The sequence below is a fragment of the Ruegeria sp. AA6 genome, from assembly GCF_056542865.1.
Genome location: NZ_JBQGAN010000006.1, coordinates 164617 through 215253, shown reverse-complemented (window position 1 = coordinate 215253; position 50637 = coordinate 164617). Strand labels below are relative to the sequence as shown.

Here is a 50637-nt window from a genome sequence, read left to right as displayed (position 1 = left end):
GAAAAGAAGGGCAAAGATGGACGACTTTTACGCCGCCCGCAGCAGGGTTATCCCGCCGCTACCGTGGTCGACTTTCTCACCGCCGTTCTCAGTCCGGCCGTATTGTCGAGGCACCGGGGGTCGATAACGTCTGCTGTAAGAACGCAGACGGTACGCGGATCGCGACCGAGGTTTTACTGCAAAAGGGGCGTTCCCGTTTCGGTTTCATCGCTGGCGCGCCGAGCTTCGCATCGTCAAAGGAGCGCCGGGCTGGGGTGATGAGCGCCTTGAGTCAGGCCGGATTGTCCCTGATCGCAGAGGAAACGGGCGAATTTACGGTCGAGGCTGGGTACAGCGCGTCAAAAAAGCTGCTGCGAGACCACGCTCTGGATGCCCTTGTCTGCGCCAATGACGCAACTGCAATTGGCGCGTTGTCGGCGGCACGAGAATTGGGGCTGGACGTGCCGGGGGCTTTGTCAATTGTGGGGTTCGACGACATTGAAATGGCCGGGTGGCCTCTTTTCAACCTCAGCACAGTAAACAACCCAATTGACCAATCGGTCGAGCATGTCATCGACTTGCTTGAACGCCGACTTTCTGAACCGGACAAAGCCAGCGAAACTCTTTTGATAGACCCGTTTTTTGTGCCGCGCGGGACGCATTGATCCGCGTTAGGACTTGAGTTCTTTTGCGCTAAGTGTCTCTACGGATTCGGGAAACCGGGCGCGGGTGCGGTTGGCAAATGCCACCAGCGACAGCATCACCGGTACTTCGACCAGAACGCCGACGACGGTCGCCAGCGCCGCGCCTGAGTTCAGGCCAAACAGGCTGATGGCGACGGCAACGGCCAGTTCGAAGAAATTCGAGGTGCCGATCATCGCACAGGGGGCCGCGATGCGATGCGGGACCTTCAACGCATAAGCCGCTCCGTAAGCCAGTGCGAATATCCCATAGCTTTGGATCAGGATCGGAACCGCGATCAGCGCGATCACCATTGGTTTGGCCAAAATGGTCTGACCTTGAAGGCCGAACAGGATGACGACAGTGGCGATCAGGCCCATGATCGACCACGGTTTTACGCGGGCCGAAAAGGCGTCAATGGCCTCTTGCGAGCCCAGTTTCCGGCGCGTGATCAGGCCTGCGATCAGGGGAAGTACGACATAGAGGACTGTGGCCAGTACCAAAGTCTGCCATGGGACCGAGATATCGGTGACCCCCAGCAGGAACGCCACAATTGGGGCAAAGGCCACGACCATGATCAGGTCGTTCACCGAGACCTGCACCAACGTGTAAGTCGCGTCCCCTTTGGTCAGTTGGGACCAGACAAATACCATTGCGGTACAGGGCGCTGCACCCAAAAGGATGAGGCCAGCGGTGTATTGCGCGGCGTCTTCCGGTTGAATCCACGGCGCAAAGACATAGTCGAAGAACAGCACTGCCAGCAGCGCCATGGTGAAGGGTTTGATCAGCCAATTGACCACCAGCGTCACGATCAATCCTTTTGGCTGGCGCGCTACTCCGGCCACCGCTCCGAAATCGACGCCAACCATCATCGGATAGACCATGGCCCAGATCAGCAAAGCCACCACCAGATTGACACTGGCCACCTCAGCCGAAGCTACCAAGGCGACGAGCCCGGGGGCTGCCAGACCGATCAGAACGCCTCCGACCATTGCAAGGGCAACCCAGACAGTCAGGTAGCGTTCAAAGATGCTCATGTGTAAGCCTCAGATGTTTGATCGGTAAGTTTGCCCGACGTCAGCGCCGCCAAGGCGACCATGATTGCGGCGGTCCCCAGCACCAGCGGCAGACCACCCGTCTGATATGTCAGACCGGACAGAACGGTGCCCAAAAGGCGCCCTGTTGCGTTGGCCATGTAGTAGAAGCCGACATCCATCGTGACCCGTTCGGATTTGGTGAAGGCGAGGATCAGGTAGGAATGCAGCGAGGAGTTGACGGCAAAGATCGCCCCGAACACTAACAGGCCGACGACAAGTGTGATTGTCAGCCAGGTTTCAGGGCCGGATGACAGCAAAACGGCCAATGTTAGAGCCGCAGCAACGCAAAAAAGAAGGACTGCCCAACTGCGTGCCGCGCGGATCAAGTCCGCTTCGCTGCGTTCGGTTGCGCGCAGTATCTTGGGGGCGTTGGCCTGAACCAAGCCGTAAAGGATGATCCAAACCGCCATGAATGTGCCGATCATGAAGAACGCCGCGCGGTTGCCCTCTTCGGTGCCGTCGGACAGGACCGCGTAGAAATAGATCGGGATGCCGACCACGAACCACACATCCCGCGCACCGAAGAGAAAGACACGCGCCGCCGACAGCCAGTTCACATTGGCGGATTTTGAAAAGACCTCGGAGAATTTCGCGCCCTTGCGGCCTTTGGGCAGGCCGGGCGGCATAAAGACGATCACCGCAATCAGGATAATTGCCAATACGGCCGCCATGATGAGAATAGCCATCATGAAGCCCAGCGTCGCCAGCATCGCCGCGCCCAGTAAAAAGCCCAACCCCTTTACGGCGTTCTTGGACCCAGTCAGAACCGCAACCCAGCGAAACAGCCCGCCGCCCTCGGTCGGGGCGAGCAGTTTCACGGAGGATTTCGAAGACATCTTGGCCAGATCCTTAGCCACGCCGCTGGCCCCTTGCACCATCATCACAAAAGCCACCGAAGTTCCGATGGTCCAGTTCGGGTCCAGTTGTGTCATCGCCAACAGCGCCAACACTTGCAGCCCAAGCCCGGCATAGAGGGTTGAGGTCAAGCCGAACCGCGCGGCGATCCAACCTGCGGTCAGGTTGGTCACAATGCCTGCGATCTCATAAAGCACAAACAGATAGGCCAGCTGCACCGGCGAGAAACCCAACGTATGAAAGTGTAGCAGCACCAGCATCCGCAAGGCTCCATCGGTCAGCATAAAGGCCCAATAGGCCGCCGTAACCGCAATGTAGGCTGACAAACCTTCGGGCCTTTGGGTCACAGCGCGGCCCCAACCATCAACGCCACGTCGACCAAGCGGTGGGCATAGCCCATTTCGTTGTCGTACCAGGCATAGATCTTTACCTGCGTGCCGTTCACCACCATGGTCGAGGGCGCATCGACGATCGAGGACCGTTCGTCATTGGTGTAATCGGTTGAAACCAGCGGACGGGTTTCATAACCCAGAATGCCCTTCAACTCACCCTCGGCGGCGGCTTTGAAAAAGGCGTTGACCTCTTCGGCGGTGGTTTCGCGTTCCACTTCGAACACGCAATCGGTCAGCGAGGCGTTCAGCAACGGCACGCGGACTGCGTGACCATTCAGACGGCCTTTCAATTCGGGATAGATCAGCGTAATCGCCGTTGCCGAGCCGGTCGTGGTCGGGATCAGCGAATTCAGTGCTGAGCGTGCGCGCCGCAGGTCTTTCGCGGGGCGGTCCACGATGGTTTGCGTGTTGGTCACGTCATGGATCGTGGTCATAGAGCCATGGCGGATGCCCAGGTTCTCGTGGACCACCTTGACCACAGGGGCCAGGCAGTTGGTGGTACAGGATGCGGCTGTCACGATGTGATGCGCGGCAGGATCGTAAATCTCGTCATTGACTCCGATGACGATATTGGCGGTCGGGCCGTCCTTGACAGGGGCTGACACGACGACCTTTTTCACGCCCGCTTCGAAATAGGGGGCCAGCTTGGCCTCGGTCTTGAAGACGCCGGTGCAGTCGATCACCACATCAACACCGTCCAACGGCAGTTCGTTCAAATCCTTGGTGCCGACAAAGGGCAGGCGGATGCTGTTGATGGTGACGCTGTCTGCATCATGCGAAAACTCCGCGTCCCAACGGCCGTGGACCGTGTCAAACTCCAGCAGATGCGCGTGCATCTCGGGGTCGCCCACCGCGTCATTGATCCAGGCGATCTTGGCGCCCTTTTCCAGCAACGGCTTCAGGGCCAGTTTCCCCATCCGGCCCAGGCCGTTCAGTGCGTAAGTCGTCATTTCGTGTCCTCAAGTGACGTTCTGCCGATGTCATCGACAGCGGATTGCAATGTGATCCGGTCAAGGCTTTCGACCGGCAGAGAGGTGAAGGCCTCGATCCGGCGCTTTAGCGCGCCATAGGCGTTTTGAAAGGCCAGGCTCTTCTCGGCGTCAGTGCCAGTGGCCTTGACCGGATCGACCATGCCCCAATGGCCGCTGATTGGCTGGCCTTCCCAAGCTGGGCATTCCTCGTTTGCTGCCTGGTTGCAGACCGTGAAAACAAAATCCATTTCCGGGGCGTCCTCGGCGGCAAACTCGGACATGTGTTTGGATCGCAATACCGAGGTATCGTGCCCCTTGTCCTTCAAGACCTGCACAGCAAAGGGGTTGAGTTCAGAGGTTGGTTGCGTTCCGGCGGAATATACATTGAACCGCTCGCTGCCCAATTCGCGTAGAAGCGATTCGGCAAAGATCGAACGGGCGGAATTTCCCACACACAGAAACAGTACATTGAACTTGCGGTCCGTCATGGCGTCATTTCCTTGGTTAAAGGGCATGCAAATATCAGGGCGACCACGGCAGCAATCGAGGACCAGAAAATCCAGCATCTGCTGCACGTTCTTCATTTCAACGGAATAGAGCAGTGACGTTCCCGACCGTTCCTGTGTCACCAATCCCGAGCGTTGCAACGCGTTCAGGTAGTTCGACAGGGTGCTGGCTTTGATATTCAACTCTGCTGCCAGCTCACCCGCAGGCACAGCGTCAGGAAAGCGTCGCATCAACATGCGAAACACCGTAATGCGCTGCGGGTGGCCGAGGATGGCCAATTGGTTTGTAATTTCTTCTATCATATTTCATGAAATATTGAAATATAGGTAACTCGTCAATCGGCCGCGCGGGCTGTCGCAAAAAATTCACACTCGAAGCACGCAATTGGATGGAGGAGGGTTCTGGGATTGGAAGTATCAGGGGCTTGAACCCCTGTCGAAATTGAAGCGTAATATCCCTCTGAACGAGGCTTGCGTGTGCCTCTGCGACCGTTTAAACGAAGCGTCGCCTGCCCTGCCGTATAGAGAGATAAGGGCATAGGAGAAGAAGCTTCGAGGCCCTTGTTTGGCCCCGAATGCCGCTGTAGCTCAGCTGGTAGAGCACGTCATTCGTAATGATGGGGTCGGGGGTTCGAGTCCCTTCAGCGGCACCACTTCTCTCTGCAAGCTGTTGCCCGAAAACCGGAACTTAATTGGCGATCAGAGACTGCTAAATGGAAAAAGCGATCTGTCGCTTGCTCCGTGTTCAGACAGCATGCTTGTTTGGATCGCTCTGACCGCAACGAAACTGATCATACAGTTTTGTGGAGTTTTGGATTGAGAGTTCGCGGCAAGCGCCGTCACACTGTAAGGTAGTCACGCGAGCGTAGTTCAGAGGACGAGTATCATGCAGACTTATTGGATGCGGCGCAGCTTCGCCTTCGCTGCCGTTTTAGGAATAGTTTTTCTGTTTATTCCGGCACATCTGTTTGCCGATCAAAGTGACGCGAACAAAGCGGTGGACACTTTCAATGACGCGATGCTCAAGATTTTTCATCGCGGTCAAACAGAGCTGTCGCAAGACACCCGACCGATTATGGTGATCGCGCGCGATGTCATTGTGATTTCGGAAAACGGCGAGGCAACATATACAAGGAACGCCCCGCGCTATCAGCAGCTCAAGTCTACCACGCATGTTCTATTGGGGATCATCGGTGCGGTGACGCCGTGGCCGGATGACGATGCCGGAAAAGAGCGCTGGAAGCGTGAGTTCGCAGCGATTTCTGGCGAGATTGATAGCCTATTGGCAGCGGTAGACGGGCTAGGGCTGCCAAAGGATTCTTTGGCCAAACAGAAGGAAATGCTTCAGAAGGCCCAAGCCTTTACTAAACAGGCGCTGAACCAAGGAGAACTCACGCGCGAAGCGGTGTCTAAGATTATCAACGACACGCGGCCAATATGGGTCGAAAACATGCGTGAAACCGCGCGTGCAGAGCTTACCGCGCTCCATTCAGCCGTTACCCAGGCTCGTGCTGAAATGGATAAGGACGATTGGGAGAAGATGTACATAGTCCATCACGGTGGATCCAGCGTGGAGGACGTCAATGTTGTTCTTTTGTATCTACAGCGGGTGATGCCTGAAAAAGTCGCCGCTGGCCAAGTGATGTTTGCCGAAAACGCTCATGGGACAGATGCACTGGCAAGCCACGTGGGTTACGTGATCATGCAGCGAAATGTCGGCGCATGGGCATTCGGAGACCCGGCACGGATGGAAGTGGATCTTTTGGGCTATGAGGCCGGATCAATACTGGATGAAATGATCGAAGCCCCACCGCCTTCTGGTGCCGAGTAGACACGCAATGCAGGTGTTCTGACAGCTTGCATGCACTTGAAGCCCACTAATGGTGGTCTTTTCCAATAACAAACAGTGCGGCGACCGTGAACAACAAGGATGGAATGAGCGCGAGTTCTAACCAATCCAAACGTTTGGCAAGCCATCCGCCTGCAAGTGGCAACACAAAGGCAATGCCATAGCCAACCAGTGTCATGCCCGCACTAAGCCGGGTGACGGCATGCCCTTTGGCGATAACCGCTGGCAGTGAAACCAAAAGGATCAATTCAACCGAAGCCGCAAAGCCGGTTAGCAATGCCGCAACCCAGGATGTCCATCCCGAAAGAAAGGTAAACCCGGCAAGCCCCACCGCGGACAACAAGGCCGTTGCTGCAATTGGCGCACGCTTGCCGATCCACCGCGGAGCAGCAAGGACGACAAACGAGGCCAGAAGCGGGGTCGCGTTATAAGCGAAGAGAAGACCTGCAAGTGCCTCGATCTCCCCTCGATCCTGCAGGATTGCACCGACATAAGAATTGATGACGTAGAAGGCCACGACCGAACCGGCAAGAAGCAACCCATATCGCCAGACGAGACGGTCATTCCAGCGCGGCAGCGAAGTTGCCGGGACATTATCGTCCGTCGCACTCTCTGACGGAATTTCCTTGCCTTTAGACGATCTGACAAATGCCACTACCGAGGCAATGAGCACAATCGGCACAGACCAAAGCACCAAAGCTATGCGCCAATCGTCCCCGGCCATCGGCAACACAACAGGGAGCGTCAAGCCAGCACCAGACATCTCTCCAACCATCATGCCATTCAGGTAGACGGCGCTTCCAAGTGCTATGTGGCTCGGCGTCCAGGCCCGCGTGGCAGCAGGTAAAGCCGTTTGGAACACAGCGACGCCCAGCCCCATAAGGACAGAAACCAAAAACAGCGCTGCGCCGGAGGGAGCATAACCACGCGCGCTGGACGCCGCTGCTGTCACCAGAAGCCCACCGATGATGGCTGTCTTCAGTCCGAACCTCGCAATGATCATCGCCGCAGGGATTGCACCAAAAGCGATGGCGATAACCGGCAACATGGTCAGGGACCCGATGCCTGCCGTATCCAAGCCATATGCATCGGCTATGCGCGTTGCCAATGGTGGGGCTGCCAGCACTGGAACACGCAATGCCCACCCCACAAGCCACAAAATGGCGAACATGGTGATTGGAACCGGATGAGAGCGGTGTGTTATGCAGTGATCCACGAACGGCCCTTTTTGCTGACGTGTTGAATGTCGCGAACATAGGCTTTCAAAAAATTTGTGGTAGATTTATAATTTAGACAGACGCTTTCTAAAAATTGGAAATTAGATGAATCGATTTGCTGAGATTCAAGCATTTGTCGCGGTGATAGAAACCGGATCGTTTTCTGCGGCCGCAGAAAGACAAGGTGTGGCGATCTCGGCGATAAGTCGAAGGGTCGACGAGATGGAGGCGCGATTTAATGTAAAGCTGACGCGGCGTTCCTCTCGGGGTGTTAAAGCCACTGAAGAAGGGCGGATGTACTATGATCGCTGCATTCGTTTGTTGTCGGATTTGAGGGAAGCGGACAATGAGATTTCTGGTCTCGAAGGTTCGGTCTCGGGGCCGATACGTATTGCCTGCCCGCCCGCGTTCGGATTGCGTTACCTGGCGCCGATTGCGAACACCTATGCAGCTTCACATCCAGGAATACAGTTTGATATCGACATGGGGGATCGGGCTGTCAACCTCGTCGAGGAAGGCTTCGATTTTGCGATCCGCATCGGACACACGGATGATCCCGCGCTTATTTCTGAGCCTCTGTTTCCCAGTCAGCATCTCATTACCGCAAGCCCCTGTTTTTGGGATGAATTCGGTCGACCCGACAAACCAGAAGACCTTAAGGGTTTGCCGGCCATCGTTTACAAGACCGGGGGCGATCCAACGCGTTGGCGCATTACCTGCCCCGACGATCGCACCGTCGAAGTACGTCTTTCCCCACGCTTTATTGCCAATAACGGAGAGATGCTGATCGAGGCGGCCAAAGCCGGGTTAGGTGTTTGCCTGGAACCCAAATACGCCTGCAGCGACGCGATCCGCGATGGTTCGCTTGAGGCGGTCCTGGGTGGCTATCGCATTGATGAGCGAATGGTTGAACTGGTGTGGCCCAGCGTCCGGCCGCTTTCTCGAAGAGCAAGTGATCTGACTAACATACTTCGAGAAAAATTCGCCACGAGTCCTCCTTGGAACGGTGACTAAAGTGCAGGCGTTCCCCCGAAAACAAAGTTGACAACATTGAGGGCAGGAAGGACCTCAGCCAGTAAAGGCCAGTTCTAATTCCTGGATCGAACGGGTTTGATTTTGTCCAACAGCACTGGCGACGCGCGGGATGGTTAAGGAATAAATCCTTTGGGCACTCCAAATTGCGGTGAGTGCACGCCGGAACCTGTCAAAGAATGTAGAAAAGCTATCAGGTTCTGGATTTCCAACTCCGTGAGTTCGAGCGGTTCAATGTCGATCTGGTTGCGTTGACGCTCCATTTCAAAACGGTCTTTCCAAACTAAAAAATCCGTTTTCTGTAACCATGGCACTTCTGGCAATGCAGCCATTTGAGGTTTCCATTTCTCTAGGCTTGCTTGCGGGTTCAGGTGATGGCGAATGATGCTTTCCAAATCGGGAAAGGCGCCATTGTGACCGTAGGGCGCGGTCAGGGCCACGTTGCGTAGCATAGGGGTGCGGAACCTGTAAGCATCCTCCAGGCGGTTGCTTTCACCCATACGCCCGACGTCTCGGGCATAAGGGTCCCATTGCCGGGTTCGGCCGGGACCAAAGGGTGGCAATCCCAGCGCATAAAACTTCTGATCCGTCATCAACGGGCCCGAGTGGCAAGAGGAACACTTCGCTTTTCCGTAAAACAGAGCCATGCCCCTCTTTTGGTCGGCAGACAGCGCCCCGGAGTTGCCGCCCAGGTATTGATCAAATGGACTGTCGGTGCTGCGCCACTCAATGGCCATAAATGCCGCAAGCGCGTTCGCGATCTGGGTAATCGTGATTTCGTCGGCGGTCTCAACCTCATCAAAGGCAGCAACCATTGCAGGGCCATAGCGTGGGTCAGTGCGAACACGTTTCGCCAAAATCGGCCAACCCTTGTCGATACGGTCATGTACCGCGCCTGTGACTTGGTTTTCGGCAACGTTCCCCGCCATTTCGAACTGCGAGGTCAGGGGAAACAGGGCCTGCGCGGCAAGCAAAGAGTTCAACCCATCCGGCAGCCATTCTTGCGCCGGGGAGTTGAAGCCGTTGCCGTAAACATCCGAGATGCTAAGGCGGCCGTCATGGAATACCGTGTGAATATCCTTTGCCCCAAGGTTCCACAAACCCGGCGAGTTTCGGGGGATGCGTTTGCGTATTTTGTCGGCCCCAATGCCCGGTACGCGATCCGGTCCAAGCCCTTGACCGCCCTCGCCAATCCCCAATGACAGCCCGTCGGAGGTGCCAAAATCTGGATGGTGGCAATGGGCGCAAGAGATGTTCTGGTTGCCGGACAGGATCGGGTCGTAAAACAGTTGATGACCGATGGCGGCCTGTTCAATATCAAAGGGGATAAAATCATCATCGGTCAGCGGGCGTGGCAAATCCTGCGCCGCAGCGGCCCCGACCCAGAAGAGAGCAACCACCCCATGCGCCAGCTTGTACTTGCCCTTTGCCTGTTTACCTCTCCGGCTTGGGCAGAACTGGAACAGGCGCGTGATCTGATGGAGGACGGACAGTTTGAAGCCGCGCGCGAAGAACTCCTCCCAGCCGCGCGGTCGGGAAATGCCGATGCTGAGGAACTGATCGGTGTGATGTACGGGTTGGGTCTTGGGGTCGAACAAGACTATGAACGCGCGTTCGAGTGGTATCTGCGCGCCTCGATGAAAGGGCACCCGGGGGCGCAGTCGGGTGTTGGCTGGTACTATGAGCTGGGTCTGGGCATGCCTGCGCCCGATCTGGTGAGGGCTTATATGTGGTACACGCTCAGCGCCATTGGTGGCGATCCCGACGCGGCGATCAGCCTTGAAGAAGTGGTCAAGAAAATGTCGCCGGAGCAAATCGAAAAGGCGCATGTTCTGGTCAATGATTACAAAGGGTGGATGTACCCTTTTAGGTGATGGATCAAACTCGCAAGGGTTTCGCAAACCGCTTTGGGGCCTTGGTGTCAGGGTCGATGATCGGACCCGAGGAATATTGGCACACAAAGGCCCGTCGCGGGTTGGCCGTGGTATTCGCACCCGAGCTGTGAAGCGTGAGGCTTGAAAAGGCCACGATCGTGCCCGCCTTGCAGGTCATCGGTGTTCCGGTTTCCGTGCCGAAATACCCATTAAGTTCGTTGCTGTCGTCCTGCCATTCATGCCGATCCAGACCCGGTTCAGCGTCAAGGTCTCGCGGCAGGATATAGACGCATCCATTTTCTTCGGTTGCATCGTCCACTGCGATCCAAACGGTCAGATAGGGTGTGTGATTGAAGCCGACATAGGCGCCGTCCTGATGCCAGGCAAAGCTCGCGCCCTTGCCCGCGCCCTTGACCACGAACTGTTCATTGAACAGCATCGGATCTTCGATCCCGCAAGCATTGGTGATCTCGGCAATTTTGCTGCCCAGCAGAAAATCCTCAAGCGAAGGGAATTCAGGGTGCCGGTGGCGCAGAAAGCGGCGCGCGTCCCCCAATCCTATTTTGTGCACGTTGCCGCCGCCGTCGTGGGCAGGCTCTTCCAGAAGCGTGTCGCAGGTGCCGCGCAGCATCTGCAAGTCTTCCGGGTTTAGCGCGTTCTCGAAGACGAGGTAACCTTGGCGGCGAAATGCATCGGTTTGGTCGAGCATAAGGGTATCTCCGGCGAGGGGTGCAAATCCGCGCGCGGCCGGGCCGCACGCAGTATTTTTTTGTCAGACCGCCTTATTGAGTCTCAGCTGCGCGGGTCGCTTCAATCTCGGCTTCGGCCTCGGCAACCGCCGCGGCCAAGGCGTCAAAGGCAGCTTCTCCGCCGTCAACATTGGCCTTGAACCAATCATAGACAGGTGCCGCTGCTTCCTTGAACGCGGCCTTTTCTTCCGGTGTCGGCACATAAAGATCGCCACCTTCGGCAACGAATTCCTCATAAGCCTGGATCGACTTGCGCTTGGGCGAGGCGAATGTCGCCTGCTGAAGCTGATAGAACCCGTCGACGATGACATTGCGCAGCTCAGGCGGCATCGACATGAACTTTTCGTTGTTCATGAACCACAGCGCACCCATGTAGGCGTGCCCATCCAGTGTGACGTATTTCAGACCGGCATCGGGGAACTTCATGCTCATGATGTCGGTGATGCCGTTTTTTGATCCTTCAACAACACCGGTTTGGAACGAGGTGAACAGCTCCGGCCATGGGATCGGTGTCGGGGCCGCGCCCAGTGCTTTGACCAGTTCCTGCGGCAGATCAGCGACCACGGTGCGGATCTTCAAACCTTCCATGTCGCCGGGGCTTTGGATGCGGCGCTGTGTGTTGGCAAAGTTGCGCCAGCCGCCTGTGTTGCCAATCGTCATCAGACGCAGAGCACCGCCCGAGTTTTCGGCGACCATTTCTTGCATCTTGGTTACGAATGGCGAGCCGTTGGCCAGCGCTGCTTCGGCGACGCGGTCATCCGACATCAGGTAGGGCAAGTCCAGAACCTGAACGAAGGGGAAGATGCCCGACGTGCCACCCGAGGTCTGAATCACAATATCAATCTGACCTTCGGCCACGCCTTGCAGGCATTCTGCACCGTTCGAACACAGCTGCGTGCCGATAAACAACTCAACCTCGATTGCGCCGTTCGAGGCTGCCTCGACGTAGTTCTTAAAGACGATCAGGCCGTCATAGTCTTCGTCGTTTTCGTTCGAATTGGCCGTGGCACGCAGGGTGAAATCAGCCGCTGTAGCTGTGATTGCGGACGCGGCCAGCAGCGATGTGGCCACCGCTGCGGTTTTGAAAAAGTCTCTGAGCATGCGTTTCCTCCCTGTGATACTCAGTTCAGTTTGCAAATCCCGTTATCCTCGGGATCGTCATGGAGATTGCGGGAACATAGGTGATCAGGAAGATCACTATGATTTCGACAGCCAGGAATGGCAGGATTGCCTTGGCAATGGTTTCAACCTTTTCACGCGACACGGCGGCGGCCACGAACAGCACAAGCCCCATGGGTGGCGTGGCGAGGCCGACTGTCAGGTTGACGCTCATGATAATGGCGAAATGGATCGGATCGACCCCGAGGCTGGTGAAGATGGGCCCCAGAATCGGGCCAAGGATAATGATCGCGGGGCCTGCATCAAGGAACATGCCGACGATGAACAAAAGCAGGTTGATCAGGAACAGCAGGATCAGCGGGTTCTCCGACAGGCTGAGGATCAACGAGGCCAGTTGTTCCGGCGCATGGCTGAGGCTGACCACAGTTTTGAACGCCATGGCCGCCCCGACCAGCAGCAGAACAACGGCCGAGGTCAGACCGGCATTGCTGAGGATCTCGGGGACTTCTTTCAGGGTTAGGGTACGCAGCACGAAGAAGCCGATGATAAAGGCATACCCCACGGCGACTGCGGCGGCCTCGGTAGGTGTGAAGATACCGCCCAGAATGCCGCCAAGAATGATCACCGGCGTCAGCAGTGGGAAAAACGCCTTGAGGCTGGCCTGACGACGTTCGGGCCACGTGTATTTGCGGCTGGCAACCGGAAAGTCGTATTTGTCGGCCATGAACTTAATCATCAGCATCAGGCCGACGCCAACCATCACGCCGGGTACGATACCGGCAAGGAACAAGGCCGCGACGCTTTCGCCCATGACATAGGCGTAGATGATCATGATGCCCGAAGGCGGGATGATCGGGCCGATCACCGAACTGGCTGCCGTGATCGCAGCGGCGAATTTGCGGGTATAACCCTGTTTCTCCATCGCTGGGATCAGCATTGACCCGAGCGCCGAAGTGTCGGCCACAGCAGAGCCCGAAAGCCCCGCGAATAAGATCGAGCTCAGCACGTTCACATGGGCCAGACCGCCCCGGAGATGTCCCATCAGGGCCTGTGAAAACTCGACCAGACGGATGGTGATACCGCCACGGTTCATTAACTCTCCGGCCAGCATGAAGAAGGGGATCGCCATCAGCGGGAAGCTGTCCATGCCGTTATAGACATTGCGATACAGCAGCGTGATGTCGTTGGTCTGGCCGTTCAGCCACAGCAGGATGCCCGGCGCGGCCAGCAGCGCGAAAAAGACCGGCAGGCCGATCATCAGGAAAATCAAGAAAGTGGGGAGGAACCAAATCAGCATTTATTCAGCCCCCACTGGTGCGTCAGCGATTTCTGGCAGCAGGTCGCCGCCACCCAGCAGAGTGATGACCGAGCGCAGGATCAGCTCGATATTCACAGCAATCAGAAGGACAACCCCGACCAACAGTGAGGCCATCATCCAACTGCGCGGGATGCGGTACCATTCGTCGAACCCGAAGGAGGTCGGCAGGTATAGCGCGGCGGTGGCGAATTTACCGCCAAAGCCTGTGACCTCGGACCAGCCGATATTGACAGCCACCAGCAGAACCGCCAGCGACACGACCAGCAGGAACAGCATTAGCACCTGACCCAAAGCGCGTGGCAACATCATCGGCACCATATCAATGGCCACAAAGCCGCCGCGTCGGAAGGCCGTGGGCGCCATCAGGCCGGTCATCCACAACATGCAGAACCGCGCGGCCTCATCCGGCCAGGGCAGAGCGTTGCCCAGAACGTACCGAAAGAATACCTGGATCAGGATCGCGATAACCATCAGTGCAATCGCAACGATACCAACCGCACGGCCCAGACGCAGCGCGGTTTCATTCACGAACGCAATCGGCGCAAGCACCGATGTCAATCCGCCCATGCGGATCCTCCCTTGTTCAGCTGCGGGTTGGCCCCGCAGTCATCAGATCGCACTTATTTCTGCGCGAATTGGCCGAGTTTTCCGGCGTAAAAGGTCAGCGCGTCTCCGTCCGCCATGCTGGCCTTGAGAACCTTGCCCACCACAATCACGTGATCGCCCGCATCGTGATACGCGTGCTGCTCGCATTCAAACCTTGCCAGACAATCCGACAGCAGCGGTGTGCCGTTTTCACAGCGGTCATGGTCAATATCCCGCAAGGCGAAGGCGTCTTTCGAGCAGCCAAAGCACAGCTCGGCCTGTCGGGACGACAGTACGTGGACGCTGAAATGACGGGCCTTGTGGAAATAGGGGAAGCGGCGAGAATTGCGGTCGCCCGCCCACATGATCAGCGGCGGGTCCAGCGACAGGGACGAGAAACTGTTGGCCGTGATGCAGACCGGGCCGTCCGCACTGTCGCAGGTTACGATGGTGACGCCGGTGGCAAATCGGCCAAAAGCGTCGCGCAAGGTGCGGGTGTCGTCCTTGTGCGGGACGAAAGTGTGGGTCATGTCCTTAGAGATTGCGTTCATCATGGTACCTCATGCCCCAGCGCCGCCTCATAAAGGCGGAACCAGCTTTCGCGATCCAATGTAACGTTCAAAGCGTCGGAAATGCTTTTGATGCGGTCCAGATTATTGGTGCCAAGGACCGGAAGAATACCTGCCGGATGCGCCAGCAGGAAGGCAATCGCCACAGCCGCGCGATCCACGCCGAACTCTGCAGCTATCTCATCCGCGACCACGCCGACCGGAGGGTTGCCTGCCATCAATACGCCCCCACCCAGCGGCGACCACGCCATGACCGGCTGACCGTGCTGTTGGTGAAATGCCAGATCACCATTGGTGAAGGGGCTGATCTCACCCAGCGAAATCTCGATCTGATTGGTGACCAGTTGCGTCTTCATTGCTGACTGCAGCAAGTTCCAATCCCAAGGGCGGAAGTTTGACACGCCAACCGCGCCGACCTTACCGCTGGCGACAACTTCATCCAGTGCAGCCCCGGTTTCATTGTGGTCCATGAACGGATCGGGTCGGTGGATCAGCAGCAGATCGATATGGTCGATTGCCATTTCGGTCAGCGAGGTGTCGACCGATTTCAGGATATGTGCCCGCGAGGTGTCATAGTATTTGACCTTTGCGTGGGAATATCGACCACAGGGAGCGACGATGTCGCATTTGGTGACGATCTCCATCTTCTGGCGTAGCGCAGGGTTTGCGCGCAGGGCGGCGCCAAGAACGGCCTCGGCATTATAATCGCCATAGATGTCGGCCTGATCGAATGTGGTGATACCCTGATCAAGGCAGGCTTGGATCTTGGCCTCGACATGGTCCGCAGACGTATCCGTGTCATCGCCCAGCCGCCACATGCCATAGACCAGGCGGCTCATGTCCAGCGACTCAGATAGTTTCACACGTTGCATCAGCGGCGTACTCCGTTGCCCAGCGGAGTCGCCGGGGTCGTCTTGGGGACCCTTCCGTAAGCTTCGGGAAGGGAGCAGGTTTTCAGGTTCGGCAACACGCGGGCGCCGAAATGACGGGCTTCGTCCATATGCGGATAGCCCGAGAAGATGAAGGCGCGGATGCCCATCTTTTGATACTCTTCGATCTTGGACATGACCTGATCCGTCGACCCGACCAGAGCCGCCCCGCAGCCCGATCGCGCACGTCCAACGCCGGTCCACAAGCCCGGTTCGACATAGCCATACTCATCCGCCAGATCGCGGTTCTTGGCCTGATGCGCCACACCCAACGAGGTCGCATCCAGCGCCCGTTCCCGGATGGCACGGCCATAGTCATCGTCCAGCTTCGAGACGATGTAGTCGGCATATTCCTGCGCCTCGGCTTCGGTATCACGGACGATCATGTGGACACGCAGGCCATAGTCCAGCGTCCGGTCGTAGGTCTCGGCGACCGCATGAACGGCCTTCATCCGCCCCTCCAATTGGTCTTTGGTTTCGGGCCACATCAGATAGACATCGCAATGCTCGCCGCACAGGTCCAAGGCGGACGGAGAATAGCCACCAAAGTAGAGCAGCGGTCCGCCGCTCTGATAGGGCTTGGCCGGGTCAGTGGTCAGTCCCGAGAAGCTATATACTTCACCTGCGTGGTTGATCTCATCCTGCGTCCACGCCTGTTTCAGGATTTCCACCACTTCGCGCGAGCGTTGGTAGCGGAACGCGCTGTCGGCTTTTTCTCCGGGGAAGTCTGAGGAAATGATGTTGACCGTCAACCGCCCCTTCAGCATGTGATCCAGCGTCGCGATGGTGCGGGCCAGCATGATTGGCTGCATCTCACCGCATCGCACGGCGGCCAGCAAGTTGATCTTTTCGGTAATCGGTGCGCAACCGGCAACAAAACTCAGCGTGTCCTGACCAACCTGATAAGACGACGGGCACAGGATATTGCGGAACCCCTGCGCCTCGGCCTCTTTCACGATGCCGGAACAATGCTCCCAGCTGGACCGCAGATCGCCATCGGGCACGCCAAGGAACTGGTAATCGTCGGAACACAGCGCAGCAAACCACGACACCTCAGCCGCATCCAGATCGGGGGATGTGATGGGGACGATGCTCATTTGATTCACGCTCCGTACATCTTTGACTTTCCTCTTGCGTAGCAAGCGCATTGATGTAGATCAATAGTGTATCAATTTTTCCTGCGACCGAGTGAAGCGTCCACCGTGCCAGCCTCGAACCGAAACCCGAATGCCCTGCCGGTTTACATTCAGATCGCGGAACTGCTGATCCGTGATATAGCCGCTGGCCGCCTGATCGACGGAGAGCGCCTGCCGCCAGAACGCGACATGGCGGTACAGTTGAATGTTTCGGTGGGGACGTTGCGAAAATCGCTCGCAGAGCTAGAGAAAAAGGGGATGCTGGAGCGTATTCAGGGGTCGGGCAACTACATCCGCGAGACTGGCACCCAAAACAGCGTTTACGCGATGTTCAGGTTGGAACTTCCCCAAGGTGGTGGCCTGCCACGCGCGGATATCTTGTCGGTTGATCATTTGCGGAAGCCGTCCGATCTTCCAGATTTCGGGAATTCCGGCACCGGTTCGCGTGTGCGCAGGATGCGCTACTTGAATGATACAATCATAGCGGTCGAAGAAATTTGGCTCGACGAATCAGTAGGTCTGATCGACCGAAGCCTGCTGTCTGACTCTCTTTACCGCTATTATCAGCGCCAACTGGGTTTCTGGATTATGCGCGCCGAAGACAGGGTTTCGGTTCGCCCGCTACCGGAATGGACCCCGCCGGATTTCACCAAGACCGCAGGCGAAGCGGCAGGGTATATTGAGCGGTTCAGTTGGTCGGAAAACGCAGAACCCGTTGAATTCTCGAAAACATGGTTCGATCCTGATCGGGCTAACTACGTCCAACGTTTGAAGTAAAAGGAAACGCGCATGACCCGGACCATCAATTACGGGCTGATTGGATGCGGCATGATGGGGCAAGAGCACCTGCACAATATTGCCCTGTTGGAAGGCACGCGTGTGTCGACGATATATGAGCCCGATCCAGAGATGGCCGCAGCAGCACAGGCAATTGCGCCGTCCGCTGCGTTTGTAGGTTCAGTGCAAGAGCTTCTGGCGATCGAGGATCTGGATTGTATCGTCATCGCCAGCCCAAACCATCTGCATGTGGACCAAATTTGCGAGATCGCGGAAACCCGCCCTTTGCCATTGCTGGTCGAGAAACCTTTGTTCACCAATCCGCAAGACGCAGCGCGGCTTGAGCAGGTGCAGCGGGACTATCCGCACCCGATCTGGGTTGCGATGGAGTACCGTTACATGCCGCCCATTGCTGCTTTGATCGACCAGGCTGATGTGACGGGCGGCGTCCAGATGCTCTCAATCCGCGAACATCGCTTTCCGTTTCTGGGCAAGGTCGGCAACTGGAACCGGTTCAACCGCAATACGGGCGGAACTTTTGTCGAGAAATGCTGCCACTTCTTCGACCTGATGCGGCTGATCATCGGCTCTGATCCGGTTCGTATCACTGCAAGTGGCGGGCAGGCCGTGAATCATCTGGAAGAAGACTATGATGGCGAGACGCCTGACATTCTGGATCACGGCTATGTTTTGGTCGATTTCGCCAATGGTTCCCGCGCGATGCTGGAGCTTTGCATGTTCGCCGAAGGCTCGCGTTATCAGGAAGAGGTTTCGGCAGTCGGGTCAAAGGCCAAGATCGAAGCGCTCGTCCCTGGACCGGGTCGGTTCTGGCCCGATCATCTGGGTGAACCACCGGTTCCGCAAGTCATCGTCAGCCCGCGTGATCCGAAGGGTCCGACTTCGAAAGATATCCCGGTTGACCCAAAGCTGCTGGCGGCCGGGGACCACAACGGGTCAACCTTTTATCAGCATGAAAAGTTTCTGGCTGTGCTTCGTGGCGAAAAGGCAAACCCGGAGGTGAGTTTAAAGGACGGTCTCTGGGCTGTTAGGATGGGGCAAGCGGCGCAGCAAGCAATAGACACCGGCGAAGCGGTATACTTGATCGACTGAATGGAATTGAAAACGGAATGAGTTTTCAATCCCAGTAGATTCCAACAATTTTGCCTGTCCAACGGCAAACGTTTTATCGCCAGCGGTGGGTCTATTGCTTGAGCGGTATTCCGTCCTGAAAATGCATGAAGGGGACCAACTGCAAGAAAGGTCGTTGCACGATGGCAGCAAAAAAGCGGAGCGCCAAAAACTCTCTACAGCAGGTAGTTTATGTCGATGTCTTCGCTAAAGCTGTCGGCAACATCTTTTACCAGAATGGATTGACCTTCACCTAATGTGACCTCAATCCGGACGTCTGACCCCACCTTTTTGGTTGTCACCATGCTGCTATCAATTCCCACAGCAAAGAAGATGCCGTCAAAACCAATTTCGAAATCGGTTATTGTGTCGTGCCCAAATTCATCTTCGAAAATGAAGGTATCCGAAGTGAAGTCGCCGCCAGGAGTGTTGGCTGAAAGAGTGTCTTTGCCAAAGCCCCCAATTATAAAATCAGGAGCTGCCCCACCCACAATGCTATCGTCACCAGCTCCACCAAAAAGCTCATCGGAACCGGTTCCGCCTATAACTGTGTCGTTACCCTCGTCGCCATATAGAATATTTGTGCCATCGCCGCCGTGAACACTGTCATTTCCTTCGCCAGCTTCAACTGTATCCGACCCATCGCCGCCCCAAATGGTATCGTTGCCATCACCACCCAGTAAGCTGTCCGATCCGTTGCCTCCGCCAAGCGAGTCGTTGCCGTCTCCGCCTTCAACCGTATCCGATCCGTCTCCGCCCCAAACGGAATCTTGGCCTTTACCCCCTTTCAGGTCGTCTGATGCGAGGTCTCCGGTGATTTCATCGTCACCTGTCCCACCGTAAACAATATCCTGACCAGCGCCCCCAGCGACAATGTCATTCCCATCAGAGGCATAAATACTATCGTTACCGCCGCCGCCGTCGACTATATCATTTCCGGCACCGCCTCCTACCGTGTCGTTGCCGCCGCCGCCGTTTAAACTGTCAGCCCCTGATCCACCCGAAAGTACGTCATTGTCGTCACCACCCCAAAGCGTGTCTGCATCGTCGCCACCGTACAGCCGATCCGCTCCTTCGTTGCCAAAAAGAACGTCGTTTCCTTCGTCGCCTATCAAAGTGTCATCACCCGTAAGGCCAAAAAAGCGGTCGTTTCCTTCAAAGCCTTGTGCTCGGTCATTAAACGAACCTGTTATGTATACGTCCTCGCCCGCAGCGCCGATGAAATCGTACTGCAAAGGGACAACGAGCAAATCGCCGAATGTGACCTCTGTGGATTGCGCGTTTGAGTTTAGCGTGTCTAGCGCCGCGTTCAGCCCCGTGAAACTCCAGGCATTTTGCGGATTTTCCTCTTCATAGGCATAATAATAGCTAACCTGACCCGTAAACCGGCCAGTGTCCGGGTCAATTCCGAAACCCGTGCCAAATACCAACTGTACGTATGTGATATCCGAATTGAAGCCACCTTCGAATGTCAGCATCGCCAAAGTATCCGACACAACGGAGTAGGAATCAGTCTGTTGAGCAAGTCCGTTTACAAAATTTGGGCCAAACCAGTCACCGTAGATTGTAACAGTGGCAGTGCTCAGGTTCAGACCTGTGGCCATATCGATATCTCCCAATTTTTTAGCATAAACATCAATGCCTTTTGCAAGGCTGACACCATAGAATTGTGACAACTTCTCTGCGATTGGCTGAAAAATCAATACCCCAATGGGTTGAGCTTCCGCTCCCCTTGGTTTGTTTGAGACCCGCGGGGATTTTTAAAAAAGCCAAGATTGAGGATGATTGAATATTGCCCGAAACAAACCTGCTTTCACCGTTCGATAGAAGAGCAAACAAAAGGCACGTTACGGATTACTGCAAATAGCAGGTCTCACCTGACGACACCGGTATTCTCTGGCTGCTGCGCAACGAACCCCTACAATTGACCCGGGGGAAGAAATGATGACAAAGAGATTTGCCGCGCAGCAATCATGACGAAATCAGAATGTGGCGACCCTCTTCTACCCCCGAGTGGGGGTGAATTGAGGCTAAGCATTGGAACTTATGCCCCTTTGAGAGAACCGCGCCCCCAAGCGTTATTTTGCTGAACACATCGCTAGGATGCAGGTTGTTGCCACTTTGCTCCTATGGAGAGATGCGGCCCTTTAGGAGGGGTTCTGGCGGCGACTATGTTCAGAGCAACGCACTTGCGACTTAGTTGAGCCATGCTCATGATCAAACCTCGCGCCAGGCGAAGACGAATTCGGAAGAAAGTGCGCACGGGTAAGTTGTTATCAGACCAAATCATAGTCGGCCCCGAACTTGAAAGGTGCTTCCGCGCCACCGACCCGAGGCCAAAGTCTATTCAGTGGTTAATATCTGCTGCAAATTGGCAAACTTAGTTACCATCAAGCGAAGAACCTCGTCGCTGCCGGGCGGTGTCCAATGGCCGTAATCGTAAATGATGGGGTAGCCGTCTGAACGAAGAAAAACGCAATCTCCGTCACATATTGCGTCGTGGCTGGAAATGTACTGTACAGGAGAAAGGGAAAACTCGTGCTTAAGGCGCTCGTCAACCCGTTTGAAAGGCGCCATGTCAAGCTCCGAGTAAACCCGATCAATTTGTTCTATTGACCGGCTTGTTCCTGCCACTACGTCCAATGGTGGGTGAAATTCCGGGCGCGGCCCCCACAGAACGATCTCCAACCCCTCTTGAGTTAAAGCCTCAAGTTTTTTTCGAAGCCTTTCAACGTTCCCCTCCCGCAGTCTCAGCGCATCATATCCCTCCTCAGGTTTGCCCTTTAAGAGCGCCGCCCCGCGCTGGGAGTATATGGCGAAGTCGACTTTAGCTTTGTTTTTGTTCAACCAGTCCTCAACAATTTGGTAGAAGGCATAGCAACGATGGGTCTTTTCGCGTTCTTTGCTGTAGGCACAACCAGCATCCCAAAACAACAAAATATCACGATTTGGAAAATTCCGTTCGAGCCCCATCCAAACGTCTGACGCGTGACTGTCCCCAAAAACCACTACCACGTCTTCCAAATTGTCAGGATTACAATGCTCCGATTGAACTTCGTAATTCTGCAAGGTCATGGATCTAGAAAAACAATTGCTACTGTGCGTAACGTCGCCCCGATCATCCTTGCCAGCTGCTACTCTCTCAGCCAGCACTAGAATTTCCGGCGACAATCGCGTGACAAAACCTTCAGAGAGTTCAGTTGCTCCAATTAGGAAAACTAACGAACAGCCAGCAAAGGTCGATGAGGTTAACAGCTTCCGGCTACTGACTTTATTCTGGGGTTCTCCAAACTTGACCCTTTGACGGCGAAAAGGTTGTTCAACACAAATGTACATCAGCTGTGCCAACGCCAAAGTAACGAGAGTTAGAAGGACTATCTCGGCCAAGCTGTCGGGAAAGCCAGCCAGAGAGAAGTAGAAAACAACAACCGGCCAGTGAACGAGGTAAAGGGAATAGCTAATCCGACCGATCCAAACGCAAATTCCGCTTGTCAAAAGTCGATTTATCCATGCATGAGGTCCTGCCCAAATCAGAATTCCGGCGCCAAGGCATGGTACGAGCGCAGAAGCTCCCGGAAACCGAGTTTCAGCATCGTAAGAAACAACGGCAAAGATGATCAGGGCTGCGCCTACCACAGAGGCAAGTGAGCGAAACAGTACCCGCCTATCATATCGGATCTCAAAAAGCCCTAATCCTGCACCAACTCCAAACTCAAACACTCGAAATGGTGGCAAATAAAAGACCGCGTCCGGTGAGTCTTGCAGGAAAAACTCTGCCGCTGCCAAACTCAGAACGGATAGCAAAAGCAATACCATTGTGAGGCCAATGCGTCCCAGTTTCCAAGCGAACAATAGGATAAGAGGCCATACAAAATAAAATTGCTCTTCCACGCCAAGTGACCACGTATGCAGAAGAGGTTTGTAAATCGCGTCGGTATCGAAATACCCTGCGTTCCACCAAAAAAACACATTGGAAACAGAAAACAACGCGGCCAACGCGGAGCGCCCCTGTTCCTGCGCGTGAGCCGGAGAAAGCACAAAAGCACCCACGCACAGTGACAAAAATAGTGTGACAAACAGTGCGGGCCCGAGGCGGCGCAATCGTCTCATGTAGAATTCTGAGAACGCGAAACGGCCTTTTTGAATGTCGCGAAGCAGTATTGATGTAATCAAAAAGCCACTGATAACAAAGAAGATGTCTACGCCAACAAAACCGCCAGATAGCACGCTGACGCCCATATGAAAAAGGACTATGGGAATCGCGGCGACTGCTCTCAAACCGTCAATATCTGCGCGGTAATTTTATCTTATTGTCATCCGGGGAGCCTAGGAGAATTTTTGATGGCTGAGTCACGCTTATCGGGTAGAGATTGCTGAATGACAACTCCTGTCACCTCTAAATTGCTGTGTTTACACCAGCCCTCAGCGTTACTTAGTAAAGTCTCCAAAACCGCCATCGTCATACTCACAGTGTCACTTTGATTAACCCCGGCCCAAAATCAATTGAGGCCACCGACGATCATCGGAAGCGCGCCGGTAACTGAGACAAAATCTGACCTCTCGCCTAAAGTTGGGATAACGGTATGGCGTTCGCAGTTGTGAATGTATCCCTCCTGCAACTATTTTCTCCGAGTTGCAGCGTTTCCGTATTGCTTCCGGCGAATAGATAGTTGACTAGGGCGGTTTGCGCGAGGTCGCGTAGACAGTTGATATTATAGAAAAAAGTGGTGAGCCGTGCAGGATTCGAACCTGCGACCCACTGATTAAAAGTCTTATTATCTCATTTTCGATAGCATTATAGCCAATTCGATTGAACAGTATATTCTCTTAAATAACAGAAGTTTTAGCGTGCAGAGGTTTCTTAAAGACCCTTCCCAACCCTCCGCACTTTGCTTACCTTGTGCTTACCCAATCCGTCCGAGACCAATATGCCCAACGTCAGATTAACAAAATCAAGTGTCGATCGCCTTTCAGCAACAAACCGGGACACGATCTATTGGGATGACGGTCTGCCGGGTTTTGGACTCCGCGTGAAAACAACCGGTGTCAAAAGCTTCGTAGTTCAATATCGCAACAAACAAACCGGACGGTCGAAACGCAAGACACTTGGGCGATATGGGCCGACCTTGTCATTGGGCGCCGCCCGCGAAATGGCACGCGCGATTCTTGCTGACGTGGTGCGTGGCGGAGACCCTGTCGCGGACGCTCAAACGCTCAGGCATTCACCAACGGTGAACTTACTTGCCGAGCAATACATGACCGCACATGCGGAGCCAAAGAAACGTCCCGGTAGTGTTCGGAATGATCGGTCAATGCTGGACCGATACATTCTCCCCAAGCTTGGTAACCTTAAAGTCATTGAAGTGACGCATCAGCATGTTCAGAAGCTTCATAATCAAATGCGTGATACTCCATATCAAGCCAATCGCACTCTGGCCCTCATGTCGAAAATGTTTGAACTGTCTGTGCGCTGGGGTCAGCGTTCTGACAATCCGGCGCGCGGCATAGAAAAGTTTCCCGAGGAAAAGCGGGACCGCTGGTTATCTGACGATGAGCTGCAAAGGCTGTTGGTGGCTCTGTCAGAGCATCCAAATCAGGTTGCAGCCAACGCTATCCGACTGCAACTCCTGACAGGTGCACGGATCGGCGAGGTCCTGACGGCAAAATGGGAAGACTTCGATTTGGATCGAGCGGTCTGGACAAAGCCGTCGCACCACACAAAGCAAAAGCGACGAGAGCACCTGCCAATATCGTCAGCAACCTGTGATTTGCTTGCGGCAATGAGCGCAGGGGATTCTCCTGAGAGTCGCTGGTTGTTTCCGGGACGCTCTCCGGACCAACCGTACAAAGATCTGAAGAAATTTTGGAGCTCGGTCACCACATCAGCAGGCCTTCAAGACTACCGTATCCACGACAATCGGCATACGCATGCGTCGCATCTCGTTTCCAGCGGTCTGAGTCTGCCTATAGTTGGTCGATTGCTTGGACACACGAACCCGTCTACCACGCAACGCTACGCGCATCTCGCAGATGACCCGTTGCGGCAGGCAGCGGATGTGATGGGTAAGAAGATCAGCGGTGGCAGTTCCTGAAACCTGAGAATTTCCTGTGCTGAAGACACGCGAGCGGCAATCAGACTACAGCTGTCGGCACAGTGTCGATGTTTGGGACGGAAGGGAATGGACGGAGATATAAGATGTCCAAATCTCTACTTCCCGTTGTCACAACGCGTCGTCCGCCTTGGAACAAAGGCAGACTAGTCGGACAGAAGCGGCCATTGCAGTCAAAGCAAGTCTGGGCCATTCGCGCTCGGCTCGAACTTGCAAACAAGCTGAGAGACCTAGCATTGTTCAATCTTGCCATCGATAGCAAGTTGCGCGGGTGCGATCTCGTCCGCCTGAGGGTTAACGATCTCGCCGTCGGCAATTCTGTTCGCGATCGGGTATCCGTTGTTCAACGTAAAACTGCGAAGCCGGTGCAATTTGAAGTGACGGAGAATACACGTGAAGTCGTGTCGCAATGGGTTTCTTCTCAATATATGCATGGACAACGGTATCTGTTTCCAAGTCGTATGCATGCTTTGCCGCATCTTTCGACCCGGCAATACGCTAGGCTTGTCCGGGAATGGGTGTCAGCGATTGGTCTCGATCCGTCCAGCTACGGCACGCATTCGCTTAGGCGCACCAAAGCGGCTTTGATATACAGAAAGACCGGAAACCTACGTGCCGTTCAACTTCTGCTCGGTCACAGCAAAGTGGACAGTACGGTGCGTTACCTTGGCGTCGAGCTTGAAGACGCGCTTAGTATTGCCGAACGCATCGATCTTTAACCTTTTAGGCGGGCGGGATCGTCCGCTCGCCGCTCCCAAGCAGACTTTCGGAATCTCCCGTTAATCTTCCGCTTCGAGCCCTAAGAGGACATCAGCCGCCTGGTAACTCTGCATCAATTACCGGAGCGGTGGGCTGTCAAACCAAGGGTTCGAATGAGAAGACTTCCACGCCGTCGTCGAAACCGCGCAAGGTGTGTGATCCCAACGTGCTGGGCGTTTCGGTGACAAGTTCGGCAAACTCGCTCGTTGCAAGAAGGGGTGCATCAAGGGACCGGGTCAGCCCCTCCAACCTGCTGACCATTGCGACGGAAGTCCCGGTCACCGTGAAGTCCAGCCTGCTTTCAGTTCCCACGTTGCCGTAGATCGCCGCGCCCATGTGCAGGCCGATTCCAAAATCCGTTCGATTCTGTGGCTCGATTTCCTCGCGCCTTTGAAACGCTTCCCGTGCCGCCGACAGGGCTGCCTCGCACATGCCCTCCGGCAGCCGCCGATGACCATCAAACGGGAAAATCGCGAGCAATCCATCACCGACGAACTTCAGCACTTCGCCACCATGGTCGTGTACCGCACCCGCGACACAGTCAAAGTACCGGTTGACCGCGGCCACGTAGTCACCCGGTGACAGGCGTTGGCTCAGGGCCGTAGAGCCGTGCATGTCGCTGGACAGAAGTGCACAATCGATCTCGCGGACATCGCCACGCGATATTTGGCCGTTCAAGACGGATCGGCCTGAAATCCTGCCCAGGTAGGCCTCCATCAGTTCAGCCGCCAGGAACTGCTCCGTGAAGACGTGGACGGTGCCAAACAGTGGTATCGACAGTCGCGTGAGGCCGTCGATTTCCCGCTGTGTAAAGCCGGAGCGCCTTTTTGTCGCGAAGGACACTGAAGCGCCCAGTACCCACTGCGTGCCGCTTTCGAAGGTAATGCTCCGTTTGCCAAACGGAACGGAAAAGACCAGGTAATCGGTGATGCCCGATGCAGCCAGCTTCTGGTAAATCGGATATTTGTCGCGGGTTGACGGATCGGTCAGATTGGCACGCAGCACCGGCATCATTTCCATCTCGCCGACCAGCCCGTCGGCCAGATCCCAGATATCACTTTGAAAGAACTTGGAGGCTATTTTGGCGGTCAGCTTGGTGTTTTCGCCAAACGGCGCCTTGTCAAAAAGGTCATCGGTCACTGAACTCCGTGGCATGACGGTCCAGTCTATGCGGTCCGTTGATGCATCCCAAGTTGCATCGACCAGTCCGATGACGGGATGCATCATGAGACGGCCCAGCGAAACCCGCGCGACTGGCACACCGCCGTCGATCAGCCTGTGACTGAGATGCTCAACCAGGCCACCAACATCGCCGTCGAAAAAGGCCAGCTTTTGCAACCAGTCTGCAATACGGTCGAAAACATCGGACATGACGCACTCCTCAACCCGCACTTTGTAATAGACGACCGCGCATGTCATTTGAATTGTTGAGCGGCCCATGTGGCCGCTTTGTCCGCAAAGTAGAAGTTCAAGCAAGTTGCAGCGAAAGACCGCTCTGCGGACAAACCAGCCGTTTCTGGTAAATTCTGCAACGTCTGCTTTCCCGAATGACCCTCAGCCTCATCCAGAGTTTGCGCACAGGTTGCCAATTTGCAGCTTGGGCTCCTTCAGCTATCCTTGCCGAATGGGATGGATTTCGACGGTCTTCGTACACAAAGCTCTGGATGCTGCAGTCGCTCTTGAAAGCGTCGATCTGGATGTGCGCACGGCACTTTCCTAAAGCGTCGACCTAGACCCTTCGGCTCCGGTTGATCCCGGTGCAATGATCTCAGACGGCGACTTCTTTGGGCTGCTAGAACGCATCGCTGAACTCGATGATCGCGGTCGATCTGTTCCGATATACATGGGTGCATCAATGCGTTGTGATGACTACGGCGCTTTTGGGTTTGCGTTCAAATCTGCCCCTAATCTTCTCGGCTCCTACGCCCGTGTTGAACGCTATGGGAAGGTCGTGACCTCGATTGCCAATTTCCGCGTAGAACGGTCGGTGACCTCGGTCTTTATGGAAGTCATTCAAGGACGGGACCGGCGTCCTGGCCTCAGGATGACCAATGAACTGGCTCTAGCCGCCGCGCTGTCTCTCAGCCGGGAAGTCGGCAGCGATGAGTTCTCTCCAGTCGCCGTTCATCTTTTGGCGGACCGTCCCGAGGATGACGGCGTGTATCAAGAGCACTTTCGTTGTCCAATTCATTTCAATGCTGAGCGCGACGCACTTGAAGTCACTACGGCAGCAGCAAGCCAGGCAAACCGATTGTCTGACGATGGCATGTCCAAGTTTTTTGAGACACATCTCGACACCCAGCTTAGCCAGATCAATGACACGTCCGAGCTTGAGCGGCGCATTTTGGATCAGATCCGTGAGGCGCTCAGTGAAGGTGTGCCAACGCTTGCGGAGGTGGCGGAGCGTTTGGGTATGAGCACCCGGACTTTGCAGCGCCGTCTGTCCGCAGATGGTCTGGCCTACCAAGACTTGGTGCTAGACGCGCGAAAATCACTATCCGAGCAACTGCTGCGGCGCACGGACTATGCTTTAGCAGAAATCGCCTTTTTGACCGGATTCTCTGATCAGAGCACGTTCACTCGGGCCTTCAAACGCTGGCGCGGAGAAACGCCAGCAAACTATCGGCGCGGCGCTTAAGCCTAAACTCAAACCGTCGAATTGGCGTTGGCGTCTTGAGCCCAAACACTGGCGTCCGATGCAAATACGGTGGCGCCCAGCGACGGCTATCCCTTGGACATCACGTCAACCAAGGGAGACCACACATGACATCCAAACCAATCCTCATCACAGGCGCGACCGGAAAGACCGGGTCTCGCGTCCTGGCTCGGCTCAAAGCCGCGGGGCATGATGCCCGCTCAGGCTCGCGAAAGGCTCCTGTGCCCTTTGACTGGGACGATCCAGCCACATGGGAGAAGGCCCTGCGCGGCATGGGAGCAGTCTACGTCAACTATCATCCAGACTACGCATTCCCGGGCGCCATAGAGAACCTAACGCGTTTTAACGGTGTCGCTGCGTCTTGCGGTATTGAACGACTGGTCATTCTGACCGGTCGTGGCGAGCATCATGCGCAACTTGGCGAAGAGGTGATCGCCAAATCAGACCTGGACTACACCATCGTCCGCTCTGCCTGGTTTGCGCAGAACTTCTCCGAAGGGTCTCTCTGGGAACCTGTGATGGACGGTGTCCTCCCAATGCCGGGCGGTGATCTTGAGGAGCCTGTCATCGATATCGATGACCTTTCTGATGTCATAGTCGAGGCTCTGACGGAAGCTGGCCATTCTGGCCAGACTTATGAATGCACCGGTCCAAGGTTGCTGAGCTTCGCTGAGGTCGCCGACATACTGTCCGGTGCGTTTGGGCGGCGTGTCGATTATCTGCCGATCTCTTTCGAGGATTTCCATGCCGAGCTTGAGGCGACGAGCGGAACCGTTTTCGCCGATATCGTCACAAGCATCTCGCGCGAAACCTTCGACGGTCGGAATGCCAAGATCGGCGACGGCGTGATGCGCGCCATCGGTCGCGCGCCCCGCGACTTCACCGAATTCGCACAAGCCGCGGCAGCAGCGGGCAAATGGGCCAAAGCGGCCTAACGAACTCAAGCCAAAAAGAACAAGAAACATGCAACTTACACGTTTTCAGAAGATCGCTCTTGGGATCAGTGGCCTCACGGCACTGGCTATCGGCACCTTGATCACTCTGGCGCCTCATGCCTTCTATGCCGGCTACGGCATTACGCTTGGACAGGACCCCAACCTACTGAACGAGCTTCGCGCACCCGGCGCAGGACTGGCGGTATTTGGGTCGCTTATGCTGGCAGGCGTCTTCCGCGAGGCCATGGCACCAATTGCGCTTGCTGTCGCGCTTACGGTCTTCCTCGCCTTCCCCGTCGGGCGCATCGTGGGCATCGTCATGGATGGCATGCCGTCAGGCAGCGTGATCGGCGCTCTGGCATTTGAGATCATCATCGCGGCCCTTCTGCTCGCGGCGTTTAGGCCGACGCGCACAGCGGGCTCCAGCCGGGAGCGGCTTGTCGACCTGCCTCGCTAAACGGTCTGTCAACTCGTGTGCGGTTCCGGGATGCCGGGACCGCCAAATCCGTGTTTTGCCAACGAGGCAGACGAAGAAGCCGACGTTGGTGCCCTGCGCGGCTAAGGCTGCTTCGGGCTCGGTGCGGACATCTGAGCATTTTTGTCGGATGTCCGCTTAGGATTGGATAGCAGACCCAACCCTACAAGGCGCCAACGTCTGCCTTGCGGACTTTGCGGCCATCCGCGTTTTTTCTCCGAAGGGCCGCAGGCAGCCCATAGCAGACCTTCATTAATGTGCTTTGCAAAGGCTGAATTGTGAAAAAAGCGGCTATCTTGTTCGTCGTGAACAGTCCTCCGCTTCTCAAACATAGCGGTGATCCAATCTAAAGGGGAAATCTAGTGCAACCGCGCACTAACGTTAGCGTCCATGCTTGGAGGTTGCCGAAAGCTATGGACTAATGAGGGTCTCAAAATCAGGGCGTAAACACTTCAACTAAATTCGCGTTTAGTTTGTAAGTGGATTCCACGTTCGACTGGCCGTCGTAGAATACAACGTCGCTAACCCTGCTTTCAGCTAACAGTTCCCCTTCGATCCAAAATGCCTCGAAAATCGACTTGAATTCAACGCCACCGGGGTAATCAACATGAATGATCTGGTTGGGCGGCTGCGCAGGTGTGTGAACGCAAGATCCAGCAACCGGGACAAACAGGAACTCAGTGACAACTCGTCCACTGAGTGTAAGCGGTACTATGTATCCAGGCAGCTTGATTGCCGTACCCAGCTTTTCTAAGTTTGGACCGCGCCCGATTGAGCTGTTTTGCGCAATGATCTTTCGACGCTCATGCATCAGCTTTTCAACGTCGACTTCATTCGCCGCCAGAACACCAGTGGCTGCGTAATATTCTCTGATAAAATCAGGATCAGAGCGCGTAGCGGTTCCGGACGTTCGCCAACGAACTTGCGTTCTCATTGCGTTCAACAACGGATCCGGCAAGGATTCAAACGGAGCTTCCAGAGACTTCAGGTTTGGCTTCAAGTCAAGCCAGCTATCCGCTACTTGTTTCTGAATAAATCCATCCAGCGCAGTGGAGTTTGAAGCATAAGTAAAATCATGCGCGCGCCGAGACATGTCAAAACGCTTCGCCCCTGAAGGAGACGTTTGGGCGGCAAGTTCTGGCGAACCTTGGGCAACCTCCGCCTGAGCAGCATTCACATCCGCGAACGCGAAAACAAAAACTACCAGAGCGATCAAGTTGCTTGTCATTTCAGAGCTCTAAAGTTTCCTATTTTAGTAGCGTTGCAGCCTAGTTCATCGCACTGGCCCACTTTATAAAGGCACGTTCATTCCCGCGTTTCAAAGACCATCTTTGTGTGTGAATACTCCGCCTTTCATGGTGGCGATGATCTTCACATCCGCAATGTCAGAAGGAAGCACCGAGAAAAGGTCATCTTCCAGAATAACCAGGTCAGCGTACTTACCAAACTCCAAGCTTCCGATCTTGTCCTCCATCCTCGCTTCATATGCACCACCAAGCGTCGCGGCGTATATACATTGGTCTAGCGTGAGAGCCTGATATACCGGCGGGAAGATACGATCATCGTCCGGGTTAGTCGGATCGCGCCGCGTAACGGCTGCTTCGCATAGCGTTAATACGCCCATGAGGTTAGGATCGGTACTGGGAACGTCTGCACCGATACTGACCGGCGCGCCCGCGTCCATCAAAGTACGGATGCGTTGAAATTCGGAAACAGTCCTTTCAAGGCCCATGATTTCCAAGGCACCGTCAAGCCCACCGCTCCAAGTCGTGCCCCAAATCGGGGTGATATTAGACAGGATATTGTGCTGAATGATGCGATCAATATCATCAGGATGCGCAAAAGCTAAGTGTTGAAGCGAATTGCGGGCTTCGGTGTATCCGGCGTTCTTAGCGTTGACAAAAGTGTCAACGGTTTCGCGAACGGTTTTTGAGCCATCTACATGCACCGAGACGTCAAGTCCGGCAGCATTTGCTTTGAGGACGACTTCATCTGTAAGGGCAGCCGATACACCTCGCACTGCCGTTTTTTCAGGCAGGTCCAGCCAAGGCTCGAGCATGACCGATGCATGGCTTGTGTGAACCCCTTCCGGGTGTATCTTAATTCCAAGCACGCGAACTTCATCGTTGTCGAATGAAGACTTCAGTTCCAAAGTATTGGCCACCGCATCGTCGGCATTGAAATCGTCACCTTTGACAAGGGTCATCATCAACGTACGAAGCTTGAGTGTACCGTCGTCAGCTTGTGCTTGCAGGATTTCCAATGCCTTTTTAGTGTCATCTTTGTGTTTAGCCTGAGACTTGATGTTCGGTGTCACTAGGCCTTGGTTAATGTAGGTGGTGTAGCCAAATTTCGCGGCTAAATCATAAAGCTGTGTTTGGCTCTCTGGGATCATCGTATCCGGCTGCCATGCACCAGATTCCACATAGGCTCCCATCCACGCAAATTCTTTCGCGTAGCCCGTTGGATTACCCTCGTCATCTCTTACAAAATAGATCAAGCCGGGAACGGGGTCGGGGGTGTCTTTGTTCACGCCTCCCATTTCCATTGCCTTGGTGTTCATCCACGCATCATGAATGGTGTAGTCTTGCAGGAACACGGGTCTGTCAGGAACAATTGCATCCAAATCGGCAGCCGTGAACTCACCGCCCATCAGAGTCGCATTCCATCCAATGCCACGGATAAACTCTTCGTCGGGATTGGCGTCCGCATACTCTTTAATTAACTTGAGATAATCCTGTTTGGATTGACCAGAGCCCAATTGGACACCCAATTGCGTCCACCCGGATGCGACAAGGTGTTCGTGGCCGCTGACAAAGCCCGGCAGCACCGTTTGTCCTTGAAGATCGATGACCGTTGTTTCTTCTCCGATCAGGGATTGGACCCCATCATCGGAACCAACGTAGAAGATTTGCTTTCCCGAAATAGCAATTGCTTCAGCCTCGGGTCGTGACGCATCCATAGTGTAGATGTTGCCATTCAATAAGACGGTATCAGCGGTTTGGGCTACAGAGTTTGTGGCGAAAGAGGTCAACAAACCGACTGTTATCATCATCCACTTCATCATTCGCACTCCCAACCCGCAGAAAAGACTAAGGAAAGCATGAAACATAATGTCTGCATGTCAAATAAATTTTAGGCGCCTCACTTCATGGCAGAAGGCTCAGTCGCAAAACAATCAAAAGGTCACTGACACAGAGCGAAACGGCCGATATTCTCAACTAACTCAGCGAACTGTTAAAGCTCAGATCGTGTGGGTGTAAGGTAATTTCTTTTGGGCAGTTGTCATAAATTTGCAAAGTCCGCGTTCTGCGCATAGCCGCCGTCGGTTGATCGCGCAGCATCGGTCACTATGGGCTCGAAGCCGTCTTCCAAGCATTTTTGATTAACGTCAGCTTTCGGGTCGTTTGCAGCCGCTGACTCCCTGCGATTTGGGTGGCAAGGTTACGCATTTTGCGGATGGGTCACACCTTTCTGATTAAAGTCACATAATATCAATGATTTAGCCCTGGCATGTGTCACGCCTTTATTGGCGGCGGCCACAGATTTTAGAGATCCGATCCCTCACTTTGTTCAACAGAAGCGGACCGAACTTCCTCGTGCCGCAGTGAGCAATTGAGGTTGATATGCCCAAGTTGACACAAGATCAGCTGGCGGAGCGGTGGCACATGTCGCCGCGGACGCTGGAGCAGTGGCGCTGGCTCGGAAAGGGGCCCAGGTTTTTGAAGATCGGCGCGCGCGTTTTATACGATGAAGGCGTGATCGAAGCCTTTGAGGAGGCGCAGGTCTGCCAGAATACATGCGGACCGATTTCCGGGGAGGGTGTGTAGTGGCAAAGTCCTTCCCCTCACACAAAGTCAAATCGCACCTTGTCTACACAGTCTGGGAGGTGGCGGACGTTTTGGGCTGTCATCGCCAGACCGTCATTCGCTGGATTGGGAACAACGGACTTGCGGCTGATACCAGCAGCAAGCCTTGGTTGATCGAAGGACATGTGCTCAAGGACTTCCTCGGACAAAGACAACGCAAGGCGCGGTGCAAGTTGGCATTGCATCACTGCTACTGCCTCAGCTGCAGAGGTCCGCGCGAACCCGACGGCAAGATCGCTGACTATGTTCAGGAAACAGCTTCCAGCGGCCGCCTAACAGCCCTCTGTCCCACGTGTGGTGCGGTCATGAACAAGATCATTCGCCGTTCAGATCTGGAAGCCATTCAGGCCAAACTGGAGGTCACACTTCAACAAGCCTCCCCAAGATTAGTGTCCTGTACCGAAACTCATTCAAAAGTGACCTTGAAAGAGGAGCCCGAGACCCATGCCAAAACACACCTCGGATAACCTGCGCATCAAGCGCAAACACCTTGTCTGGCTGAAGGACGCAAAGGGGCTGTCGCAATCTTCGATCGACAAAGCTGCAGCGTCGATTGCCATCTATGACAGATGGCTCAAAGGCAAGGACTATAGGGCGTTTCATTCAGAAAGGGCGCGCGCGTTCAAACGCCATCTGCAAAGTTTGCGCAACGAACGCACGGGCGCCCCATTGTCGGCTGCCACGATAAACGGTGTGTTGCGCGATGTAATGAAGCTCTTTGACTGGATGGCGGACCAACCGGGGTACAAGTCAAAGATCTCACGCTCAGACATCGCCTATCTCACGCCGGACCGCAAATCGGAACAGGCCCGTCGTAGCACTCTTTGGAAGCCGCATCCGTCTCCCGAACAGGTGGACCACCTTTTGTCTTCAATGCCGGTGGAAACCGTAATCCAGCGCCGTGATCGCGCCCTGATTGCCTTCTTGTTCCTGACCGGATCGCGCGAAGGTGCGGCCATCACAGTGCAACTGCGACACGTCGACCTTGCGAACAGATGCGTGCAGTTTGACGGACGTTCCGTGGATACGAAGTTTGGAAAGTCCTTCACGGCCAGCTTTTTTCCCTTCGGTGATAACGTCGAACAAATTATGCGAGAATGGATCGGAGAGCTTCGTAAGGACCATCTCTTCTCAGACACAGATGCTTTATTTCCAAAAACGCGCGTTGCTGTTGGCCCGTCTCGGCGCTTTGAGACCATGGGGATCGCGCGTGAGCCGTGGGCAGGCCCGTCATCAGCGGCCGGAATCTTCAAGAAAGCCTTCATCAACGCTGGGCTGCCACCGTTTTCGCCGCACCGCGTGCGAGATACGATCGCAGAGCTGGCAAAACTTCACTGCAGGACACCAGAGGACTATAAAGCCTGGTCGCAGAACATGGGACACGACGACGTGATGACGACGTTCAGCTCCTATGGTTCTGTTTCACCTGGCCGTCAGGTCGAACTGATGGGGCGGTTTCGCCGCCGTGGACCGTTGCCAGACGAGGACGCGGTTATTGATGAATGATCAGCTCCGGTGACGCACCCGAACGACCACGCGCTCGGGAGCAAGCCGGTATCCATGCCAAGGGAGATTTTCAATCAGCTCTTGGGGCTTATCAACTGACAGGCCAGCGGACTCCAATCTCCCTGCAAGCGTTCTGCGAGCAGTCTGAATTCTCCGTCTAACGGCTTCGTCGGATTCAACGCCTAATTTTTCAACGAGTTCGCCAGATTTCACGCAGTGATGGTCCATGGGTTCGAGACCTTCACCAGCAGAACGGAGCCACTCTTCAGCCAAGACCACTAACAGGTCAGCTGTGGCATTTTTCTTAAGCTCAACATGTTCGCCGATCACAACCAAACGGGAGGCTTTGTCGATTTCTATGGACAGCGGAAGTTGCTGTTTCTCGTTTTTATCAACTGAGGCCGCAGGTACGAACGGCAAGGTCAAGGCGCTCTGCATCGCACCATATAGTCTTGGCAAACTCTGTTCAGGGAACTCACCGGGTGACTTGCTTTCAAGAGTTTGACGCATCACCGATGTGACCGCCTTTCCATGGCGGTTCAGCAAATCTGCGATCATCACCATGGCTGTGTCTGGCGGATTGTCGAGGTAATTGACCGCATCCAACACAACGGGGAAATTTCGGATCAGTGCATCTGGCGTGGCGTTTTCAAACAACACTGCATTGCGCACATAGGACAACGCCATCTCCCGGTCGATGCCGTTCGGTCGAGCGTCCGACATCAAGTCCACGCGATACGCATCTTCAGGGTCAAAACGTTCAAGCCCTATTGAGAGCATCGCAAAACGCCGATCGATACACTGCGAACAGCGACCGCAATGGAAGTATTGATTGGTTTGATTATGCACATCCGCGCAACTGCGCGTCTCGACAATTTGATCTGCCATCCCAAGTTGGGAGATGCGCTCCACGACTTCAGCTTTAGTGCGCGCGAAGTAGGGATTGTCGACGCGCATATCGTTCTCGAAAACAAGCTGCAGAAAACCGGTCAACAGGTTGAGTGCCTTAGGATGGGTCGTTCTCGTCGCTCGCGTTCCAATGACACTGCCAACCGGCGGCAGGTTGAGGCTCACAACGCCGTTTTCATGGAACGACAAGCGGTCCAGTCCGAAGGCCTTTGCAGTGATCGACCCAAGTACCGCGAACAAGAATGAGCGCGTGCGACGCGTTCTTTCCGCAGTCGATCGACCCTTCAACTGGGCGCTCATGGGAATGTGACGGCACTTTTCCGGTCCGTACCGTTTGCTCAACGCTGAGATCAGCCGTTTCTGGACCGGCGCTATTTTCGTGGACGAGGCATGACTGACCAAAGCAACCCGATGCTTCTGTTCCACGATTTCTTCCACAGCGCCCGCAAAGGAATCGAGCCCGCCGGAAAACATCAAGACACGGTGGGGCTTCCATGAACTATTTCGACCGAATTTGAAGAAGCGCGATCGCTCTGCATCCGGTTCGTCTTTGATCGAAAAAGAAAATTCAAAGCGATCGCCGGATAGAAACATCAACGTTTCTTCCAGAGCCTGTATTACGCTCTCACGTTGCCAGAAATCCAGATCGCGTACCGGCATGGTGGCTACGAACCGTCTGTGCCACTTCTCACCCATCTTCTGATCTGCCAAACCACCACGGCTGACTGCCGCGTCCGCGCAATAGACAAGCGCGGCAATCTCCAGCAAATCGAGCGCACGATCCTGCAATCCCTCGACCAATTGACGGTTCAATTGTCCAATCCGTAGCGTCATTGCGACTTCGCGGCCAGCAATGTCGAGACGCAGGACTTCATCACCGCCGCTTTTTGTCAGGGGCGGCAACCATCTGACTTCAACTTCAGGCAACGGCGCGACGGCGCCCAAATTCCGAGCGCATCTTTTTGAACGCGTAAGCTGTGAACTTGTCTATTGCATCGCGATCAAGCGCCTGCTTCTGCCAGACGGTTTTGCCATACCAGCCGCCCGCATATTCTTCGACGATTCTAGACACTTCAAATGTGTGCTGGGCCAGGGCTTGTTGAAATGCCACTCGCTGTGCATCGGTTGAAAAGCGTCGATCCTCGCCAGTGTGATTGGCGAGTTCCCGGCTCAGATAGTAGTCTAGAGAGCGGTATGTCAGCCGGGCAAAGAAATCCCGCGCGAGTCTCGCAAATGCATCACCCACGGCGAAACTCGCGAGTGCTTGGCGAATTTCTTGCGGTGTCGGTTCAAACAGCGATGGCAACCGGTCGTGCAGCTGAACGGAAAGGCTTTCCAAGAGCGCGGCCTTCGCCAATTCGCCTGCATCTGAGGAACCTCGGAGATCAAAACTGTTGCGATCAACAACGCGTTCCAATCCTGCAAGCAGTCCTGTCACAGAGTTAAGCTCTGATCTGTCGATTCCGAGATCGACCAAAGCGTCTTCGAAGCCAGGGGCCCTCGCAAGCAAAGGCAACCGCACCAGAAGATCACTTACAAATTGAAACCGAGGGTCACGACTCGCCCGTTTAAGATCTTTGTCGGATGCATCCGCTGCGGCCTCGGCGATCTGTTCGACCGGCGCATTGGTTGCGATCAGATCAACGACCTCGCGCCACTTCCTGGACCGAGGCAAAGTGCCAAGCCTGATGTGTCCCATCCGCTCCTCCCTTGCCTGAAGAGTCATTCAACCATCAGGCGAATGTAAAGGGAAAAATGGCGGCCTTCGCTTACCCTGCGCTTACCCGAAGCGAGTGTTAGGCATGAGATCGCCTCGTAAGTCTTTGAAAACAGTGGTGAGCCGTGCAGGATTCGAACCTGCGACCCACTGATTAAAAGTCAGTTGCTCTACCAACTGAGCTAACGGCCCACTCTTTCGTTGGATCTTTTCGATCCGTGGCGCTCTCTAAGGCATTTTCCCAACCGGGTTCAAGTCCCTATTTTGCACCTCGCTTCGCTGTAACTTAACTTGTTTCCAGCGTCCCGATAGGCGGCCTAATTAGGCAGGTGGCGCGGGGGGGTCAACCCCTTTTTTCAGGATTCTTCACCATAGGGTGGATTCCTATCCAGACCATCGTTATATGCCCGCCATGCAACAGATACACGATACCGGATTGCCCTTCATGAAGATGCACGGGCTCGGCAATGACTTTGTCATTGTGGATGCGCGCGCGCGGCCTATTGGGATTTCTCCTGCTCTCGCCAAGGGAATCGGGCATCGGCAGTTCGGTGTTGGTTTTGACCAGTTGGCTGTGATCGGTAATGGCGAAGCGGATGCGCATCTGGTGTTCTACAACGCGGACGGCTCGACTTCGGCCGCTTGTGGGAACGCGACGCGGTGTATTGCTCGGTTTCTGATGGATGAGACCGGTAAGTCCGAGCTGACCCTGACGACAGAACGCGGTACGCTTTATGCTCGCGACGCCGGGGATGGCTTAACAGCAGTGAATATGGGGCCGCCGCAACTGGACTGGCACGAGATTCCGCTGGCCGAAGAAGTCGACACATTGGTACTGCCAATCGAGGGCGGTCCGACCGCCACAGGGATGGGTAACCCCCATTGTACGTTCTTTGTCGACGATGCCGAGGCGATTCCCTTGACCGAATTTGGCGCACGCTACGAATACCACCCGCTCTATCCAGAGCGTACCAATGTGCAGGTGGCGCAGATTATCGGACAGGATCACATTCGTATGCGCGTGTGGGAGCGTGGTGTGGGCATCACGTTGGCCTCGGGGTCGTCTTCGTGTGCGACGGCTGTGGCCGCCGCGCGTCGCGGCCTGACAGGGCGCAAGGTGCAGATTGATCTGGATGGCGGCACCATCTGGATCGACTGGCGTGACGACGGCGTCTGGATGACCGGGCCGACGGCCCATGTGTTCTCGGGCACGCTAACCCCAGAGTTTCTGAGGTCACTGGGATGAGTGCCCCCAAATTCACCACTCTGGGCTGCCGCCTGAACGCCTATGAGACCGAGGCGATGAAGGAACTGTCGCAGCAGGCAGGTCTGTCCAACGCAGTTGTGGTGAATACCTGCGCGGTGACCGCCGAAGCCGTGCGCAAAGCTCGGCAAGAGATTCGCAAACTGCGCCGGGAAAACCCCGATGCGCGGCTGATCGTAACCGGGTGTGCCGCACAGACCGAGCCCGAAACCTTTTCCCAAATGGATGAGGTCGACGCCGTCATCGGCAATACCGAGAAGATGCAGCCTGACACCTGGAAAGGTATGGCCGCTGACTTCATTGGCGAGACCGAGACCGTGCAAGTCGATGACATCATGTCAGTCACCGAAACTGCGGGCCATCTGATCGACGGGTTCGGCACCCGTTCTCGCGCCTATGTGCAGGTTCAGAATGGTTGTGACCATCGCTGCACCTTCTGCATCATCCCCTATGGCCGAGGAAACTCGCGCAGCGTCCCAGCGGGCGTGGTGGTGGATCAGATCAAGCGGCTTGTGGATAAGGGTTATAACGAGGTCGTACTGACCGGAGTGGACTTGACCTCATGGGGTGCGGACTTACCGGCACAGCCCAAGCTGGGCGATCTGGTGATGCGGATTCTCAAATTGGTCCCAGACCTGCCGCGCCTGCGGATCAGTTCGATCGATTCGATCGAAGTGGATGAGAACCTGATGCAGGCCATCGCGACCGAGCCGCGCCTAATGCCGCATTTGCACCTGTCGCTGCAACACGGGGATGATCTGATTCTGAAACGGATGAAACGCCGTCACCTGCGTGACGATGCCATCCGTTTTACCGAAGAGTCCCGCAAGCTGCGCCCCGAGATGACCTTTGGTGCCGATATCATCGCAGGCTTCCCGACCGAGTCCGAGGCGCATTTCGAGAACTCGCTGAAACTGGTCACGGATTGCGATCTGACCTGGCTGCACGTCTTCCCTTATTCCAAGCGCGAAGGCACCCCGGCGGCCCGCATTCCGCAGCAGATCAACGGGAATATCATCAAAGACCGCGCCGCCCGCCTACGTGCTGCGGGTGAGGCTCAGGTGGTCAAACACCTAAGCGCTCAGGTCGGCAGAACCCATCGCATCCTAATGGAAAATCCGCATATGGGTCGTACTGAGCAATTCACAGAAGTCACCTTCACCGCCCCCCAACCCGAAGGCCAGATCGTGAAAGCCACAATAAACGGCGCGACCGGTACACAACTGACGACCTGATCCCTCTTCATCTGGCCAAAAATATCTCGGGGTTGAATTGGCCGCAGGCCAAGAAGGGGCTGGCCCCTTCTACGCGGCCTAAACAAAAAACCCCCGCTGCCGGTGGCGCGGGGGTTTCTTCGTTCCGAGGGGGCCAGCTTAGTGTAGCTTCTTGCCCTTATGCGGTGCCCACAGGCGCTTGTTGACCAGGTACAGCAGCACCGACAACAGCGACAGGAAGATAACACCGACGAAGCCCGAGTATTTACGCTCCATCATCTTCGGCTCGGCGGTCCACATCAGGAAGGCTGAGATGTCCTCGGACATGGCTTCGACCGTAGCCGGATGACCATCGGCGAATTCCACCTGATCTTCGGATAGCGGCGGGGCCATCGAGATCCAACCTCCGGGGAAGGCTTTGTTCTCATACAGGATGGTGCCCGCCTCTTCCTTTTCCTCGCCGGTATAGCCATCCAGCAGCGAGGCAATGTATTCCGGGCCGCCCATACCTTTGAGCAGCTGGTTGATTCCGGTGCCTTTGGGGCCATGGAAGCCAGCACGGGCCTTGGCCATCAGGCTCAGGTCCGGTGCGCCAACACCGTTGTTGGCCGGGAAGTGGTCGGTCGGGATCGCCGGGCGGAAATCGTCCAGCTCGGGGTCAAACACTTCGAAGTTGTCGGCCGCATAGGCGATGACTTCTTCTTCCGAATACCCCAGAGCTTCGAGATCACGCAGAGGCACATATTGCAGGCCGTGGCAGGCCGCGCAGACTTCGGTATAGACCTGAAGGCCGCGCTGCAGCTGGTTTTGATCCCAGGTGCCAAAGGGCCCTTCGAAGGAAAAGTCGAAATCCTCGACATGCCCCGCGCCACCCGCCGCGAAAGACGCGGCAGGAGCAAAGGCCAGAGCAAACGCGGCACCGATTGCAAGTTTCTTGAACATGATTCCGGTCCCTCTTCTTACTCGGCCGGCGTGGCGTCGGCGTCAGCCTTGCCATAATGCGCGTTGAAGTCTTCTTCGATGGTCTCGGGCTGTGCCAGAGGCTTCTCGATCACACCGAGGATCGGCAGGATCACGAAGAAATAGGCGAACCAGTAGGCGGACGCGATCAACGACCAAGTCGCATAAGGCTCTTCTGCGGGCATCGCACCCAGCCACATCAGGGCAAAGAAGTCGATGACCAGCAGGTAGAACCACCATTTGAACATCGGACGGTACTTGCCCGAACGCACGGTCGACGTATCCAGCCAAGGCGCCAGAGCCATCGCCAGGATCGCACCGAACATCGCAATCACACCAAAGAACTTGGCGTCGATGATGCCGCCGGTGATGAAGCTGGCGAACTGAACAACCCAAACTTCACCAGTGAAGGCACGCAGGATCGCGTAGAACGGTAGGAAGTACCATTCGGGCACGATATGCGCAGGTGTGACCAGCGGGTTGGCTTCGATGTAGTTGTCCGGGTGGCCCAGATAGTTCGGCATGAAGCCGACAACCGCCCAGAACACAACCATGATAACTGCCAGAGCAAATAGGTCCTTGATCACGAAGTAAGGCCAGAACGGCAGCGTGTCTTTCTCGGCCTCGGCTTTCGAACCGCGACGCACTTCAACACCCGTGGGGTTGTTGTTGCCGGTGGTGTGGAAGGCCCAGATATGCACGATCACCAGCGCCGCAATCACGAACGGCAGCAGGTAGTGCAATGAGAAGAAGCGGTTCAGCGTGGCATTGTCCACTGCAGGCCCGCCCAGCAGCCAGGTCTGGATCGCTTCGCCCACAAACGGGATCGCGCCAAACAGGCCGGTGATCACGGTCGCACCCCAGAAGGACATCTGACCCCAGGGCAGAACGTAGCCCATGAAGGCCGTGCCCATCATCATCAGGTAGATCAGCATTCCGATGATCCAGGTGATTTCACGGGGGGCTTTGTATGATCCGTAGTACAGGCCACGGAACATATGGATATAGACCGCAACAAAGAACAGTGACGCGCCGTTCATGTGCAGGTAGCGCAGCATATAGCCGCCATTCACGTTGCGCATGATGTGCTCGATGCTGGCAAAGGCCAGATCGACATGCGGCGTATAGTGCATCACCAGAACGATACCGGTGACGATTTGCAGCGCCAGGCAGAACGCCAGGACGATGCCCCAGATCCACCACCAGTTCAGGTTCTTCGGGGTGGGAATCATCAGGGTGTCATACAGCAGGCCGACGATGGGCAGGCGGCTGTTCAGCCACTTCTCGCCGTTTGTCTTCGGCTCGTAATGATCGTGGGGAATTCCGGACATCTGGGTCTCCCTTAGCCGAGTCTGATGGTGGTGTTGTCGGTCCATTCCGCAGGCGGAACGGGCAGATTTTCAGGCGCGGGGCCTTTGCGGATACGGCCAGCCAGGTCGTAGTGCGAACCGTGGCAGGGGCAGAACCAGCCGCCAAAGTCACCGGCATCACCCAGAGGCACACAGCCCAGGTGCGTACATACGCCCATCTGAACCAGCCACGCGCCGGGTGCTTCGCCTTCGGGCGACGGCATCACGCGGTTGGCGTCGGTTGCCGGGGCATCTGCCGCCAGGTTCGAGTTGCGCGCCAGCGGATCGGGCAGCGCGGCCACGCCTTCGGCGTCTTGTTCCTGCGCTTCTGCGATCTCGGCACCGGTGCGATGACGGATAAAGACAGGTTTACCCAGCCATTTCACGGTCAGCTGCGTACCCGGCTCAACGCCGCTCACATCCACGCGGATCGAGGACAGCGCCTGAACGTCTGCCGAGGGGTTCATTTGGTTGATCAGGGGCCATACGGCTGCACCCGTCGCAACGACACCTGCGCCGCCAGCGACGTAGTAGAGGAAATCTCTGCGGGTGCCTTCGTGGTCTTCTGCGTGGGACACGAGGTTTTCTCCGATTCCGGCGCCCGCATTGCGGGCAAACATGCATCAGCACCGCATCAAAGCGGCGTCTCATCGCGGCTATCTAGCCGGGAGAAATCGGTTCGTCCAGCGGTCATAGGCGCGCACTACGCCGCATCTTGGCATTCATGTCACAACCAAAGGGCAATTTTTCAAGATACAGGCGGGTTTAAGCGGTGAAATCCGCCCTGCATGCGGACGATGGATTTATGTGATTCGGAACGCCCAAACGCCCGACCGGATAAGCTGTTGGGACGGCCCGCACCCATTCGAATTTCAAGAGGCGGGCACGGTTTCGACCAGATTTCGCCACGCAATTTCCTACTTTCCCGGAATGTGTGACCCTTTAAATTCTGAGTTAAAAATAGATATTTTATAACAGCTTACACGTGTTCGATTTCGATTGCACTTTTAACGGGAATCCACGAAGGCGCGGGAAATCACCAACCTTCGCAGGACGTCTCTTATGTCAAAGCTATTTGTCCCAACACTGACCCTTGTTCTGGCCCTTGCGTCTCAGGCCGTGGCCGCTGGCGATCCGGTGAAAGGCGAGAAACTCTATAATCGCTGCTCATCCTGCCATGCGATCATCAAAGACGGAGAAGTTTTGGTCAAAGGTGGCATCACCGGGCCGAATCTGTACGGAGTCGTAGGTCGTGTCGCCGGATCCGAGAATGACTACCGTTACGGCAGCGAGCGTTTGCCCATCGGAATGTTCACCGATGACATGATCCGCGCGGGAGAAGAGGGATTGATCTGGACCGAAGAAAACATCGCCGTCTATTCGCAAGACCCGATCGGTTTCATTCAGGAATTTCTGGACGATGAAACAGCCCGCCCGAACATGAGCGTAAAGCTTAAAAAAGGCGCAGAGGATATTGCCGCCTATCTCGCCACGTTCCAAACTGAGTAACCGCGCCGCGCCCTGCGCCAATTGCGGCGTTGGGCGTTTCGACTAGTTTGGTGGGCGGGTGGCAACCATGCTGGGCCGCTCGTCAAACGCGGCAAACCAGGCGGCAAGCGCGTCATTGCCGTTACGCCAGCCTCGCGCATCGTGGCGCAGGTCCAGATAACCCAGCGCACACCCTATGGCGATCTGTCCCATATCCAGAGGGCCTGACAAATGTGCCATCCAGCGCTGGTTCAGCGCCGCGCAGGCGCGTTCGATTTTGACCCATTGCGCCTCGATCCAATCTTCCCATTGCTTGTCCTCTGGGCGCAGGCGGGCCTCATAGGTCATCAACAACGTGGCATCCAGAATGCCGTCGGCCAATGATTCCAGCGTTAGTACATCCCAGCGCGCCGGACCCTCGGGATAAAGCCCGGCCTTGGCACGCGCATCCAAAAAGGCGCAAATTACCCGGCTGTCAACCAACGTTGGGCCATCCGGGCGCTCTAACGCCGGAACTTTGGTGAGGGGTGCCTTGCTCAGCAAGGGCGCAGCTGGCGAAATCGGCGTGCTTGCGACCGTATCCAGCTCAACATCCTGCAACTGGTCGGTTTCGTGCAGCAAGACCATGACTTTGCGCACATAAGGTGACGTCGGGCTGTGGTAGAGTTTCATTCGCGATCTCCCTCATTGCGCCGACCTTACAGTACATATTCTGCAGCGAAACCCTCAATTCATCCGCATTTAACCCCTTGCGGAACAAGCCGCGTCTTGACAATGTCCGCCGCGTTCTCAGGGCGGGGCGAAATTCCCCACCGGCGGTATGCGGGCCATGACCCGTAAGCCCGCGAGCGGCCCAGCAGTGTCCACGATCCGAAAAGTGGGAACCGGTTTTCGGACAAATAGTGGAACCACCAAAAGGGTGTCAGCAGATCTGGTGAGAAACCAGAGCCGACGGTTACAGTCCGGATGAAAGAGAACGTGTGAGCAGTGCCGCCCAGCGGTGTGCTTGCCCGTGATCGCCTTGGGTGACGTGTCTGTTACGAGAGGAGATTGCGATGACACACACCCGCTATGCTTTCATCAAAGCCAACTGGCATTCCGATATCGTTGACCGCGCACTGGATGGTTTTTTGGAACTCATCCCCGCCGAACAGGTCGATGTCTTCGACGTCCCCGGCGCGTTTGAGATGCCTTTGCTCGCCCGCGATCTGGCCCAGACCGGTCAATACGCCGCTGTCGCCTGCGCCGCCTTTGTCGTAGATGGCGGCATCTACCGGCACGATTTCGTGGCGCAAGCAGTGGTCGACGGCCTGATGCGCGCAGGCATGGATACCGGCGTTCCTGTCCTGTCGGTGTCGCTGACCCCGCACCAATATCAGGAAACCGACCATCATAATGCCATCTATCGCGCGCATTTCGTTGAAAAAGGCCGAGAGGCTGCACAAGCTGCCCTCAAGATCACGCAAACCCGCGCTGAAATCGCAAAAGCGGCCTGAACTTCATCTTTCTTCAAATACTCAAACGCGCTGCCCATCGGGCAGCGCAACCCGCTCTCAACCGCAAATCCGCTTGAGGCCGCGGCCCTTGCCCGCTAATCACGACCCGCAAAGGAGCACGCCCCATGTCGATGAACAGCTTTGGACACCTTTTCCGCGTCACCACCTGGGGTGAAAGCCACGGACCCGCATTGGGTGCCACGGTGGACGGTTGCCCTCCGGGTGTGACCATAGACGAAAGCATGATCCAGCACTGGCTGGACAAGCGCAAACCGGGGCAGAACAAGTTCACCACTCAGCGGCGTGAACCCGATCAGGTGAAAATCCTGTCCGGCGTGTTCGAGGGCCAGACCACCGGCACGCCCGTGCAGTTGATGATCGAGAACACCGACCAACGCTCGAAAGACTACGGCGATATCATGGACAAGTTCCGTCCGGGTCACGCCGACATTACCTATTGGCAGAAATACGGTATTCGCGACTATCGCGGGGGCGGGCGCAGCTCGGCCCGTGAAACCGCGTCGCGTGTCGCCGCCGGAGGGCTGGCGCGCGAGGCGATCAAACAGATCGCGCCGAATGTGCAGATCACCGGCTATATGACTCAGATCGGTCCGCATAAGATCGACCGCGCCAATTTTGACTGGTCGCAGATCGAAAAGAACCCGTTCTGGACGCCAGATGCCCAAGCCGCCGAGGACTGGGCCACCTATCTGGACGACCTGCGCAAGTCCGGCAACTCGGTCGGCGCGGTTGTCGAAGTTGTGGCCCGCGGCGTTCCCGCCGGGATCGGCGCGCCGATTTACGCCAAGTTAGACACTGATCTGGCTGCTGCGATGATGTCGATCAACGCTGTGAAGGGCGTTGAGATCGGTGAAGGCATGGCCGCCGCCGAGTTGACTGGTGAGGCCAACGCGGATGAGATCTTCATGGGGCAGAATGGCCCGCAATACAGCTCGAACCACGCGGGTGGGATTCTGGGGGGCATCTCTACTGGTCAGGACGTTGTCGTGCGCTTTGCGGTCAAGCCGACCTCGTCGATCCTGACCACCCGTAAGACCATCACCAAGTCGGGCGAGGAAACCGAGATCATCACCAAAGGTCGCCATGATCCCTGCGTCGGCATCCGCGCCGTGCCGGTGGGAGAGGCGATGATGGCCTGCGTAATCCTCGACCACCTGCTACTGCACCGTGGCCAAATCGGAGAGAACCGTGGACGGATCGGCTGACCTGCGCTCCCGCCTGCGCGCGGTGGTCGCGCAGCGGATGGAAACCGATCCGGCACATGATCTGGCCCATCTGGATCGGGTCTGGGTGAACGCTCAGGCCATTGCAGATGACCAAACCGATATGCCCGTGCTGCTGGCCGCCAGTTACCTTCATGATCTGGTGAACCTGTCCAAGGACGACCCCGAACGGCATCTGGCCTCACGCCGGTCTGCCGAAAAATCAGAGCCTATTCTGTGCAAACTCGGTTATTCCCCGGATCAGATTCGTGCGATTCAGCATGCGATTGAGGCGCACAGTTTCTCGGCCAATATTGCGCCGGAAACACCCGAAGCTTGTATCCTGCGCGACGCGGATCGTCTGGATGCGCTGGGTGCGATTGGGATCGCGAGGAACTTCTCGGTCTCGGGTGCTCTGGGGCGGGCGTTATATGACCCGGCAGACCCGTTTGCCGCGGATCGGCCGCTGGACGATTTGACCTATTCGCTTGACCACTGGAAAGTGAAACTTCTGTCCTTGCCCTCCGACATGCTAACCGAACGCGGCAGCGCCGTCGCTCGGATACGTGTGCAGCGTATGATCCGTTTCCTCGAAGAATTCTCGGATGAGATCGGCAGCACACTGCCCGCCGAATGGACCGCTGACTGACCGTTGATCTTTCCCTACTAAAGGCGCAGGGTCGCGCGCATGGCGAAATCGTTAACATCGCATCGACCAATTCTGGCCGTCGCTCTGAAGCTGAGCGCGGTGTTCCTGTTCACCGCCATGTCTGCCCTGGTCAAAGCCCTGTCGGACACGTTCCCGCCGGGTGAGATGGTTTTCTTCCGCTCGTTCTTTGCCATTCCGGTGATCATCATCTGGTTGATCTCACGCGGAGAATTGGCGCAGGGCTTTGTGGTGCGAAAACCCATGGGCCATTTCTGGCGCGGTGTTCTGGGGACGACTGCAATGGGCCTGACTTTCACCGGGCTTGGCCTGATCCCCTTGCCCGAAGCCACAGCGATTGGCTATGCAACCCCGATCTTTACCCTGATTCTGGCGGCCCTCATGCTGGGCGAGCGCATCCGAACAGTCCGAATCGCCGCCGTGGCCATTGGCCTATTGGGGGTTCTGATCATGATCTGGCCCCGCCTGGGCGGTAACAATATGGAAACCGCCGCAACCATCGGCGCACTTTGCATTCTGGGTGCCACCGTCGCCCGCGCCTTCGTTCAGATCCACATCCGGCAGTTGGTGCAGGTGGATCATCCAGCCGCCATCGTGTTCTATTTCTCGATGACGGCAAGCATCCTGTCCGGGCTGACCATCTTCTGGGGTTGGGTCGTTCCCACATGGGAGCAAGCGGCGCTGTTGATTCTAGCTGGCCTGATCGGAGGGGTGGCGCAGATTCTGGTGACTTCGTCTTATCGTTTTGGGCAGGCTTCGATGCTGGCGCCTTACGACTATACCTCGATGTTGTTTGCCATCGTCATTGGCTATGTTTGGTTCAGTGAATTGCCGACGCTGGTGATGCTGGCCGGAGCGGCGCTGGTAATCGCGGGCAATATCGTTGTGATCTGGCGCGAACATCAACTGGGGCTGGAGCGCGGCAAGGCCCGCTCTGTCACCGATCCCAAAGCCTGACCTTTACCTTTGCCGAACTTCCCCTAGGGTGTGCCCGACACAAGATTGAGGGTTTCCCATGAGCGACGCGCAGGATCACAAGGAAAAGATGCAGAAGGTGCAGGCAAAGCACCGCAAAAAGGTATCCGAGGCGGTCGATCCCGGGCGTGGGCTGGTGCTGATCAACACGGGCAAGGGCAAGGGTAAGTCTTCCGCCGCGTTTGGGGTGGTCATTCGCGCCCTGGGCTGGGGTCAGAAGGTTGCCGTGGTGCAGTTCATCAAGGGCAAATGGAAGACGGGTGAGCGTCGATTCTTTGAAGAACGCGATCTGGTCACCTGGCATACGATGGGCGAGGGCTTTACCTGGGACACGCAGGATCGCGAGCGGGACATCGCTGCCGCCAATGCCGCATTTGACAAGGCCCGCGCGTTGATGGCCAGCGGTGAGTACGATTTGGTGGTTCTGGATGAGATCAACATAGCGTTGCGTTATGAATACCTGTCGGTCGATCAGGTGATCGACGGTCTGAATGAGCGATCCGACAAGACCAGCGTATTCCTGACCGGTCGTGATGCGCCGCAAGCGCTACGCGACTATGCCGATCTGGTGACCGAGATGACCGAGGAAAAACACCCGTTCCAAGCCGGGATCAAAGCCCAGCGCGGCGTGGATTTTTGATAGCAGAGTTTAAACAGCCCCGCTATGGGGCTGTTACCCCTGCTGGCTTTCGTTGAGAAATCGAACAGACCCGCGCCGGATGGCGGCGCTGTTGGGTAATTTAATCTCGGGTTCGCCCTGCGGAGCGGTTTTGGTCTTGTCGACATAGGCGCAAAAATCATCGTCGCAGCAACATCCGCAAGCGGTGGCCGCCTCATGCCGTGCCATGATTTCATCCAGTCGATCGTTCATTCGCAACTCTTACCCAACGTTTCGTTTCCGAGGCGGCGGCGGGTTCTCACCAAGGTACGCGCTAAACCCGCAAACCGCCTCGAAACCATGTGCTTGATGGAATTCCATCTGGCGTTGCGTTTTATCTGATTATTTTAGTCGGGAAATTCAAGTCAAAAAAGCGCCGCGCAATAACCCGCGCGGCGCCAATCAAAAATTTCGATCAAATCCCGCGCTCTTGAGGGTCAAGCGTGACGGACCACAGTTCGGTATCCGCGCGATCCATTAAGCGCACCGTCATCTGCTGCGTCGCGCCATCGATATCCACGAGGCCGAAGAATTGCAGCCCTTCGCTGGGCGGCAGGTTCACACCCTGTCCCTCGGCGGGGGCTTTGACGAACTTCACCTCGGGGCCGAATGTACCATCCAGCGCGTTCGGGCCAAACGTGCCTGCATGCAGCGGGCCGGACACGAATTCCCAGAAAGGTTCAAAATCCTGAAATTGCGCTTTGTTAGGGTCGTAAAAATGCGCGGCGGTATAGTGGACATCTGCCGTGAACCAGACCGTATTGGTGATCCCCGCAGTTTTGATAAAGCGCAACAGGTCCGCGATCTCAAGTTCGCGACCCTTGGCCGGGCCGCTGTCTCCGTTCGAGATCGCCTCGGCACCTGCCTGTTCTTTCCAGTTATCCCATACGATCAGGCCGATCGGCATGTCAGAGGCGATCACTTTCCAAGTGGCCTGCGACCCGGACAGTTCCTGTTTCAACCAAGCCAGTTGCTCAGCCCCCAGAATGCGGGACTGATCGGTGATCTCATCCTCCATCGACGGCCCATTCGGCCCGCGATAGCTGCGCAAGTCTAGGAAGAACACGTCCAGCATCGGACCGTAGGAGATTTTGCGATAGACGCGCCCCGGTTCGGCGGGCGTGATCCGCAGCGGTGTCATCTCATGGAACGCCCGCCCGGCGCGCGATTGCAACACATGCACGGATTTCTCGGTATAGCGGTCGTCCGAGATCAAATCCTTTGCGTCCGACCAATTATTCACAACCTCGTGGTCATCCCACTGGAAAAAGGTCGGGCAGACTGCGTTCATCGCGCGCACATGCGCGTCCATCATGTTGTATTTCCACTGGGCGCGGAATTCGTCCAGCGTTTCGGCCACCTTGCGTTTTTCGTCGATCAGGGTGGTGTTCTTCCAGATCAGTTGGCCGTCATTTTCGACCTCATCCTGCATCGGGCCATCGGCATAGATCGTATCGCCGGAATGGATGAAGAAATCCGGCCGGTGCTGGGCCATGGTCGCGTAGGTGCGCATGCCGTCATCATCAATACCCCAGCCCTGACCAGCCGTGTCGCCGGACCAGGCAAAGCGAATATCCCGGCGCGACGTTGGGGCAGTGCGGAATTGTCCAATAATAGGCTCTGAAACGACATTAATATCGCTCA

48 protein-coding genes, 2 tRNA genes, 1 pseudogene and 1 riboswitch (1 of these 52 only partly in view) are annotated in these 50637 nt (G+C 55.9%); of the genes and pseudogenes, 24 read left to right on the top strand and 27 right to left on the bottom strand.

The annotated features are described in order from the left end of the window. Positions 1 to 644: substrate-binding domain-containing protein (locus ACR0LN_RS10840; protein ID WP_480429681.1), on the top strand; the 644-nt coding region annotated here is incomplete at its 5' end. A gap of 6 nt (positions 645 to 650) precedes the next feature. On the opposite strand, the gene arsB is transcribed toward ACR0LN_RS10840, so the two are convergent. The 4 genes from arsB to ACR0LN_RS10820 are packed head-to-tail and all read right to left on the bottom strand — an operon-like array spanning position 651 to position 4784. After that, positions 651 to 1697, bottom strand: a complete 1047-nt coding sequence (gene arsB, locus ACR0LN_RS10835) for an ACR3 family arsenite efflux transporter (RefSeq protein ID WP_480429680.1) — start codon at positions 1695 to 1697, stop codon at positions 651 to 653. After that, complete coding sequence (gene arsJ, locus ACR0LN_RS10830; RefSeq protein ID WP_480429679.1) at positions 1694 to 2959, bottom strand: organoarsenical effux MFS transporter ArsJ; 1266 nt, start codon at positions 2957 to 2959, stop codon at positions 1694 to 1696. The genes arsB and arsJ overlap by 4 nt, the downstream gene beginning before the upstream one ends. Beyond that, positions 2956 to 3954: an ArsJ-associated glyceraldehyde-3-phosphate dehydrogenase gene (locus tag ACR0LN_RS10825; RefSeq protein WP_480429678.1), complete on the bottom strand. Its 999-nt coding sequence runs from the start codon at positions 3952 to 3954 to the stop codon at positions 2956 to 2958. Before ACR0LN_RS10825 ends, arsJ begins: the two co-directional genes overlap by 4 nt. After that, positions 3951 to 4784 carry an arsenate reductase/protein-tyrosine-phosphatase family protein gene (locus tag ACR0LN_RS10820; RefSeq protein ID WP_480429676.1) on the bottom strand — a complete coding sequence of 278 codons (834 nt, stop codon included), beginning with the start codon at positions 4782 to 4784 and terminating at the stop codon, positions 3951 to 3953. Before ACR0LN_RS10820 ends, ACR0LN_RS10825 begins: the two co-directional genes overlap by 4 nt. Before the next feature lie 274 nt (positions 4785 to 5058). Between ACR0LN_RS10820 and ACR0LN_RS10815 the strand changes: the two genes are divergently transcribed. Together ACR0LN_RS10815 and ACR0LN_RS10810 are read left to right on the top strand one after the other, a co-directional pair. Next, positions 5059 to 5134 (top strand) — tRNA-Thr (locus ACR0LN_RS10815). 233 nt (positions 5135 to 5367) lie between these two features. Beyond that, complete coding sequence (locus ACR0LN_RS10810; protein ID WP_480429675.1) at positions 5368 to 6312, top strand: hypothetical protein; 945 nt, start codon at positions 5368 to 5370, stop codon at positions 6310 to 6312. A 46-nt stretch (positions 6313 to 6358) separates the two neighbouring features. On the opposite strand, the gene ACR0LN_RS10805 is transcribed toward ACR0LN_RS10810, so the two are convergent. Beyond that, positions 6359 to 7501: an MFS transporter gene (locus ACR0LN_RS10805; RefSeq protein WP_480429674.1), complete on the bottom strand. Its 1143-nt coding sequence runs from the start codon at positions 7499 to 7501 to the stop codon at positions 6359 to 6361. Between the two features lie 151 nt (positions 7502 to 7652). Here ACR0LN_RS10805 and ACR0LN_RS10800 point away from each other — a divergent pair, with 151 nt between their 5' ends. Continuing rightward, entirely contained in the window at positions 7653 to 8561 is a 909-nt protein-coding gene (locus ACR0LN_RS10800; protein WP_480429673.1) for a LysR family transcriptional regulator, read from the top strand. Positions 8562 to 8695: 134 nt separating this feature from the next. Here ACR0LN_RS10800 and ACR0LN_RS10795 read toward each other — a convergent pair whose 3' ends face one another. Beyond that, entirely contained in the window at positions 8696 to 9979 is a 1284-nt protein-coding gene (locus tag ACR0LN_RS10795) for a cytochrome-c peroxidase (RefSeq protein ID WP_480429672.1), read from the bottom strand. Positions 9980 to 9982: 3 nt separating this feature from the next. Here ACR0LN_RS10795 and ACR0LN_RS10790 point away from each other — a divergent pair, with 3 nt between their 5' ends. Beyond that, positions 9983 to 10453 (top strand): tetratricopeptide repeat protein, encoded by a 471-nt coding sequence (locus ACR0LN_RS10790; protein ID WP_480429671.1) that lies wholly within the window; start codon positions 9983 to 9985, stop codon positions 10451 to 10453. A gap of 4 nt (positions 10454 to 10457) precedes the next feature. Here the strand turns inward: ACR0LN_RS10790 and ACR0LN_RS10785 are convergent, their stop codons facing one another. The 7 genes from ACR0LN_RS10785 to ACR0LN_RS10755 all read right to left on the bottom strand — a co-directional run bounded on the left by ACR0LN_RS10785 (position 10458) and on the right by ACR0LN_RS10755 (position 16819). After that, a complete protein-coding gene (locus ACR0LN_RS10785; RefSeq protein ID WP_480429670.1) occupies positions 10458 to 11162 on the bottom strand; it encodes a phytanoyl-CoA dioxygenase family protein in 705 nt (234 codons plus the stop codon). A gap of 73 nt (positions 11163 to 11235) precedes the next feature. Beyond that, on the bottom strand, positions 11236 to 12303 hold the full coding sequence (gene dctP, locus ACR0LN_RS10780) for a TRAP transporter substrate-binding protein DctP (RefSeq protein ID WP_480429669.1): 1068 nt from the start codon (positions 12301 to 12303) through the stop codon (positions 11236 to 11238). 25 nt (positions 12304 to 12328) lie between these two features. After that, positions 12329 to 13618 carry a TRAP transporter large permease gene (locus tag ACR0LN_RS10775; protein ID WP_480429668.1) on the bottom strand — a complete coding sequence of 430 codons (1290 nt, stop codon included), beginning with the start codon at positions 13616 to 13618 and terminating at the stop codon, positions 12329 to 12331. Continuing rightward, on the bottom strand, positions 13619 to 14206 hold the full coding sequence (locus tag ACR0LN_RS10770) for a TRAP transporter small permease (protein WP_480429666.1): 588 nt from the start codon (positions 14204 to 14206) through the stop codon (positions 13619 to 13621). Positions 14207 to 14259: 53 nt separating this feature from the next. After that, positions 14260 to 14775 carry a flavin reductase family protein gene (locus ACR0LN_RS10765; RefSeq protein WP_480429694.1) on the bottom strand — a complete coding sequence of 172 codons (516 nt, stop codon included), beginning with the start codon at positions 14773 to 14775 and terminating at the stop codon, positions 14260 to 14262. Beyond that, positions 14775 to 15665 (bottom strand): aldo/keto reductase, encoded by an 891-nt coding sequence (locus tag ACR0LN_RS10760; RefSeq protein ID WP_480429665.1) that lies wholly within the window; start codon positions 15663 to 15665, stop codon positions 14775 to 14777. The genes ACR0LN_RS10765 and ACR0LN_RS10760 overlap by 1 nt, the downstream gene beginning before the upstream one ends. Beyond that, entirely contained in the window at positions 15665 to 16819 is a 1155-nt protein-coding gene (locus tag ACR0LN_RS10755) for an LLM class flavin-dependent oxidoreductase (RefSeq protein ID WP_480429664.1), read from the bottom strand. Before ACR0LN_RS10755 ends, ACR0LN_RS10760 begins: the two co-directional genes overlap by 1 nt. A gap of 105 nt (positions 16820 to 16924) precedes the next feature. Between ACR0LN_RS10755 and ACR0LN_RS10750 the strand changes: the two genes are divergently transcribed. Together ACR0LN_RS10750 and ACR0LN_RS10745 are read left to right on the top strand one after the other, a co-directional pair. After that, positions 16925 to 17635, top strand: a complete 711-nt coding sequence (locus tag ACR0LN_RS10750) for a GntR family transcriptional regulator (protein ID WP_480429693.1) — start codon at positions 16925 to 16927, stop codon at positions 17633 to 17635. A gap of 12 nt (positions 17636 to 17647) precedes the next feature. Further along, positions 17648 to 18745: a Gfo/Idh/MocA family protein gene (locus ACR0LN_RS10745; protein WP_480429661.1), complete on the top strand. Its 1098-nt coding sequence runs from the start codon at positions 17648 to 17650 to the stop codon at positions 18743 to 18745. Between the two features lie 194 nt (positions 18746 to 18939). Here the strand turns inward: ACR0LN_RS10745 and ACR0LN_RS10740 are convergent, their stop codons facing one another. Beyond that, positions 18940 to 20367, bottom strand: coding sequence for a calcium-binding protein (locus ACR0LN_RS10740; protein WP_480429659.1), 1428 nt, complete (start codon positions 20365 to 20367; stop codon positions 18940 to 18942). A gap of 739 nt (positions 20368 to 21106) precedes the next feature. Further along, the gene (locus tag ACR0LN_RS10735) at positions 21107 to 23050 is read right to left on the bottom strand and encodes an acyltransferase family protein (protein WP_480429692.1); all 1944 of its coding nucleotides are present in this window, start codon (positions 23048 to 23050) and stop codon (positions 21107 to 21109) included. Positions 23051 to 23691: 641 nt separating this feature from the next. Between ACR0LN_RS10735 and ACR0LN_RS10730 the strand changes: the two genes are divergently transcribed. After that, complete coding sequence (locus ACR0LN_RS10730; RefSeq protein WP_170528646.1) at positions 23692 to 24855, top strand: tyrosine-type recombinase/integrase; 1164 nt, start codon at positions 23692 to 23694, stop codon at positions 24853 to 24855. 104 nt (positions 24856 to 24959) lie between these two features. Then, positions 24960 to 25592 (top strand): tyrosine-type recombinase/integrase, encoded by a 633-nt coding sequence (locus tag ACR0LN_RS10725; protein WP_170493045.1) that lies wholly within the window; start codon positions 24960 to 24962, stop codon positions 25590 to 25592. Between the two features lie 136 nt (positions 25593 to 25728). Here ACR0LN_RS10725 and ACR0LN_RS10720 read toward each other — a convergent pair whose 3' ends face one another. Next, positions 25729 to 27003 (bottom strand): adenylate/guanylate cyclase domain-containing protein, encoded by a 1275-nt coding sequence (locus tag ACR0LN_RS10720; RefSeq protein ID WP_480429658.1) that lies wholly within the window; start codon positions 27001 to 27003, stop codon positions 25729 to 25731. 364 nt (positions 27004 to 27367) lie between these two features. Between ACR0LN_RS10720 and ACR0LN_RS10715 the strand changes: the two are divergent. The 4 genes and pseudogenes from ACR0LN_RS10715 to ACR0LN_RS10700 all read left to right on the top strand — a co-directional run. Continuing rightward, positions 27368 to 27859 (top strand): annotated as a pseudogene (locus ACR0LN_RS10715) (AraC family transcriptional regulator ligand-binding domain-containing protein); the annotation flags it as partial. A gap of 39 nt (positions 27860 to 27898) precedes the next feature. After that, positions 27899 to 28270, top strand: coding sequence for a helix-turn-helix transcriptional regulator (locus ACR0LN_RS10710; protein ID WP_480429691.1), 372 nt, complete (start codon positions 27899 to 27901; stop codon positions 28268 to 28270). A 125-nt stretch (positions 28271 to 28395) separates the two neighbouring features. After that, complete coding sequence (locus ACR0LN_RS10705) at positions 28396 to 29223, top strand: NAD(P)H-binding protein (RefSeq protein ID WP_480429657.1); 828 nt, start codon at positions 28396 to 28398, stop codon at positions 29221 to 29223. Between the two features lie 28 nt (positions 29224 to 29251). Beyond that, positions 29252 to 29680, top strand: coding sequence for a DUF4345 domain-containing protein (locus ACR0LN_RS10700; RefSeq protein WP_480429656.1), 429 nt, complete (start codon positions 29252 to 29254; stop codon positions 29678 to 29680). 454 nt (positions 29681 to 30134) lie between these two features. Here the strand turns inward: ACR0LN_RS10700 and ACR0LN_RS10695 are convergent, their stop codons facing one another. Both ACR0LN_RS10695 and ACR0LN_RS10690 read right to left on the bottom strand, forming a co-directional pair. Further along, positions 30135 to 30926, bottom strand: coding sequence for a DUF3299 domain-containing protein (locus ACR0LN_RS10695; protein ID WP_480429655.1), 792 nt, complete (start codon positions 30924 to 30926; stop codon positions 30135 to 30137). A 90-nt stretch (positions 30927 to 31016) separates the two neighbouring features. Beyond that, on the bottom strand, positions 31017 to 32765 hold the full coding sequence (locus ACR0LN_RS10690) for an amidohydrolase (protein WP_480429654.1): 1749 nt from the start codon (positions 32763 to 32765) through the stop codon (positions 31017 to 31019). 559 nt (positions 32766 to 33324) lie between these two features. On the opposite strand from ACR0LN_RS10690, the gene ACR0LN_RS10685 reads away from it, so the two are divergent. The 3 genes from ACR0LN_RS10685 to ACR0LN_RS10675 are packed head-to-tail and all read left to right on the top strand — an operon-like array spanning position 33325 to position 35073. Then, complete coding sequence (locus ACR0LN_RS10685) at positions 33325 to 33528, top strand: helix-turn-helix domain-containing protein (protein ID WP_058272705.1); 204 nt, start codon at positions 33325 to 33327, stop codon at positions 33526 to 33528. Further along, positions 33528 to 34034 carry a helix-turn-helix domain-containing protein gene (locus tag ACR0LN_RS10680; protein ID WP_480429652.1) on the top strand — a complete coding sequence of 169 codons (507 nt, stop codon included), beginning with the start codon at positions 33528 to 33530 and terminating at the stop codon, positions 34032 to 34034. The genes ACR0LN_RS10685 and ACR0LN_RS10680 overlap by 1 nt, the downstream gene beginning before the upstream one ends. Continuing rightward, positions 34012 to 35073, top strand: coding sequence for a tyrosine-type recombinase/integrase (locus tag ACR0LN_RS10675; RefSeq protein WP_170528624.1), 1062 nt, complete (start codon positions 34012 to 34014; stop codon positions 35071 to 35073). Before ACR0LN_RS10680 ends, ACR0LN_RS10675 begins: the two co-directional genes overlap by 23 nt. On the opposite strand, the gene ACR0LN_RS10670 is transcribed toward ACR0LN_RS10675, so the two are convergent. The 3 genes from ACR0LN_RS10670 to ACR0LN_RS10660 all read right to left on the bottom strand — a co-directional run bounded on the left by ACR0LN_RS10670 (position 35074) and on the right by ACR0LN_RS10660 (position 37891). Next, the gene (locus ACR0LN_RS10670) at positions 35074 to 36927 is read right to left on the bottom strand and encodes a 7-cyano-7-deazaguanine synthase (RefSeq protein ID WP_480429650.1); all 1854 of its coding nucleotides are present in this window, start codon (positions 36925 to 36927) and stop codon (positions 35074 to 35076) included. Continuing rightward, entirely contained in the window at positions 36902 to 37681 is a 780-nt protein-coding gene (locus tag ACR0LN_RS10665) for a hypothetical protein (protein ID WP_170644466.1), read from the bottom strand. The genes ACR0LN_RS10670 and ACR0LN_RS10665 overlap by 26 nt, the downstream gene beginning before the upstream one ends. Positions 37682 to 37815: 134 nt before the next feature. After that, positions 37816 to 37891: transfer RNA gene (locus ACR0LN_RS10660), tRNA-Lys, on the bottom strand. 211 nt (positions 37892 to 38102) lie between these two features. Here ACR0LN_RS10660 and dapF point away from each other — a divergent pair. Together dapF and mtaB are read left to right on the top strand one after the other, a co-directional pair. Next, on the top strand, positions 38103 to 38945 hold the full coding sequence (dapF, locus tag ACR0LN_RS10655; protein ID WP_480429690.1) for a diaminopimelate epimerase: 843 nt from the start codon (positions 38103 to 38105) through the stop codon (positions 38943 to 38945). Continuing rightward, entirely contained in the window at positions 38942 to 40198 is a 1257-nt protein-coding gene (gene mtaB, locus ACR0LN_RS10650; RefSeq protein ID WP_480429649.1) for a tRNA (N(6)-L-threonylcarbamoyladenosine(37)-C(2))-methylthiotransferase MtaB, read from the top strand. The genes dapF and mtaB overlap by 4 nt, the downstream gene beginning before the upstream one ends. A 138-nt stretch (positions 40199 to 40336) precedes the next feature. On the opposite strand, the gene ACR0LN_RS10645 is transcribed toward mtaB, so the two are convergent. The 3 genes from ACR0LN_RS10645 to petA are packed head-to-tail and all read right to left on the bottom strand — an operon-like array spanning position 40337 to position 43064. Further along, positions 40337 to 41119, bottom strand: a complete 783-nt coding sequence (locus ACR0LN_RS10645; protein WP_480429647.1) for a cytochrome c1 — start codon at positions 41117 to 41119, stop codon at positions 40337 to 40339. Positions 41120 to 41136: 17 nt separating this feature from the next. Next, a complete protein-coding gene (petB, locus tag ACR0LN_RS10640; protein WP_480429645.1) occupies positions 41137 to 42468 on the bottom strand; it encodes a cytochrome b in 1332 nt (443 codons plus the stop codon). A gap of 11 nt (positions 42469 to 42479) precedes the next feature. Then, on the bottom strand, positions 42480 to 43064 hold the full coding sequence (gene petA / locus ACR0LN_RS10635; RefSeq protein ID WP_480429644.1) for a ubiquinol-cytochrome c reductase iron-sulfur subunit: 585 nt from the start codon (positions 43062 to 43064) through the stop codon (positions 42480 to 42482). Between the two features lie 484 nt (positions 43065 to 43548). Here petA and ACR0LN_RS10630 point away from each other — a divergent pair, with 484 nt between their 5' ends. Further along, a complete protein-coding gene (locus tag ACR0LN_RS10630) occupies positions 43549 to 43995 on the top strand; it encodes a c-type cytochrome (RefSeq protein ID WP_480429642.1) in 447 nt (148 codons plus the stop codon). A gap of 42 nt (positions 43996 to 44037) precedes the next feature. On the opposite strand, the gene ACR0LN_RS10625 is transcribed toward ACR0LN_RS10630, so the two are convergent. After that, on the bottom strand, positions 44038 to 44646 hold the full coding sequence (locus ACR0LN_RS10625; RefSeq protein WP_480429641.1) for a glutathione S-transferase: 609 nt from the start codon (positions 44644 to 44646) through the stop codon (positions 44038 to 44040). Positions 44647 to 44755: 109 nt separating this feature from the next. After that, positions 44756 to 44956: riboswitch (FMN riboswitch) on the top strand. 73 nt (positions 44957 to 45029) lie between these two features. Here ACR0LN_RS10625 and ACR0LN_RS10620 point away from each other — a divergent pair. From ACR0LN_RS10620 to cobO, 5 genes are all read left to right on the top strand, one after another. After that, positions 45030 to 45470, top strand: coding sequence for a 6,7-dimethyl-8-ribityllumazine synthase (locus ACR0LN_RS10620; RefSeq protein ID WP_480429640.1), 441 nt, complete (start codon positions 45030 to 45032; stop codon positions 45468 to 45470). A gap of 125 nt (positions 45471 to 45595) precedes the next feature. Continuing rightward, positions 45596 to 46696: a chorismate synthase gene (aroC, locus tag ACR0LN_RS10615; protein WP_480429637.1), complete on the top strand. Its 1101-nt coding sequence runs from the start codon at positions 45596 to 45598 to the stop codon at positions 46694 to 46696. Continuing rightward, positions 46680 to 47342 (top strand): HD domain-containing protein, encoded by a 663-nt coding sequence (locus ACR0LN_RS10610; protein ID WP_480429636.1) that lies wholly within the window; start codon positions 46680 to 46682, stop codon positions 47340 to 47342. The genes aroC and ACR0LN_RS10610 overlap by 17 nt, the downstream gene beginning before the upstream one ends. Positions 47343 to 47381: 39 nt before the next feature. Next, on the top strand, positions 47382 to 48317 hold the full coding sequence (locus ACR0LN_RS10605) for a DMT family transporter (RefSeq protein ID WP_480429634.1): 936 nt from the start codon (positions 47382 to 47384) through the stop codon (positions 48315 to 48317). A 58-nt stretch (positions 48318 to 48375) separates the two neighbouring features. After that, positions 48376 to 48975: a cob(I)yrinic acid a,c-diamide adenosyltransferase gene (gene cobO / locus ACR0LN_RS10600; RefSeq protein ID WP_480429632.1), complete on the top strand. Its 600-nt coding sequence runs from the start codon at positions 48376 to 48378 to the stop codon at positions 48973 to 48975. Between the two features lie 33 nt (positions 48976 to 49008). Here cobO and ACR0LN_RS10595 read toward each other — a convergent pair whose 3' ends face one another. Both ACR0LN_RS10595 and ACR0LN_RS10590 read right to left on the bottom strand, forming a co-directional pair. Further along, a complete protein-coding gene (locus tag ACR0LN_RS10595) occupies positions 49009 to 49206 on the bottom strand; it encodes a hypothetical protein (protein ID WP_480429630.1) in 198 nt (65 codons plus the stop codon). A 202-nt stretch (positions 49207 to 49408) separates the two neighbouring features. Then, on the bottom strand, positions 49409 to 50637 hold the 3' portion of the coding sequence (locus tag ACR0LN_RS10590; RefSeq protein ID WP_480429629.1) for an alkaline phosphatase D family protein. 340 nt of this gene lie beyond the right edge of the window; only the last 1229 of its 1569 coding nucleotides appear in the window; its start codon lies beyond the right edge, outside the window — the gene reads right to left on this strand; the stop codon is at positions 49409 to 49411.

Coding starts and splice junctions, on each gene's coding strand:
- ACR0LN_RS10695 (WP_480429655.1), bottom strand. CDS start 30,926: ATGACAAGCAACTTGATCGCTCTGGTAGTTTTTGTTTTCGCGTTCGCG.
- ACR0LN_RS10805 (WP_480429674.1), bottom strand. CDS start 7,501: ATGTTCGCCATTTTGTGGCTTGTGGGGTGGGCATTGCGTGTTCCAGTG.
- dapF (WP_480429690.1), top strand. CDS start 38,103: ATGCCCGCCATGCAACAGATACACGATACCGGATTGCCCTTCATGAAG.
- arsB (WP_480429680.1), bottom strand. CDS start 1,697: ATGAGCATCTTTGAACGCTACCTGACTGTCTGGGTTGCCCTTGCAATG.
- ACR0LN_RS10725 (WP_170493045.1), top strand. CDS start 24,960: ATGTCCAAATCTCTACTTCCCGTTGTCACAACGCGTCGTCCGCCTTGG.
- ACR0LN_RS10710 (WP_480429691.1), top strand. CDS start 27,899: ATGTCCAAGTTTTTTGAGACACATCTCGACACCCAGCTTAGCCAGATC.
- ACR0LN_RS10765 (WP_480429694.1), bottom strand. CDS start 14,775: ATGAACGCAATCTCTAAGGACATGACCCACACTTTCGTCCCGCACAAG.
- ACR0LN_RS10760 (WP_480429665.1), bottom strand. CDS start 15,665: ATGCAACGTGTGAAACTATCTGAGTCGCTGGACATGAGCCGCCTGGTC.
- ACR0LN_RS10690 (WP_480429654.1), bottom strand. CDS start 32,765: ATGATGAAGTGGATGATGATAACAGTCGGTTTGTTGACCTCTTTCGCC.
- ACR0LN_RS10705 (WP_480429657.1), top strand. CDS start 28,396: ATGACATCCAAACCAATCCTCATCACAGGCGCGACCGGAAAGACCGGG.
- cobO (WP_480429632.1), top strand. CDS start 48,376: ATGAGCGACGCGCAGGATCACAAGGAAAAGATGCAGAAGGTGCAGGCA.
- aroC (WP_480429637.1), top strand. CDS start 45,596: ATGTCGATGAACAGCTTTGGACACCTTTTCCGCGTCACCACCTGGGGT.
- ACR0LN_RS10685 (WP_058272705.1), top strand. CDS start 33,325: ATGCCCAAGTTGACACAAGATCAGCTGGCGGAGCGGTGGCACATGTCG.
- ACR0LN_RS10770 (WP_480429666.1), bottom strand. CDS start 14,206: ATGGGCGGATTGACATCGGTGCTTGCGCCGATTGCGTTCGTGAATGAA.
- ACR0LN_RS10775 (WP_480429668.1), bottom strand. CDS start 13,618: ATGCTGATTTGGTTCCTCCCCACTTTCTTGATTTTCCTGATGATCGGC.
- ACR0LN_RS10700 (WP_480429656.1), top strand. CDS start 29,252: ATGCAACTTACACGTTTTCAGAAGATCGCTCTTGGGATCAGTGGCCTC.
- petB (WP_480429645.1), bottom strand. CDS start 42,468: ATGTCCGGAATTCCCCACGATCATTACGAGCCGAAGACAAACGGCGAG.
- ACR0LN_RS10800 (WP_480429673.1), top strand. CDS start 7,653: ATGAATCGATTTGCTGAGATTCAAGCATTTGTCGCGGTGATAGAAACC.
- ACR0LN_RS10620 (WP_480429640.1), top strand. CDS start 45,030: ATGACACACACCCGCTATGCTTTCATCAAAGCCAACTGGCATTCCGAT.
- ACR0LN_RS10665 (WP_170644466.1), bottom strand. CDS start 37,681: ATGGGACACATCAGGCTTGGCACTTTGCCTCGGTCCAGGAAGTGGCGC.
- ACR0LN_RS10785 (WP_480429670.1), bottom strand. CDS start 11,162: ATGCTCGACCAAACCGATGCATTTCGCCGCCAAGGTTACCTCGTCTTC.
- mtaB (WP_480429649.1), top strand. CDS start 38,942: ATGAGTGCCCCCAAATTCACCACTCTGGGCTGCCGCCTGAACGCCTAT.
- ACR0LN_RS10630 (WP_480429642.1), top strand. CDS start 43,549: ATGTCAAAGCTATTTGTCCCAACACTGACCCTTGTTCTGGCCCTTGCG.
- ACR0LN_RS10675 (WP_170528624.1), top strand. CDS start 34,012: ATGCCAAAACACACCTCGGATAACCTGCGCATCAAGCGCAAACACCTT.
- ACR0LN_RS10790 (WP_480429671.1), top strand. CDS start 9,983: ATGCGCCAGCTTGTACTTGCCCTTTGCCTGTTTACCTCTCCGGCTTGG.
- ACR0LN_RS10755 (WP_480429664.1), bottom strand. CDS start 16,819: ATGAGCATCGTCCCCATCACATCCCCCGATCTGGATGCGGCTGAGGTG.
- ACR0LN_RS10820 (WP_480429676.1), bottom strand. CDS start 4,784: ATGATAGAAGAAATTACAAACCAATTGGCCATCCTCGGCCACCCGCAG.
- ACR0LN_RS10740 (WP_480429659.1), bottom strand. CDS start 20,367: ATGGCCACAGGTCTGAACCTGAGCACTGCCACTGTTACAATCTACGGT.
- ACR0LN_RS10720 (WP_480429658.1), bottom strand. CDS start 27,003: ATGTCCGATGTTTTCGACCGTATTGCAGACTGGTTGCAAAAGCTGGCC.
- ACR0LN_RS10645 (WP_480429647.1), bottom strand. CDS start 41,119: ATGTTCAAGAAACTTGCAATCGGTGCCGCGTTTGCTCTGGCCTTTGCT.
- ACR0LN_RS10730 (WP_170528646.1), top strand. CDS start 23,692: ATGCCCAACGTCAGATTAACAAAATCAAGTGTCGATCGCCTTTCAGCA.
- ACR0LN_RS10625 (WP_480429641.1), bottom strand. CDS start 44,646: ATGAAACTCTACCACAGCCCGACGTCACCTTATGTGCGCAAAGTCATG.
- ACR0LN_RS10810 (WP_480429675.1), top strand. CDS start 5,368: ATGCAGACTTATTGGATGCGGCGCAGCTTCGCCTTCGCTGCCGTTTTA.
- ACR0LN_RS10745 (WP_480429661.1), top strand. CDS start 17,648: ATGACCCGGACCATCAATTACGGGCTGATTGGATGCGGCATGATGGGG.
- ACR0LN_RS10825 (WP_480429678.1), bottom strand. CDS start 3,954: ATGACGACTTACGCACTGAACGGCCTGGGCCGGATGGGGAAACTGGCC.
- ACR0LN_RS10605 (WP_480429634.1), top strand. CDS start 47,382: ATGGCGAAATCGTTAACATCGCATCGACCAATTCTGGCCGTCGCTCTG.
- ACR0LN_RS10595 (WP_480429630.1), bottom strand. CDS start 49,206: ATGAACGATCGACTGGATGAAATCATGGCACGGCATGAGGCGGCCACC.
- dctP (WP_480429669.1), bottom strand. CDS start 12,303: ATGCTCAGAGACTTTTTCAAAACCGCAGCGGTGGCCACATCGCTGCTG.